Origin of the sequence: Streptomyces sp. TRM68367 (genome assembly GCF_014495685.1) — a bacterium.
Lineage (GTDB): Bacteria > Actinomycetota > Actinomycetes > Streptomycetales > Streptomycetaceae > Streptomyces.
Map to the genome: position 1 here is coordinate 57,672 of NZ_JACTVI010000019.1, position 55,298 is coordinate 112,969.

The following is a 55,298-nucleotide window of genomic DNA, read 5'->3' on the forward strand; positions in this document are numbered from 1 at the left end:
TCGCCGCCGGGATGCCCGCCGAGTCCGTCGGCGACGGCGACGACGAGGGGTGTGCCGAGCGGGAAGGCCAGGGTCTGCGGGTTCTCGGTGACGGTGGCGCACAGGGTCCACGGTCCGGCGACGAGGCTGTCCTCGTTGCGTTCGCGGAGCAGGCCGGGGTGGCTCAGCGCGCTGACGGCGACGTACGGCACGCGCCCCACCGCCTTCCCTCACCGGGACGGGGCTTCCCCTGCCAGTCTAGGTGCGGTCGAAGGAGCGGGCCGGGGCGTGGGAGACCCCGGCGCGGGCCATGCGAGCGCGGTGGCCGGCCGATGCCGGTGCAGCCGCCGGTGACGACCGTACCGGTGAGATTCACGCTCACCCGCCCTCCTCGGCGAGGTCGGCCGTCCGGGACCTGCGTCATCGCCGTCGGGACTCGTCTTAGGCCACCTCGGGCAGGTGAGCGGCGGATCAGCGCGGCGGCCCTGACCCACACCGCGGACACCGCGACCTCCACGGCCACGGCCGCACGGTCGCCGAAACGGCCCGCCGCGTTTCGCTGACGCCACCCGAAGGCATCCGGCACAGGACCGGAGGCCCGGCACGCGCCGGCCAGGACCCGAAGATCCGCCGAGCACCCCGCCCGGGGCACCCGGAGACCCACGGCCGCTCACCCGCACACCAGGCACCCCGCAAGCACCCACCCACGCGCGCCGGAGCCGGCGGTCGCCCGTCCCGGCGGAGGTCGCGTCCCGCGACGTGGCGCCGGCGTGCGGAACTCGCGACTCCCCAGGTCACACCCGCGGAAAGCCCGACACCGCGGCGATGAGCGCACGCCACCGCCGGGAACAGCGCGGGACGCCAAGACGCCACCCCAGCGGAGATACCCGCAGCCGCTGTCGGAGCCTGACCACGCCCCGGTGCCCCCGTGGCTGACCGCCCGGCGACCTGCCGGTCTTCGCCCGCGTTGCTCAGCCGCTGGTCCCGATTCGGCTCACGGACACCGTCCCGTCATGCCGGGAGGGGATGTTTCCGCCGTCCCTCTCCCCCGCTCGCCCTGTGTCCGGCCGCCGCCCCCACCGCGTGGTCGTGACGCGGAAAGTCGACGTGTGCCGTGGCTCTGGTTCCGCTCGCCGACCTCCCCGGCCGGCTGTCCGCTCCCGTCCGCTCCCCCGCCGCCGCCCGGACCGCGCGCCGGGCGCTGGCCCTGCTCCCGCTGCTGCTGATCGGTGCCTGGGCGGTGTACGACTGGCCCACCGTGCGCGCCGGCGCCGCCCGGCTGGCCGCCGCCGATCCCGGGTGGCTGCTCGCGGGGCTGTGCTTCACCGGCCTCGGCTGGGTGGCCGCGGCTTGCGTACGGCAGGGCGCGATTCCGGAGCGGCTGCCGCCGGGGCCGCTGCTCGCCTCCCAGTTCGCCGCGGGCGCCGCCAACCACGTCCTGCCCGCGAGCATCGGAGCCCACGCGGTCACCCTGCGCTTCCTGCAGCGCCACGGGGTCTCCCTCACCCGGGCCACGTCCTCGCTCGCCCTGTACTCCCTGGTCAAACCGCTCGCGAAGACGCTCGTCCTGCTCGTCTTCCTCGTGGCGTTCCCGGACCTGCTGCGGCTCGGCGAACTCGTCCCGGACGGGCGGACGGTGGCCATGGCCGCCGGGTGCGCGGCGGCCGGTATCGCCGCGGCCGGCCTGCTCCTGGCCGCCGTACGCCCGCTGCGCCGCCCGGTCCTGGACTTTCTGCGCACCGCCCTGGCCGACGCGCGGCTGCTGCACACCCGGCCCAGCCGGGTCCTCGCCCTGTGGGGCGGGGCGGCGGCCACCCCGCTGCTGCAGGCGAGCGTGATCGCCTCGGTGGGTTTCTCGCTCGGCCTGCCACTGTCCTGGACGCAGGTCGTCCTCGCGCTCCTGGTCGCCAGCACGGCGGCCGGCGCCGTGCCCGCGCCGGGCGGTATCGGGCCCGTGGACGCGGCGCTGGTGTTCACCATGGCCGCGTTCGGTGCCCCCGTGGACCTGGCCACGACCACCGTCGTCGGCTTCCGCGTCCTGACGGTCTGGGTCCCCCTGCTGCCGGGCGCGCTCATGCTCTCCCTGCTGGTCCAGCGCAATGTTCTGTGAGCCGGCCCAGTGCCACCACCGCTACCGGGGCGGCTGGTGGGTGCCGCGTCACACCACGCGGGGTGTTTGGGTGCTGTGGTCAGGGCTATTCGGACTGTGCCGGGTACAGGAGTGGGGGGTCCGGCGAGGAGGTTCGGATGGCGTCCGTAAATATTTTTGTGCTGGGTCTCGACGACAAGAACCTTGAAATCCTGCGGGGTCTGCCAGGTGCTGCCGATTATCACTATCTTTCGCTGCTGAGCCGGGATGAATTGCAATTCAGCGATACCCCGGTCTCCGGTCTGCTCCACAAGGCGGAGCGGCAATTGGAGGCGTTCCGGGGAAGCATCGATGCGATTGTGGGCTACTGGGATTTCCCGGTGAGTATGATGGTGCCGATTCTGTGCCGTCGTTTCGGGCTGCGAAGTTCAAGTCTCGAAGCGGTGGTGAAATGTGAGCACAAGTATTGGAGCAGGCTTGAGCAGCAGAAGGTGATTGTTGAGTATCCCCGCTTTGCATTGCTTGACCCGGCCGGCCCTGTCCGGCCGCCGGAGGGCTTGCGGTATCCGATGTGGGTGAAGCCGGTCAAGTCTTATGCTTCTCAGCTCGCGTTCCGGGCGGAGGATGATGCGCAGCTTGCTGCGGCACTTGCTGAGATCAGGGAGGGCATCGACCGGATCGGCAAACCGTTCGAGTACATTCTCCGGCAGTTGGATCTCCCGCCTGAGATTGCCGAGGCCGGAGGGCGGACGTGTCTGGTGGAGGAGGAGCTTTCCGGTACTCGGGCGACGGCGGAGGGTTACAGTAGCGATGGCCGGATCGACATTTACGGAGTCGTAGATTCCCTCACCTACCCGGGTACTCCGAGTTTCCTGCGCTATCAGTACCCTTCGGCGCTGCCACCGCACATTCTGCGGCGGATGGAGGACCTGTCGAAACGGGTGATCACTCAGATCGGGCTGGACAACTCGACGTTCTGTATCGAGTTCTTCTGCCGTCCGGAGAGGACGGGGAGTGGGGAGATCACTCTCTTGGAGGTCAATCCGCGGCATTCGCAGTCGCATGCCGAGTTGTTCCGGGAAGTTGACGGGGTTCCGAACCACCATTGCATGATCAGTCTTGCGCTGGGAAAAGACCCCCGCCTGCCTCGTCGTCAGGGTCCTTACGCACTTGCGGCAAAGTGTTTCCTGCGCCGTTTCCATGATGGTCGGGTTCTGCACCGGGCCGGGGCGGAGGAAATCGACCGTATACGGCGGGAAATTCCTGGAGTGGATGTGGTCCCAGTGGTTGACGAAGGGATGCGGCTGTCCCAGGTGCCCCAGGCGCATGACAGTTATAGCTATGAACTTGCCCATGTATATGTGGCGGCTTTTGATGAAAGGGAGCTGCAGCACAAGTACGACCGGTGTGTGGCGGCTCTCGACTTCCGTTTCGAGGAGGAGGGTGCGTTATGCGCGAGGTAGCCGCACTGCCGTACACGGTCAGACAGGACGAGCATCTGTGGATTCCGTTGTCGGACGGCACCCGGCTGGCGGCCCGTATATGGCGCCCGGTGTCGGCAGACAACGATCCCGTGCCGGCCGTTCTGGAGTACATCCCCTACCGCAAGCGGGACCTGACCGCGGTCCGGGATTCGATCAACCACCCCTACATGGCAGGGCACGGATACGCCTGTGCCCGGGTCGATCTGCGCGGTACCGGCGAATCCGAGGGGGTGCTCACCGACGAATACCTGGATCAGGAACTCCGCGACGCCGAAGAAGTGCTCGCCTGGCTCGCCGAACAGCCCTGGTGCGACGGGCGGACCGGCATGATGGGAATCTCCTGGGGCGGCTTCAATGCCCTGCAGGTCGCCGCCCGGCAGCCGCCGAGCCTGCGCGCCATCGTCATCGTCTCGTTCACCGACGACCGCTACGCCGACGACATGCATTTCATGGGCGGCTGCTTGCTTTCGGACAACGTCTCCGAGGCATCGACGATGTTCGCTCACACCTCCTGCCCGCCCGACCCGGCGCTGGTCGGCGAGCGCTGGCGGGACATGTGGCTGCAACGTCTTGAGGGCAGCGGCCTGTGGCTGCACGAGTGGCTGAAGCACCAGCGGCGGGACGACTACTGGCGGCACGGCTCGGTCAGCGAGAACTACCAGGCGGTGCGATGCCCCGTCTTCGGCGTCAGCGGCTGGGCCGACGGGTATTCCAACAGCGTCTTCCGGTTGATGGAGCACCTGGACGTGCCCCGCAAGGGGCTGATCGGCCCGTGGTCGCACAAGTACCCGCACCTGGGCAAGCCGGGGCCTGCGATCGGGTTTCTGCAGGAAGTCGTGCGCTGGTGGGACCGGTGGCTCAAGGACATCGACAACGGTGTGATGGACGAGCCGATGCTGCGCGTATGGATGCAGGACAGCATGCCGCCCTCCACCGCATACGCCGAGCGCCCGGGTCACTGGGTCGGTGAGCCCTCGTGGCCTTCCCCGCACACCCGCCCGTACGAACTTCCGCTGGGAGACCATCGGCTCGCCATGCCGCAGGAGGAGGTCGAGGAGCTGGAGTTGCGTGTGGAGTCACCGCTGTCGGTGGGGCAGTTCGCCGGTAAGTGGTGCTCCTACAGCGCGCCGCCCGATCTGCCGTACGACCAGCGGGAGGAGGACGGCGGTTCACTGGTGTTCAACACCGACGTGCTCGACGAGCACTGGAAGATCCTGGGTGGCCCTGTCGCACACCTGGAGATCGCGGTCAGTGAACCTGTCGCGATGGTCGCCGCCCGACTCTCCGACGTGGCCCCCGACGGCCGATCGACGCGGGTCACGTTCGGGATGCTGAACCTCACCCACCGCGACAGCGATGAAACTCCCGAGCCGCTGGTCCCCGAGCGCCGCTACCAGGTGGACATTCCGCTGAACGGAGTGGCGCAGGATTTTCCCCCGGGTCACCGCATCCGGCTGTCGCTTTCCACGTCCTATTGGCCGCTGGCCTGGCCCCCGCCTCGGCCGGCACGGCTGTGCGTGTTCACCGGCGCCAGTCGGCTGCTGCTTCCGGTACGCCCGGCCGCCGAGCCCGAGGAGGTCACGCTGCGTCCCTTCGACGAGCCGGAGGGCGCGCCGCCGGTCACTGCCACGCAGGTCCGCCCGGGCGAGGAGCGGTGGACGGTCTCGCGGGACCTCGTGGACTATCACTCAGAGCTGCAGGTAGTGAAGGACAGCGGGGTCGTGCGCTTCGAGGACCACGGCCTGGAGGTGGGGCGCCACGTCTATCAGCGCTACGGCTGGGTGGCGGACGACTTCGAGTCGGTGTGGGGCGAGGTGGAGTCGACCATGACTTTCCGCAGAGGCGACTGGCACGTACGTACCGTGACCCGCACGGTCCTGTCCTGCTCCCACCGGGAGTTCCAGTTGCACGCACAACTGGATGGCTACGAGGGCCATCGCAGGACCTACTCCCACAACTGGCATCACACGATCCCCCGTGACCATGTGTGAGGCGCCCCCCGGTCGTGCCTGCGGCGGTTTCCGTTCAGGCCGATCACGACGGACGCGAAGGAGGCCCGTCATGCAATCCGCAGCCTCGGATTACGACCACTGGCTGTACGCGCGTACCCCGTCGCAGGCCGAGGGGGAGCGCGACGAGCCGGGTGAGCGCAGTGCCGTGGAACAGCACCCGGACGTGCCCAGGACCGAACCATCTCAGGCGGAGGGCGAGCGGGAGGGCGACGTCCCGACGAGAGAGTGAGCCAGGTCGTACGGCGCCGAGGCGAGAGCCCCGGATCGCATCGCGCTCCTCCGAAGTGGGCGGGAGGGGGCGGCCGTGCAGGCAGACGGCTGACGTCGCCTGTCTCCTTCACACCGGGATCGGTTACGGCTCCACCGTGATCCGGCCCGTCGCCGCGTGCCTGGTGGACCGGGCGGAACCTGTCGGTCGGCCATGCAGGGTATTCATGCTGGTCGTTGCGTGGCCCACCACATGATCCGCTGTGTGTGGTCCCCCCGCGGGCAGGCGCCGAGGGCGAGGGAGCCGTCGGGGCTGCTCCGCCCAGATGGTCTTCCCTGTCAGCGTGTGACGGGTGCCCCAGCGCTCGGCCAGCTGGCCGACCAGGAACAGGCCCCGGCCGCCCTCATCCAGGCCGCGCGCGCGGCGTGGGTGGGGAGCAGTGCTGCTGGCGTCGGAGACCTCGCAGATCAGGGCGGTGTTGCGAATGAGCCGCAGCTGGATGGGGGCACTGGCGTGCCGGATGGCGTTGGTGACCAGTTCGCTGACGATCAGCTCGGTGGTCGGGACGGCATCCTGCAGACCCCAGGTCGTGAGCTGGTCGGCGGCCCGTCGGCGCGCGTCGGCGACGACGACAGGCGCCGCGGGCAGGTCCCAGGTGGCCACGTGGGAGGGGCCCAGGGCGTGGGTGCGGGCCACGAGCAGGGCGACGTCGTCGTCCGGTCGCTCGGGCAGGAGTGCCGTGATGAGGTTGTCACAGGCGGCTTCCGGCGATGGGGTGGGTTCGGCCAGGATGTGCACGAGTTCCTGCATGCCGATGTCGATGTCGCGGTCGTGAGTTTCGACCAGTCCGTCCGTGTACAGGACGAGCAGGCTTCCCTCGGGCAGGCGCACGTCGGTGGCCTCGAAGGGCAGGCCGCCCACCCCCAGAGGAGGGCCCGGAACCACGGGGATGAACTCCACGGAGCCGTCCGGCATGACGGCGGCAGGGGCGGGGTGGCCGGCGCTGGCCACGGTGCAGTGGCGGGTCACCGGGTCATAGACCGCGTACAGGCACGTCGCGCCGACCTCCCCGGAGGACTCGATGCCCTCTTCGATCTCTTCGAGAATGAGGTCGTCGAGTTGGGTCAGCAGTTCATCGGGAGGAAGATCGACATCGGCCAACGTCCGCATCGCGCTGCGCAGCTGCCCCATCGTGGCGGACGCGTTGATGCCATGTCCGACGACATCACCGACGACCAGAGCCACACGGGCGCCGGAAAGGGGGACGACATCGAACCAGTCGCCGCCCACACCTGCCTGCGGATCCGCGGGCAGGTAGCGCATCGCCGTCTCCACTGCCAGCTGCGCGGGCCGGTGATACTGCAGCAGGCGGCGCTGCAGCGCGAGATCTGCACCGTCGGTCTCCTGCCGGACGGCATGAAGGAACCACTCGACGTGGTCATCGGCACTCACCAGCGGGAAGGCCCGCACATTGGCCTCCACCCGGTGGCCGCCCCGGTCACGCAGCGCGACCCGCCCGGTCCACGCCTCCTGCTGTGACAGGCTCCGCCATGCCGAGTCCGGGAGGCGAGCGGCAAGAAAATCCGACGCCGGACGTCCAATCGCCTCGCCCGGCTCGTACCCGAGAAGCAGTCGAGCCCCCTGGCTCCACGCCGCGACGACGCCCCGCGCGTCTACAGCAGCCGCAGCATCTTCCGGCGCCAGGGTGGTTTCATACATCGCCTCATCCCCTTCTCTCCATTGTGCTACCGAGGCGACTCTTTCCGGCGGACCGTCCTGGTGCCGGAAAGACTGTGGAAGGAGAGACGGATGGGTCTTGAGTGAATGTGCGCAGGGCTGTGACTGGCAGCTGGTCACCGCCGCCTCTGCCTGGCGCAGGGCGCCGGCTCCGCCCGACCGCTTCCCCCCACCTTCTCGGACACCGGCTTTCCGGGACGGACGGGCTGATGCGGCGGCACGAAAGATGCCGTCGGCTGCCGGCCGCGCTCAGGTCCCCCGACGTTCCTCCGGTGTCGCCGGCGGCTCGGTGGGCGTCGGCGCGGGCGGGCGGAAGAGGACGGACCGGACCACGGGCGGCGCGAACAGGGTGGTGACGGGCGCGGAGAGGGTCAGTACGGAGCGGAAGGCACGCCCCACGACGGGGTCGCCGGGATAGCGCTCCTGGACGCGCGTCAGGTACCAGTCGGCGACGCGGTCCGCGGGCCGGCCGTCGACCACGTTGCCGACCGCGCCCGGCATCTTGCGGTCCGCCCCGGCGGAGATGTCCCACGCCTGCCGGGACGCCGCGAGGAGCGCCCGCTGCACGCGCCGCGTCGTGGGGGTCCGGCGCTGATCGGCCAGCGCGTCGCGCAGGGCGACCGCGCTCATCGCGGCGACGGCCATGCCCTGCCCGTAGATCGGGTTGAAGGTGCACAGGGCGTCGCCGGTGGCGAGGAATCCGGCCGGGCAGCGGCCCGGCAGGTCGTAGCGGCGGCGGACGTTCGCGGTCCGCCGGTAGCCGAACGCCGGCGAGATCGGTTCGGCCTCGTCCAGCCACCGGTGCAGGAGCGGATGCGGCAGCCTCTTGGTGTACGTCACGAACTCGTCGTCGTCCGTGGGCGGTTCGTCGCCGCGCAGCCCCGAGACGATGACCAGATGGGTACCGTCCTCCAGCGGCAGCGCACCGCCGGCGTGGACCTGGGCGGGGTTGGGGTAGACGTAGTAGCCGAGGGTGTCGCCGTCGAGGACGCCGCTCCTGCCCCGGTAGACGCGGGAGGCGTACGCGAGTCCCGTGTCGATGGTCTCCTCGTGCGGGACCTCGGCCCCGATCGCCGCCAGCCACTGCGGGGCCTTCGTACCGCTGCCGGAGGCGTCGACGACCAGGTCGGCCTCGACGGCCCGCTGCTCCCCGCGGGCGTCACCGGAGCGGTCGCGCAGCACCACGCCTCGCACGCGCGAGGCGTCGCCGAGGAGCCCGACGGCATCGGTCCCCTCCGCCACGCTGATCACCGGGTTGGCGAGAACGCGCCGCCGCACCAAATCCTCGAGCTGCGCTCGGGAACCGGTGTAGATGTGGCTCGTCGCGGGCAGCCGCCGCAACCAGCGCCCGGTCTGCCACATCACCATGTCCGACGGCATGCCCACCCGCGGCGCCCCCGCCGCCCGCAACTCCGCCAGGAAGCCCGGCAGCAACGACTCCAGAGCCGTCTGCCCGCCCTCCAGCAGCACATGCGGGTGCCGGCCCTGCGCCACACCGGGCCGCGGCTGCGTGCCGTCCGGGAACCGGTCGCGCTCGACGACGGTCACCCGGTCGACGTGCCCGGCGAGGACGTGCGCCGCGAGCAGTCCCGCGAGACTCCCGCCCACGACAACCGCATGCCGCCCGCCCCGGCCGCCGCCCACACCCGAACGTCCCTTCTCTCCCGCAGAGTTCAACGATCCGCTCCCCCCGGTCGCCACGTCGTGAGAAGGCACCAGTATCCCGCTCCGCAGAACGGGTTGACCGCGTTCCGGCCGTTCTGCGCGCCCCGAACACGCCTGCGCGGGATCACCCGCGGCTCCCACCCGAGGCCCCACCACTCCGACGGCACGGTCTCAAGCAGGCTGCGCGGCAAGGGATTTGTGGTGCTTCGGGGACGCTCGAGACCTGGTGACAGTACAAGAACGGCTGTAGATTGGAAGGTTCGCACGCATTCCACCGTGCCGCTGTGCCAACGGGGGTTGGTTCACTATGACGCAACGCACGGCCGCGCCGGGCCTCGGACACGGTGTTCCTGGCGGGCAGGGACTGGGACCTGGGCCAGGGCGCGCCCGCGCAGTTCGCTCCGTTTGCCGACGCCATGGCCGAGCACACAGGCCTCAAGGGGGCCGCCCTGGACGACGGTTACGCGATCACGCACTACGACGCCTTCCAGGTGCTGGCCCAGGCCGTCGCCGAGAGCAAGTCGGAACTCGGCAGGCTCCAGCTGCCGTCCGAGCACGACGTCACCAACACCATCAGGAACATGCGGATGCTGCCCGACGACATCTGCCAGGGCTGCGTCAGGGGCGCGAGCGGGGACTTCGGCTACACCGCGGGGAACGGCAACTGGCCTGTCTGCAAGCCCGTTCCGGTCCTCGAGTTTCCACGGCCGAAGGGATACACCCCGCCGAAGCCCTACCTGACGCATCAGGCCAGGAGCGGAGCCTGTCCGGGGTGAAGCCACTCATCCCTCGTCCGGAACCAACCGCAACGAGATCGAGTTGATGCAGTACCGCTGGTCCGTCGGGGTCGGATACCCCTCCCTCTCGAACACATGCCCAAGATGCGACCCGCACCGCGCACACCGCACCTCGGTCCGCACCATCCCGTGCGAGCCGTCCTCCAGCACCTCCACCGCGTCGGAGTCCTTCGGGTCGTAGAAGGACGGCCAGCCGGGCGTGCTTCTCGAATACTCGAGTGCATCCCCGCCCCCATGCGGGGCAACAGCCAGGGCTCCACTGGCCGTAGAGCCCTTACTCCAGATCTCCCAGCAGTGGCTCCAAGGCACATTCCTCGTGCAGGGCGACTCCGAAGGCTTCCATGATCGGGGCCAGTTCGGCGTCCCAGACGGCCGCCACCTGTGGCCCGGCGAGCGGCAGTGATGGCGTGCCATGCAGCTCCGCGCGTGTCGCGAGGTACTCGTAGTCCGCCGCCGTCATGCGCCACGGCTCCGCCCGGTACCGCTCCATGATCCGGTTGGCCAGCGCGATACCCGTCCAGTCGAAGTCCCCGTGGTACGCGAAGGCGCAGCCGGCTGTCGCCAGTGCGTCCAGCAGCGTGAGAACGACCGTCGTCGCACTGCCTGACGTGCAGACCAGCGGGGCGGTGCATCCGGCATCGGCCGCGGCTTCGACCACGCGTGGATTTTCGCATACGTGGACACGGGTGCCCGGCGGCATGTTCAGGCGCAGGGTGCGCAGTTCGCGCAAGGTCAGATGAGTCTCCAGCGCGCGGTCCGCCCGCTCGCGCAGGGTCTTCTCACCCCACGTCCCGCCCCTTGGCCGCAGGCCATACGTGAGCACGGTGCTGGACACCTCGTCGGGAATGACCGAGGCCCGCCGCCACAGGGCGCGGCGGCCCGGTGCGTCAGTCGGGACATCCGCTCCCCGGGCCGCCGCGATGCCGCGCAGGACCAGGCGGGCCAGCAGAGTGCCGTCGTCCAGGCCGTGGGCCGAGCCCGTCGTGCGGGTGGCCAGTTCGCCGCGGCCCCAGGTGGCAGGGGCGGGGCCGGGAGTTGTGCCGGGGAAGAGGGTCGCGAGGGTGTCGATGGCCTGGGTGACGGTGGTGAGCGCGGTGCCGGACGGCTGTCGCGTGAGCGTGCCGCCCCGCCGTATCTCCTCCAGCCATGGGCGGGCCCATGGCTGTCCTGCCAAGGGCGTTGCAGCGAGGGTCGTTTCAGCCGCGGACCACAGACGGATGCGTTCGGCCTGCGCAGCGTTGCGGGCCGCCCGGCGGTCGGTGAGGGGTGGGCCCAGTTCCGCCAGCGTCGCGGCCAGCCCTCGGCCGACCGCACTGGCCCGAAGGCGGATGTCCAGGTCCGGCAGGCGGATTGTGGCGGTGGGGCCGGTGACCGGCCTGGCCAGGAGAAGGGACAGCGCCTCCCGCTCCTGTGCGTCCAGGTTCTGGAGCCTGATCGTGCCGGTCGGCTGGAGGCCGCCGCGTTCGAGGCGGGTGCGGGCTGCCGCCCAGAGGCGCGTCAGGCCCGGCCGGTTCAGGAAAGCCAGTGATTCGGCGTCCAGCGGCGGCTCGCCCTCCGCTCCGGCGTTCGTCATACCGACACCAGCCGCCTCTGCCGTCCGTTCCACGTGTAGTGGAGAGTGGCCACGCCCCGCACGTGCGGATCGCGCAGGCACTCGTAGATGTGCAAGGACGGTACGCCTGGCCAGTTGCCGATGAGGCGTTCGCTGGTGAGGACGAAGTCGAGGTCCAGGTCGACGAGGATGCGGCCGAGGCGGGCGTGGGTGGGCTCGTCGACCTTGGCAAAGGCGTCGTCCAGCAGGATCAGGCGGGGTGCGTGCGGGGCGGACTCCGCGAGGCTGGTGAAGTGGGCCGCCGCCGCGGCGAAGAGCACCAGATACGACAGCACACGCTGTTCGCCCTGGCTCAGGCCGGTGCGGCCGGAGAGCTTGCGCCGGCTGCCCGGGGCGGCGTCGTTCACCACCCAGGGGGTGAAGGCGAACCAGTCGCGGTAGTCGAGGGCGGTACGCAGGTGGGCCGCGTAGCCCGCGCCCGGGTCGGCGCGGCGGGCGTCTTCGATGCGCCGCTGGAGGACGTCGCGGAGTTGCTCGGACTCTTCGCGGTTGCGCAGACCCGAGGGGCTGCGCAGGAGGTCGACGGCCGCCTTCACGTCGGCTTCCACGCCGTCGGCGAGCTTCCAGTCAAGGGTGACGCCCAGGCCGTGTGAGGTGCGGACCGTGGACAGGGTGGCGTTGAGGGCGGCCACCAGGGCGCCCGCGGCCAGGACCTGGGTGGACAGGTGGTCGCCCAGCTCGCCCGTCAGGAAGCGCTGGAAGACCTCGCGCTCGCGTTCCGTCAGCCGGTCGCGGGCTTCGGCCGCCTGGGCGGCGATGCGCTCGCCCACCACGGCGATGTCGTGCGGGCCGTGGTCGTCGACGAGGCGGCAGCGCTTGATGCCGTCGTGTTCCTCGATCGTCGCGTCGTAGCCTCCGGAGAGCTGGTCGCGCAGCGCGGTGTGGAGGTTGAGGAGGGTGGTGTCCGAGATGTCGCGGCGTTCGGTGTCCAGACGGCGGCGCACGTCGTCGACCAGCGTATGCAGTGCCGTGATGCGGCCCCGTACGTCCTCGTGGACCGGGTCCGGGGACTTCAGGGCCACACCCTCGTCGGTGTCGAGGCCCGCCCCTCTCAGCACACCCGGCAGCGACAACGCCGCGCGCAGACGCCGTCCGCAGACCAGCGCCTCGTCCTCCTGGGCGGCGAGTGCCTCGCCCTGTACTCTCTCGTCCTCCCCGGCCCGTACGCGCTTGTCGTGCACGTCGGCCATGTCCTCCCGCACGCGCGGGAGTTGGCGCTCCACGGCGTCCAGGCGGCGCTTCGCCTCGGCCTCCCGGGAGAGGATCTCCTGCTCCGTGGCGCCGAGCGCCTCCTGAAGGCCTCGGACGATACGGCGAGCGGCCTCCAGTCGGCCGAGCGGCTCGGCGTAGTCGGCCTCGGCTTCCCGGCAGGCCGACTCGGCAACCTCGTAGTCCGTCCGGCCGTCGCGGTGACCGCCGGCTGCGGAAACGACCGCGCGCACCCGTCGCCGCAACCGCTCCGTGCCCTGCCCGAGCCGGTCGAGGGCGAGACGGACCGTGTCGAGTGCGGCCGGCTCCGTCGGGAGGCCGTGGGCGCTCGCCGTCGCCTCGGCCTCCCGACGGGCGGCGGACGCGCGAGCCCGCGCCTGCTCCGCCTCCCGGGCAGCCGCGGCAGCCTGCCCGGCGAGGGAGTCGGCGGTGCGCTCGGCCTCGGCGGTACGGGCCCAGGCATCGGTCAGCCGACGGGCGGAGGGCGGCTGGCGCATGGTGTCGGCGACCTGGTCCCGGTGCTCGGTCAGGCTCCGCAGGCCGTGCTCGCGTTCCGCCAACTCGTCCTGCACCGCGGTCAGTCGACGGTCGAGTTCGGCCAGCGTCCGGCGGCGGGTCTCCGCACGCAACTCCGCACCGACGTACTCGGCGGCCTGCTTGACGTGACGGCCCCGCACGACACCCAGCTTCCAGGAGCCGTCGGTGCCGATGACGGTGTGCGGCTCGGCCACCGCCGTATCCACCGCATCTGTGAGGAGGTTCCCGTCCCCGGCCAGCGCCACCGCCCCCAGCACCCGCTCGACCTGCTCGACCCTCACCCCGCTGTCCGGCGCGGCAACAGGCCGCAGCACCCGGGCGAGTGTCACCCCGGCCACCGGTTCTCCCGGTACCAGGAGGGTGTCCCGCGTGGCCGCGTCCAGGAGCGTGCCGTCGGCACGAACCCAGGCGTCGAGCAGGCCGCTTGCCTCCAGGGCGGCTTCCAGCCCTGCGCGCGCTGCCGGCTCCAGGTCGGCTGCGAAGTCCACCAGCCGGTACAGGGGAGCCCCGGTGCCGGGGGTGCGGGGAGCCGCGCGGTGGGGTGGAGGCGGCGGCTCGGGGTCGGTACGGCGTTCCCATTCCTCGCGCTCGCCACGGACGCGATCTCGTTCACCGATCAGTTCGCGGAGGGCGACGGCGAGGGCGTCGCGATCCTCGCCCAGTTCCGCCAGCCACGGATCGACGGCCGACCGGGCCGCGTCGGCCACCTCGTCGGGGACCCGGTCGGGCAGCGGGCCGTCCGCCGGATCGTGGGCGGCCAACGCGAGTACGTCGTCCAGGGGTACCCCGGTGAGGCCGCGCAGCCGCTCGATCCAGACCCGGACCGCGTCGGCATACACCTCTCCTTCGCGCGCGGTCTCCTGCCGGCGCTGCTCTGCCTGGTCTCGCGCGTGTTCCGTCTGTTCCTCCAGGCGCTCACGGGCGGCGTCGGCCTCGTACGCCTCCTGCCGGGCCTTGGCCGACATCTCCACAAGAACGGCCAGTTCGGTCACGGACCGGGACCGGTGCCTGATCACTGGCTGCGCGGCATCGAGCTGGGCATCCCAGGAGTGCAGCGCGGTCGCGCAGGCCTCGGTGTCGACCGCCAGTACCTCGCTGTGCCGTACGAGGTGGACGTCGCCCTCCGGGGACATCAGTTCAGCCGTCGCGGCGGCCGCTGCCGGCAGGGCGGGGGTCGCGACCGGCTCCCCCAGGTGCACGGGGTCGAGTCCGGAGCGCTCCGCCTCCCGTACCAGCTCGCCGTGCGTGGTGCTCAGCTCGATCAGCTCTTCCCGGAGCCGCCGGGCCTCGGCGGTGAGGCGCCGGCCCGCCTCCTCCTTGTTGCTGTGCCCCTGGCGCAGTGACTTGAAGGCGGCGGCGGCCGCGCTCTGCAGGGCATTGACGGTGGCCCGCTTCTCCCCGAGTTCCTTGAGGCTGCGGTACTCGGCGCTGGCGTGCAGCGCGGCCAGATCGGTCTCGGCGGAGCTCGCCTCGCCCTCAAGGGCTTCGACGTGGCCGCCGAGTTCCTTCTCACGCTCACGGAGCGCTTCGGCCGTTCTCGCCGCGTCCCCCGCAGACTTGCGGCACTCCGCGAGCCGCTCCAGTTCACCGCTCGCCTCGCCCGCGCGGCGGCGCAGTGCCCCGTGCAGATAGCCGCGGTAGCCGGTGAGGAAGGCGGTGAGCGACTGGTCCGTCCGCTCCAGACGCCCGAGGTCGGCCCGTACGGCGTCGAGGTCGTCGAGGCCCCGGGCCACCTTCTCCACGATCTCGTCGTCGAGGGCGGGCAGTGTCTCGGCGAGGACGGAGACCAGGCCCCCGGAGTCGATGCGGTCGCCGATGGTGGGGCGGCGCAGCCGGTGCAGGAGATGCAGGAGGTTGCGATAGCGGGCCGCGTCGGTCAGGCCGAACAGTTCACGGGCGACCCTGGCCCGGTGCTCCACGGCGCGGTCGGTGACGTTCTCCGCGCCGACGAGCGACTTGAGCTGGTCGACGGGGAGAGGCCGGCCGGCGGGGGCGAGGTCCAGGTCTTCGCCGACCCGGAGCCGGGTCACGAAGAAGAACGGCTTCGCCGCCTTGGTCGACTGCGACGCGCGGACGGCCACTCCGAGGGTGAGGTGATGGTCGCTGCCGTCCTCGTCCGTCCGGGCGAACTCCACCCACAGGTAGCCCAGCCGGTTGGTCTGCTCGAACCCGTCCAGCATGAGCCAGAGGAGGGTGGTGCGCCCGGTGCCCGTGGCGTCCAACGCTCGGGCGTCGCCGTCGAGGAGGTACGGCAGCAGCATCTCCAAGGCCTTGGACTTGCCGGCGCCGTTCTTGCCGCGCAGCAGCAGGCGGCCGTCACCGAAGGCGAACTCCTGCATGTCGTACTGCCAGACGTTGTGGATGCCCGCGCGGTGCAGACGGTAACGGTGGAGGGCCGGAGTGCTGTTCACCGGGGTGCTGTTCATCGGGGCGGCTCCTTGGAGACGTCGTCCTCCGGGGGCTGGGCGTCCGCCGGGGACTGGGCGGCGGGGGGCCTGACCGTCACCGTGGTGGCGTAGCGGGCGGCCGCGGCGAGCAGGATCCAGCCGCCGCCCGTACGGTCCTTGCCACGTGCCCCCGAGACGTCCGTGACGGAACGGCCGTCGGCCACCGTCTCCTCGTATCCCTCGGGCAGGCCGTGGCCGTCCGCGCGCAAAGGACCGGCGGGCGCCATCAGACGCATCCGGACGAGGAGGTCGAGGACAGCGGCGAGGAATCCGTCCCGGTCCTGAAGGTGGCCGCGCTGCCAGTTGCTGCGCCTGCCGTACTCCTCGATCAGTTCGTCGAGCAGCTCGGGCAGCAGCCCGTCGGGGACGGGTACGCCGATGACCAGCCTCCCTCCGACAGCGGGGTGGCCCGGGCCTTCGGGGCGCAGCCGGTCGACGAGCCGCTCCACCAGCAGCAGCGCGGCCTGTGCGACCGTGCCGGTACCCGGCAGGTGTACGTCGGTGACTTCGTCATCCGGGTCGACCAGGGCGATGCCTTCGGCGCGGATCTCGGCCTCCAGGCCGAGCAGTTCCGAGAACGCTTGTGCCTCGCGCCGCTGCCGGGTGCGCAGCCACTCGCGCTCGGCGTCCGTGAGGTCGTCGAGATGGACGACTGGTGTTTCGACGAGGCGCCTGCGGACATACGTGCGCGGCCCTCCGAAGCCGGGGTCGGCGGCGCGGCGTACGAGGTCGGCACCGTCGCGGCTCTGGGCAAGCGGACCGGCGACCACGGCCCGCGCGATCTCGCGGTCCACGGTCAGCAGTGCCTCTCCGGCTCGTTCCTCGGCGACGGCCGAGACGTGACCCTCGGTCTCCACCAGGACGCCCCAGTCGACGAGTTGCCGCATTGCGGCCGCGAGCGTGCGCCGCTCGGCCTGTCGCCCGGTGTCGGCGATCTCGATCCCGGCGTCCACGGCCGCGGCCCGCAGATCGGCGACGAGCTGGGAGAGCAGGAGCTGTTCCGGGGCGGTGACGAGGACCGACAGGGCGAGGGCCAGGTAGGCGTACGTCCGTGGCGTGAAGGGCGTCCCGGTCGACGGCCGTTCGAGCCGGTGCCCCGAGCCCGGTCCGAGGCCGGCCTTGAAGAGCCGGGCGTACGACGCCTCCACCAGCAGTCGGTATCCGAACACCTGCTGGAAGCGCTGGGCGAGCCAGTCGGCGTGGCGTCGGATCAGTGGGAAGGTGTCGCTGTGCGGTCCGTTACTGGTGACCAGGGGGTGGGCCAGCAGGAGCCGGGCGGCGGTGCGGCGCTCGGCCGCGAGCGCGACGTCGTGCGCGGAAGGCAGGGGCATCAGGCACTCGCCTCCCCGGCCTCGGTCATCGGCTCGCCCACCACGGGCATGGACGCGCTCTCGACGGCCAGCGTGAGATCATCCGCTGTCAGGTCGCCGTCGAAGGACTGCAGGACGGTGTGCCGACCGGGGGTGCGCCACGCGGTCAGCCGGATGCCGAGGTCCGCATCACCCGCCTGCGCGCCGTCGAGCAGGAAGTCACCGGCGTCCTTGTGCAACTGGGCGTTGCCGAGGGCGGCGGTGAGGAGCTCGAGCAGCAGTCGCATGGCCGGAGCACTCAGTCTCACCTGGTCGAATCTGCCCGAGGCGCTGCGCAGTTCGTCGGCAGCCGCGTGCCGGGCCTCGGCCTGCTCCCGCGCACGCTCCAGGAGGTGCCGCTTCTGTTCGGAGTGGTCCTCGGCCGCGGCGGCACGTCCGCGCGGAGCCCTGCTGCCGCGCTCGCGCAGTGCCACCGGCACGTCCACCACCGGCCCAGTCCACCAGCTCACGTACGCCGGCACGGACGACTCCGGATCCGGTGCCACTCCCAGGTGCCGCGCCCCGTAGAGCCCGAAGGCGGCCACCGCGAGGTCGTGCCCCTCCTCCGGTTCCGCCGCGTCGAACCAGGCCGCGAGCCGCAGCAGGTCCTTGCGGCGGGACATCTCGCCGGAGGCCGAACGCAGCATCCGCTTGGCGTTGGCGAGGAGTGACTGCAGGGCACGCAGGGTGGCGTCCCGGAGCTGGTCCACCTGACTGCCGTGCCCGCCGGTGTCGGCGAACCAGTCCCGCAGCCCCTCCCAATCCGCCAGGTCCCGTCCGCGGCTGCGCTGGACGCGGGTCTGGGGCAAGCCTTCGGCGAGGGCCCCGAGACCTGTCGTGTGGGCGTCGATGCGGGACAGCAGCGTGGGCAGATGGGGCCAGATCGCCGCCAGCCGAGCGGCGATGCGCGGGGCACGGAAGGACACGTCCTCAGTGATCGCTTCCACGTAGTCGAGCAGCAGCTCCTTGAAGCCCTGGTATTCGGCCCCGTCGAGGTCGTAGCGGGCCAGCACCTGGCCCAGGTAGGCGTAGAAGTCCCGTACGGACTCGGCGAATTCGGCGAACTGTACGAAAAGGGTGCTGATGCGTTCGAGCGCCTGCTGCGGCTCCGGGCCACCGGCCTCCGTGACCATGGCGACGAGCTCGCCCAGGCCGCGGTCGACGAGCGCGAGGAGCTCACTGCTCACCTCGCGCGCGGCGTCCGCCCCGGCCAGCACCTCGTCCGCGTCCCGCTGGACGCGCTCGCCGAGTTTGGACAGCTGATAGCGGGACCGGGAACGCTGGTACTCGGCGATGCTTGTCGCCTTGACGGTGTGCGTGCTGCGCAGCAGATTGCCCCAGCGCACCAGCTGCTCGAGGCGCGCGGTGAGCGCCTCCGCATCGAGCGCCGCTCCCGGCCCGCCCGCCCGCCGCAGCTTGACGAGCACGTCGGGCACGGCAAGATCCGCGAGCAGCGTGCCGCAGAACACCCGCATCACCGCGACGTACTCCAGGCGTTCGGGCACGCTGAGGTACGTGTAAGCACTCAGCCGCTGCCATGCTTCGGCGCCGGTCTCCTCCCGATCAGGAGCCTGCGCTTCGTTCCCCTCCATGTCGACGAGCGTACGGACCGCTACTGACACTCCGGAGCAAGTCGGGGAAAACCAACCGCTCGCGATGCCAGCGCGCCGCCGCGGTCCGTCCTCACTCATGCCCACAACGGTCCAAGTTCGGCGACGGGCTCCGCGCTCACGTCGGCCGACGGGTCCGTGATCCTTCGGTGCGAGCCGTCCTCAAACGCCGGTGGTCGCTCCGTGATCCGGATCGTAGAGCCGGAGCATGCCTACAAAGCGGTCCAGCAGGTCGAGCTGTTCGGATCTGAGTGAGGGTGCGTTGAAGTGCTTCTTGTGCACCTTCTGGACGTCGGTCTCGCTGTGGACCCGGCCCAGACAACGCCTCGATCGCCGTTCGATCTCGACCAGGGTGAAGAAGGGCCGGGCGACCGTACCGAACCCGCCGGCCAGATCGGCCGAGGTGACGATGCCGCTCACCGTCCCGTCCGCGGCGTCGTCATCCGGAGAACGGACGCGAAGTCCGGCACCGTGGTCAGGCTGTGACCGCTCCGGTCAGCCCTCGTCCGGAACCAACCGCAACGAGATCGAGTTGATGCAGTACCGCTGGTCCGTCGGGGTCGGATACCCCTCCCCCTCGAACACATGCCCAAGATGCGACCCGCACCGCGCACACCGCACCTCGGTCCGCACCATCCCGTGCGAGCGGTCCTCCAGCACCTCCACCGCGTCGGAGTCCTTCGGGTCGTAGAAGGACGGCCAGCCGCAGTGGGAGTCGAACTTCGTGTCCGAGGTGAACAGCTCGGCGCCGCAGGCGCGGCAGGAGTAGACGCCCTTGGTCTTGGTGTTCGTGTACTCACCGGTGAAGGCCGGCTCGGTACCGGCCTGGCGCAGGACCGCGTACTCGCCCGGGCTCAGCTCCGCGCGCCACTGCTCGTCCGGCTTCTCGACGTCGTACGCCATGGCTCCTCAGCCCCTCACTTCGACAGTCGGTCCAGAATGCGCGGGCCGAGGTCCGTGACGTCGCCCGCGCCCATGGTGATAACGAGATCACCCGGCTTCGCCATTCCGGCGATCACCGCCGGCACCCCGTCCTTGTCGTGCACCGGCGTCACCTCCGCGCCCGCCGCGCGGGCCGCCTCGATGATCAGGTCGCTGGTCACGCCGGGGATCGGGTCCTCACGGGCCGGGTAGATGTCGAGGACGACCGAGGCGTCCGCCAGGGCCAGGGACTCGCCCATCTCCTTGCCCAGCTCCTGGGTGCGGGAGAACAGGTGCGGCTGGAAGACGACCAGGATCCGCGAGTCGCCCGCCGCCGCGCGCATCGCCTCCAGGTCGGCCGTCGTCTCCGTGGGGTGGTGCGCGTAGGAGTCGATGACCTGTACGCCCGCCGCCTCGCCCTTGAGCTGCAGGCGCCGCTTCACCCCGGTGTACGCCGCCAGCGCCGGGGCCAGCTCCGGGGCCGGCACGCCGAGGGCCGCGCCCGCCGCGAGGGCGGCCACCGCGTTGAGCGCGTAGTGGCGGCCGGGGACGGAGACCGTGAAGGTGAGCTCCGCCCCGTCCAGCAGCACGGTCACCTCGCTCCTCAGGCCCTGCGGCACGATCGACGTCACGCGCACGTCGGCGTCCGCCGCCTCGCCGTAGGTCACCGTCCGCACCGCCCCGGCCAGCCGCCGGGTCAGCTCCCGCGCGCCCTCGTGGTCCGCCGAGATCACCAGCGTGCCGCCGCGGACGATCCGGCCCGCGAACGTCTCGAAGGACTCGTAGATCTCCTCCATCGACGCGTAGTTGGCGTGGTGGTCGAGCTCGACGTTGAGGACGATCGCGACCTCGGGCGCGTACTGGTGGAAGCTGCGGTCCGACTCGTCCGCCTCGGCGACGAAGATCTCGCCCTCGCCGTGCAGGGCGTTGGAGCCGGGCGCGTCCAGGTCGCCGCCGATGGCGTACGACGGCTTCAGGCCCAGCTCGCTGAGCGACACCGCCAGCATCGACGTCGTGGTCGTCTTGCCGTGCGTACCGGCGACCGCGATCGGGCGCAGCCCGTCCATCAGGGCGGCCAGCGCGTCCGAACGGTGGATCACGGGGATACCCAGTTCCGCCGCGCGGGCCAGCTCCGGGTTGTCCTGCCGGATCGCCGACGACACGACCACACAGCTGGCGTCGTCGGCCAGGTGCCCGGCCGCGTGCCCGATATGCACGGTCACACCCAGCGCCCGCAACGCCTGCGCGGTCGCCGACTCCTTCGCATCACTCCCGTCCACCTCGGCCCCACGCTGCGCAAGAATCTTCGCAATACCCGACATGCCGGCCCCGCCGATGCCGATGAAGTGCGGTCGGTCCATGGCGGTAGGAAGGCCGGGTGCCATGCGTTTTCTCCCAAGATGCGGTACGTCGGTGACGCTTCAGCCTATTGCGTGCGTGGATCGGCGGTGCGTATGGGGCGCGGGGCGTGCATGCCGACCCAGGGGCGCGGGGAACTGCGCGAGCAACCACAACGCACCCGCACCCGCAAACGCACCGCACCCCCAGGGCGCTACTCCTTGCTGTGGGAGAACAGCTTCAGCACCGGCACCCCCACCTTGTGCCGCGCCCGCGAAGCCCAGTCCCGATGGAAGAACTCCTCCACGTAGTGGGGATCGGTCAGCACGATCACCTCATCCGCGTCCACCTCGTCGACCAGCGACCGCAGCGCATCCAGCGGATGATCCTCGACCAGCCGCCCCTCCGCGTCGCTGCCCGCTGCCCGCAGGGCCTGCAGTGACACCTCAAGGGCCTGCTGCCCCACACTCTTGGCGGCCTCCCCCTCCGGCGTCTCCCCTTCCCGCACCGCCTCGTCCAGCTCACCGAGCGCCACGTCGTCGATCGCCCGCAGCAGCCGGTCCGCCTGCTCGCCGCGCGGCTGGAGCAGCACGTGGAAGGAGACCGGCTCGTCCCCGTGCAAGGTGGTGACGAACTCCACGTCGGCGGACGTCAGGGCCTTCTCGATCATCAAAACGCTTGTGAACACCAGGCGCCTTTCTCCTTCGAGGACCCGTGGGCCCTCTCTCCTCCGTGGGCCGTGCCAGGCCCTGCGGAAACCATCCTGTCCCGTGCTCGCACGGGCACTGCCGGATTCAGTGTGCCCCCCGGAAGGTAAACGGAACGGAAGATTCCGCCGATTACCGGACCGGCGCTGACGCTCGAATCCATTTCCGGACATCCGGCCGTCTCACGTCCGCCGGTACCGGCTGAACAGAAACCCTCCCTCCTCCAGCAGGGACGCCAGCGCGAACCGCTGCGGCACCGCGACCGAGGGCCCGCCGGCGATGCGCTGTGCGTCGCCCGCGGTGAGCATCGGGGAGACGGTCAGGCACAGCTCGTCGAGCACACCGGCCGCCACCAGTTGCCCCAGCAGCCGCGGGCCGCCCTCGGTCAGCAGCCGGGTGTGGCCGAGTCCGGCCAGGGCCTGGACCGCGCGAACCGGGTCCACGCCCACGCCGTCCCCGGCGATCACCACCCGGGCGCCGGACTTCTCGGCGGTCGCGACGCGGTCCGGGGCCGCGGCGGCGCCGGTCAGGACCAGGGTCGGCACCAGGGGCGAGGTGAACAGCGGCAGCGAGAAGTCCAGGTCGAGGCTGGCGCTGACCACCGCGATCGCCGGCGCCGGCCCCTGTCCGGCCGCCTGGCGCCGGCCCGCGAACTCCGCACGCGCGCGTGCGGGCCGGTACCCCTCCTGCCGCACCGTTTCCGCACCGACGATCACGACGTCCGAAAGCGCCCGCAGCGTGCCGAAGATCCGCATGTCGGCCGCACTGGAGATGGACTGCGACCGCCCGCCGTGCTGGGCGGCGCCGTCCAGCGTGGCCACCATGTTGGCCCGCAGCCACGACTCCGGCTCCCCGGGCCCCGGCTCGGGGTAGGCGTACGCGGCGGCCAGCTCGGCCAGACTCCACTCCCGGTCGATCCGGCCACTCGGCTCACCATGGTCCCCCCGGTCAACCCGTGCATCACGGTTCACCCCGGCGGCCCCCTCAGCCACACCAGGCACATCACCCCCCGGGCTCCCGCCCAGGTCCGGAGCTGCTGTTTCGTCGGTCACAGGGAACAGGCGTCGCATGCCGTGCAGTGTTCCACGCCGCTTAGCATGGGGAACCGTGTCCTCTTCCTCCGTGCCGTCCGGGCCCGGCCCCCTAGCCGACGCCGCCCCGCTGTCCCTGTGCGCCCGTGAGCCGCAGGTGCCCGCGGACCGGCTGGTCGCCGAGATGGTGCCGCCGCCGCGCTTCGACTCGGTGCGTTTCGGCACGTACATCCCGGACCCGAACCAGCCCAGCCAGACCGAGGCCGTACGCGTGCTCGAAGGCTTCGCGGCGGGACTCGGCGAGGCGCCGGCGGGTGGCGGGAAGCGGCGCCTGTTCGGCTTCGGCAAGGCGGCGAAGAAGGCGCCCGCGGGGCCGCGCGGGGTCTACCTGGACGGCGGCTACGGCGTCGGCAAGACCCACCTGCTGGCCTCCCTCTGGCACGCCACCCCGGCCGAGAAGTCCCGCAAGGCGTTCGGCACGTTCGTCGAGCTGACCAACCTGGTCGGCGCCCTCGGCTTCCAGCAGACCGTGCAGACGCTGTCCGGCCACCGCCTGCTGTGCATCGACGAGTTCGAGCTGGACGACCCTGGCGACACCGTCCTGGTCTCCACCCTGCTCGGCCGGCTCGTCGAGGCGGGCGTAGCGCTCGCCGCCACCTCCAACACGCTGCCCGGCAAGCTCGGCGAGGGCCGGTTCGCGGCGGCCGACTTCCTGCGCGAGATCCAAGGCCTGTCCGCCCACTTCCGCGCCCTGCGCATCGACGGCGAGGACTACCGCCACCGCGGCCTGCCCGAGGCGCCGCCGCCGCACACCGACGCGCAGGTGACCAAGACGGCGTACGCCACCGAGGGCGCCTCGCTCGACGACTTCGGGCAGCTGCTGGCTCATCTCGCCCGGGTCCATCCCAGCCGGTACGGCGCCCTGACCGACGGAATCAGGGCGGTGTGCCTCACCGACGTCCGGCCGGTGCCGGACCAGTCGACGGCCCTGAGGCTCGTCGTGCTCGCGGACCGGCTCTACGACCGCGAGGTGCCCGTCCTGGCCTCCGGCCTGCCCTTCGACCAGCTGTTCAGCGAGGAGATGCTGAAGGGCGGCTACCGCAAGAAGTACTTCCGGGCGATCTCCCGGCTCACCGCGCTGGCCCGCGACGCGGGCCGACTCGTCGCGGGCCACTGAACCGGGGTTCCGTTACCTCATCACCTCCCTTGCTTCAAGGGCTACTTCAAGCCATCGCCCAGACGGTTTTCAGGCTCTCTTCAGCTCGCAACGTTAAGTTAACCCTGCAAACGACTTTGCCGGGTTAATGTGTTTCTTGACCAGCCATTGACCAACCGTTGGCTGGCACTAGACGCGTGAACCGCCTGAAGGGGGGCGCATGACACGAGGTACGACGGCCCGGACCGTGGTGTCGATCCTCGCCGCCGTCCTGCTCGCCCTTCAGTTCTTCGCGCCGGCGGCAATCTTCACATCCGCGCATACGCCGGGTAACGCCATGGCCAAGAACGTGCCCGGAACAAAGCCGTCCGGGAAGACGCTGCGCGATGAGATCGCCGCCCGCCGCGACGCCGGCCACATCGGGGACCCGACCGGTCCCCTGCCGACCGTCGACCGGCACCGCACCGCCGACGTGGTCCGTGCGAGGACCGAGCGGGTACTGCCGGGGCAGACGCCTCCGGCCGCCCGGGAACCGGTCCCGGCCGACGCCGCGCACCAGCGCACGTCGAGATGCTCGGCAGCCCACTCTCCGGCCGCACTGCAGGTCTTCCGCTGCTGAGTCGCAGAGCTGTTCCCCCACCTCTGTCATGTAAGTCCGACGCGCCATCACGGCGCGCCAGGAGGAGTCACCACACTATGCAGCCCCTCATCGACAACGCCCGTACGTTCGGACAGCGCCCTGAGGAGTTCGCTCGCCTCGCCGAGGGCCAGTCCCCCGACGTCCTGTTCATCACCTGCTCCGACTCCAGGGTCGTCCCGGCCCTGATCACGGGCGCCCGGCCCGGCGAGCTCTTCGAGCTGCGCACCGCGGGCAACATCGTTCCCCCCTACCCCTCCGAGCACCCCACATCGGAGGCGGCCACCATCGAGTACGCCGTGGAAGTCCTCGGCGTGAAGGACATCGTGGTCTGCGGCCACTCCCACTGCGGTGCCGTCGGCGCGCTGGTGCGCGGTGACGACCTGAACGCCGTCCCCGCCGTACGTGACTGGCTGGCGCACGGCGCCGACCAGCCCAAGTGCGACGACCCGGCCGACCCGACGGTCGCCGAGGCCGTGCAGAACCACGTACTGGCGCAGGTGCTGCGCCTGCGGTCCTACCCGTGCGTCGAAAAGCGGCTGACGAACGGTCAACTCGGTGTGCACGCATGGTTCTACGAGGTGCACACCGGAACCGTGCGGGCCCGCCGCGCGGACAACGACACGTTCGAGGCGGTGTGAGCACGATCATGACTGCAATCTCGAAGTTTCCCTACCTGCGGCAGGACTTCGCCGCGTCCGTCGTCGTCTTCCTGGTCGCCGTGCCGCTGTGTGTCGGCGTGGCGGTCGCCTCCGGTGTCCCGGCCGAGCTGGGCCTCGTCACCGGCATCGTGGGCGGCCTCGTCACCGGGTTCATGCCCGGCAGCAGCCTCCAGGTGTCCGGTCCCGCCGCGGGCCTGACCGTGCTGGTCTTCGAGGCCGTCCGCGAGTTCGGCGTGGGCACGCTCGGCGTGATCGTACTGATGGCCGGTCTGCTCCAGCTCGCCATGGGCTTCCTCAAGGTGGGCCGCTGGTTCCGCGCGATCTCCGTCTCCGTCGTCGAGGGCATGCTCTGCGGCATCGGCCTGGTGATCATCGCCGGGCAGATCTACGCGGCGGCGGGCCTGACGGCCCCGGAGAGCGGCATCGGCAAGATCGTGGGCCTGCCGGGGGCGTTCGCGGACGCGCTGGGCAGCACCGAGGCGCTGACCTCGCTCGCGATCGGCGCGGCCACCATCGCCGTCATCGTGCTGTGGAAGAAGCTGCCGAAGCAGGCGCAGGCCCTGCCCGGCGCCCTCGCGGCGGTGATCCTGGCCACCCTGGTCACGTTCGCCTTCAGCCTGCCGGTCGCCAAGGTCGAGGTGGAGGGGCTGCTGGGCGTCATCCAGCTGCCCGGCTCCGAGGCCTTCGGCAACCTCGCCACTCCGGCGATCTGGGGCACGATCGTCGCCTTCGCCCTGATCGCCTCCGCGGAGAGCCTGTTCAGCGCGGCGGCCGTGGACCGGATGCACGACGGTCCGCGCACCCAGTACGACAAGGAGATGGTCGCCCAGGGCGCGGGCAACACGATCTGCGGCCTGCTCGGCGCGTTGCCGATGACCGCGGTGATCGTGCGCAGCTCCGCCAACGTCACCGCGGGAGCGAAAACCAAAGCGTCCCGCGTGCTGCACGGCGTATGGATCCTGCTGTTCGCCGCCGCGATGCCGTGGGCCCTGGCCCTGATCCCGCTGCCCGCCCTGGCCGGCATCCTGGTGCACGCGGGCTGGAAGCTGATCCCGTTCCGCCAGATCGCCGAGCTGTGGCGGGCGCACAAGGGTGAGGCGCTGATCCTCGTCGTGACCGCCGTGGCGATCGTCGTGGTGAACATGTTCGAGGGCGTGCTGATCGGTCTGGCCCTGTCGGTGGTCAAGACCGCCTGGGAGGCCTCGCACCTGAAGACCGAGGTCATAGACAAGGGCGCCGGGCCGATCCAGGTGTACCTGTCGGGCAACGCGACCTTCCTGCGGCTGCCGAAGATCCTCGACAGCCTGGAGGCCCTCCCGCAGGACCGGCCGATCGAGCTGGACCTGTCCGGGCTGCACCACCTGGACCACGCCTGCCGTACGGCGCTGGAGAACTGGGCCGAGCGGCACAGCGCATCCGACACCGACCCGGTGAAGGTCACGGCGACGCAGTAGCAGTCCTGAGCGCGGTTTCCCGCACATAGTGTCCGGCCCGGGGCGTGTCCCCGGGCCGGATGCTGGGCATATCGTTACAAAGCAGACGCACCCCAAGACCTCTGCGTGAGGAGGTCGCCATGCTCCAGGAGCTGCTTGCCGCGGTAGTGGCCGCGGGAAGCGCCGGGATCGTCTACGTCGTCGCGGCGGCGCGGATCGTCAAGCAGTACGAACGCGGGGTGGTCTTCCGGCTCGGCCGGTTGCGCGGCGCCGTGCGGCAGCCGGGGTTCACCCTGATCATTCCCGGTGTGGACCGGCTGCGGAAGGTCAACCTGCAGATCGTGACGATGCCGGTGCCCGCGCAGGAGGGCATCACCCGGGACAACGTCACGGTGCGCGTCGACGCGGTCGTGTACTTCAAGGTGGTCGACGCGGCGGCGGCCATCGTCAATGTCGAGGACTACCGCTTCGCGGTCTCGCAGATGGCCCAGACGTCCCTGCGTTCGATCATCGGCAAGAGCGATCTCGACGATCTGCTGTCCAACCGGGAGAAGCTCAACCAGGGCCTGGAGCTGATGATCGACAGCCCGGCCGTGGGCTGGGGCGTGCAGATCGACCGCGTGGAGATCAAGGACGTCTCGCTGCCGGACACCATGAAGCGGTCCATGGCCCGGCAGGCCGAGGCCGACCGGGAGCGGCGCGCCCGGGTCATCAACGCCGACGCCGAACTCCAGGCCTCCAAGAAGCTGGCCGAGGCGGCCCAGCAGATGGCGGACACGCCCTCCGCGCTGCAGCTGCGGCTGCTCCAGACCGTCGTCGCGGTCGCCGCGGAGAAGAACTCCACGCTCGTCCTGCCCTTCCCGGTGGAGCTGCTGCGGTTCCTGGAGCGGGCCCACCAACTGCCGCCGGAGCAGCAGCAGGCCGCCGTCCGGACGCTGGCGCAGCAGGCACAGAACCTGACGCGGAACCCTCCGGATCCGGCCGAGCAAGCCGCCCCGAAGTGACGCGCGCTACGCGCGTGGTTCCCGAGGCCCGCACCAGGTGATAGACACGGCGGGGTCACAGTTCCTGTCCGCCAGCAGGAAGGCTGCCCCATGCCGGAAATGTCAGAAAATGTTCGCTCCGCAACGCGGCGCGAGGTCCTCGCCCGGTCCGGCGCCCTGGGCCTCGGCATCGCGTTCACCGGAACCCTGTCCGAACTCTTCGCCGGCACCGCCGCCGCGCACGACCTCGGCCGTACCGGATACGGCCCCCTGGTCCCCGACCCGAACGGTCTGCTCGACCTCCCGAAGGGTTTCCGCTACCGCGTGCTCTCCCGCGAGGGCGACCCGCTGCGCTCCGGCGGGGGCCGGGTCCCCTCCAACCACGACGGCATGGCTGCCTTCGCCGGCCGACACGGCCGCGTCCACCTGGTCCGCAACCACGAGAACCGCGCCGACGGCAGGGTCCCCGTCCCGACGGCCGAGGGCCTGACGTACGACCCGACGGGCAGGGGCGGCTGTACGGCGCTGACGCTGGACGCACGCAACCACGTCCTGTCCGAGCGGGTCGCCATCGCCGGTACGGCCGTCAACTGCGCGGGCGGGCCCACCCCGTGGGGCACCTGGCTGACCTGCGAGGAGACCGAGGACAAGGCGGGCGCCAACGGCTACACCAAGGACCACGGCTTCATCTTCGAGGTGGACCCGGTCGACCCGCGCCGCAGCGGGGCCGTACCACTGACCGCGATGGGCCGCTTCCAGCACGAGGCGATCGCCGTCGACCCGAAGCGCGGCGTGGTCTACGAGACCGAGGACGCCTTCGAAAAACCGTTCGGCCTCTTCTACCGCTTCCTGCCCGACAAGCCACTCGGCGGGCTCGGTTCGCTGCGCGCGGGCGGCCGGCTCCAGGCGATGCGGGTGCCCGGTGTGCCCGACCTGTCGACGATCCAGGACACGGGCGCCTGTTTCGACGGCATCGAGTGGGTGGACGTACCGGACCCCCAGGCCGCCGAAACCCCCATCCGCTTCCAGGACTTCGGCCCGCAGGGCATCACGCACGCGCAGAAGCTGGAGGGCTGCTACTGGGGCGGCCGGTCGGTGTACTTCGTGTCGTCCTTCGCCCGTAGCGACGAGGGTTCGGCGGCGGACCACTTCGGGCAGATCTGGCGGTACGACCCGGAGCCGCGCCGCCTCACCCTGGTGATCGTCTTCGGCCCGGACACCGACGTCCAACTGCCCGGCGAGTCACCGGACAACATCTGCCTGGCGCCCAGCGGCGGCCTGATGGTCTGCGAGGACGGCGAGGGCGCCCAGCACGTCTTCGGCGTCACCCGGCACGGCGAGGTGTACGCCATGGCCCGCAACCGCCAGAACACCGGCACCGAGGCCGAGCCGGAGTGGGGCGAGTTCGCCGGGGTCGCCTTCTCACCCGACGGCGGCACGATGTACGTCAACTGCTACAACCCGGGGACGACGTTCGCGGTGACCGGACCCTGGCGCCGGTAGCCGTACGGCCGTGACGGAACCGGGCGGCCGGGGAGCGCCGCCCGGTTCGGGACAGCGCACGGCCGCACGAGCCCTGCCTGCCCTCGGGCCGGTTCCGGCCGAACCACCCGTGACCGGGACGGGCGGCGGTTCGGGGGGACCGCCACCGGGTCCCCGCAGGGCGCGGCGACTACCTCCTGGTACGCGCTCCGCCGCTGTGCGGGTGACTCCGCGGCCGAGGGCGCCGCGCCTTCGTGCGAAAAGCTGCGAATCACCCCATACCTTCGTCCAGTGATCACTCTGGTACGTCGTGTCACCGCCGTCTGTGCCCTCGGGGCCGCCCTCGCCGCCTGCGGCACCGCCGAGGCTCCTCGCACCGCCCGCCCCGCGCCCGCCGCGCCGACCTCCGCCGGGCCGTCCCGGCCGCCGACCCTCGCGCCCGGGCCGGCCGGGCTGACCCCCGTGTTCTCGCACGGTCCGCGCAGCGCGGGCAAGGTCGTCGCGCTGACCTTCGACGCCGACATGACCGCCGGGCAGGGGCCGCGGGCGGCGGCCGGTGAGCGGTTCGACAATCCGCGGCTGATCGCGGCGCTGCGTGCGCTGCGGGTGCCGGCCACCGTGTTCATGACGGGGCGGTGGGCCGAGGAGTATCCGGAGCAGGCCCGTGCGATCGGTCGCGACCCGCTGTTCGAGGTCGCCAACCACTCCTACAGCCACTACGCGTTCACCGGGGACTGCTACGGGCTGCCCACCGTGTCCGGCGAGCGGATGCGGGCGGACGTGGAGCGCGCGTACGGGGCTTTCCGGAAGGCGGGGGTGGCCGATCCGGTGCCGTACTTCCGTTTCCCGGGTGGGTGCTACGACCGGCGGGCGCTGAAGGCGATCGCGGCGGCCGGGGTGACCGCGGTGCAGTGGGACGTGGTGAGTGGGGATGCGTTCGCTACGGATGCCGATGCGGTGGCGCGGCAGGTGGGGGAAGGGGTGCGGCCGGGGTCTGTGGTCGTGCTGCACTGTACGCGGAGTGCTGCGCCGGTGACTGAGCGGGCGGTGCGGATGGTTGTGCCGGAGCTGCGGCGCAGGGGGTTTCGGTTCGTGAAGGTGTCCGAGTTGATTGGTCGGGTTGCGCCGTAGAGGGTTCGGTGCGTTGCGGGGTGCGGGTTGTTCGTGGCCAGTCGCGCCCCCGCGGCGGAGCCGCATATCGATACAGCCCCGCGCCCGTTGGGTTGGCACACTGGAGGGCGTGCAAAGTGACCCGTCTTCTGTGAACGACACTCCCTTCCTGGCCGAGTCCGGTGCTCGTGACCTGGCGCCGCAGTATGTGCTTCCGCTGGTCGTACGTATCGAGCGGGCCGCTCCACCGTCCCGTACGGACGCGTTGGAGACGGCTGCTCGTGCGGTGCTCGTGATGTTGAGCGATGAGCGGTCGATGGGGGATGGTGAGTGGGCGCAGGCTGTGCGGGACTGGGAGGATGCGCGGATCCGGAAGGTCGTGCGGCGGGCGCGTGGGGCGCAGTGGCGGCAGGCGGAGGCGTTGCCCGGGATCACGGTGACCGGGGAGTCGGCGGAGGTGCGGGTCTTTCCGCCCGTGCCCCTGGACGGCTGGCCCAGGGATCTCGCCCGGCTCCAGGTGTCGGGGACGGAGCTCGACGATCCGGAGCCGTCGGCGGAGCCGGACCTCACAGCGCCGGTGCTGTGGCTCAACCCCGGCGTCGAGATGTCGGCCGGCAAGGCCATGGCCCAGGCGGGCCACGGCGCCCAACTGGGCTGGTGGGAGCTGTCCCCCGAGGCCCGCAGGGCCTGGCGCGACGCGGGCCATCCCCTCTCGGTCCGCACCGCCGAGCCCGGTCAGTGGCGTGAACTCAGCACGAGCGGCGTGCCGTTGGTGCGGGACGCGGGGTTCACGGAGATCGCCCCCGGGCCGACCGTGGCGGTCGAGGGGTACGACCGGGTCGGCGCCCTCGTGGACCGCGTTCGGCGACCGGCCGGCTGAGCAGCAGAGGAAACGATCATGGATCCGGCCGCGGAGTCCCCGCCGAGCGCGAGCATCAGCCTGCGCCAGTTGCTGATGGCCCTGGGCGACTCGCTGGTGGAGGTGCAGGCCGCGCCCGCCGGGCTGGACGTCGCGATCCGCGGCGTCGCCCTGCTCGACCCCGAGGACCCGCCGAGCGCCCGTCCCGGCGAGCTGGTCCTCGTCATCGGTGCCCGGGGCCGCGCCGCCGGTCCGGCGCTGCGGGCCGCCGGGCGGGACGGAGCTGCGGCGGCCGTGGTCAAACTGGAGGGTCCCGGCCAGGCCGCCGTGCTCGGCGAGATGGCCGGCGAGGCCGGGATCGCCCTGCTCTCCCTGCGCACCGAGGCACGCTGGGAGCAGGTGAACGCGCTGGCCCGCGCCGCCCTCGACGACGCGCCGCCGGGCCACCCCGGCGAGGGGGGCGAGGAGACCGACCTGTTCTCGCTCGCCCAGACCACGGCCATCCTCACGGGCGGCATCGTCAGCATCGAGGACGCCGCCAACCGGGTGCTGGCCTACTCCCGCTCCACCGACTCCGACGAGATCGACGACCTGCGGCGGCGTTCCATCCTCGGCTGGCAGGGGCCGGAGGCGTATCTGGCGAAGCTGCGCGAGTGGGGCGTGTTCCAGCACCTGCACTCCAGCGACCGGGTGATCGCCATCGCCAGCCACCCGGAGCTGGGGATCCGCCGCCGGCTGGCGGTCGCCATCCGGTCCGGGGAGCGGCAGCTGGGGACCGTCTGGGTGCAGGAGGGCTCGACGCCGCTGTCGGCCCACTCGGAGCAGGCTCTCGTGGGTGCCGCCAGGGTCGCCGCGCGCCACCTGGTGCGCCGCCGCCGGGAGCTCTCCGACGACGTGACCCTCACCCGGACCCTGATGGCCGGACTTCTGGAGGGCAGCACCGGTCCGCAGCCGCTGGCCACCCACCTGGGCCTCGACGCCGGCCGCCCGGCCGCCGTCCTCGGCTTCTCGTACGGGACCGCGGGGGCCGACGTCGCCGCGCCGGAGCTGACCCACGCCGAGGTCACCAACCTCATCTCCGTGCACATCGCCGCCCGGCACCGCAGCGCACTGGTCACCCAGCTCGATCCCCGCATCTACGTGCTCCTGCCCCAGCTGCCGCGCAGCATCGACACGGCCACGCTGCGCGGCTGGGGCCAGGAGGTCGTCGACGCCGCACGCCGCCACCTGGGCCTGCCGCTGCGCGGCTCGGTCGGCTGTCTGGTGCCCGGGCTCGGCGACGTCCCCGAGTCGCGCCGGGAGGCGGACCGCATCCTCGACGCCATGATGGGCGCGGGCCTTTCCACCACGGTCGCCGCGCTGCCGGACATCCAGGCGGAGGTGCTGGTCAGCGAGATGCTGACGCTGCTGGCCAAGCACCCCGAGATACGGGATCCGCGCCTGACCGCTCTGGTCGAGCACGACAGCAGCCACCAGGGCCGGCTGGCCGAGTCCCTGCTGACCTACTTGAACTGCCTGGGTGACGTACGGGCGGCGGCCGCCCAGTTGCATGTGCACCCGAACACGCTGCGGTATCGCATGCGCCGGGCCGAGGAATTGACCGGTCTCGATCTGAGCCGGCCCGATCAGCGTCTGCTGGCCATGCTCCAGCTGCGGCTGCCGCCCACCAGCTGACTTCGTGCGCATTGGCCGGTCGGACAGTCATCGACGACGGGTTTGTTAAGACTTCACAAACATGTTGCCCCATGGCCCCCCATACGCTTGCGCAAATCCATTTCTGCCCGGCTGTCTGCTCGCCGCCCGCCACCCACGCCGTCCGGCGATCCAGGCAGCCACACCCCCCGCGTGGCCCTCCCAACCACTCAATGGATGTCGACATGACAACACGTCCCCCTGATTCTCTGGCTCTCGCGACCACGGAGCCCCCCGATGGTCGGTCTCCGGAGCAGCCAGGTCTGCGGGCCGGTCTCAAGAACCGCCATCTGTCCATGATCGCCATCGGCGGGGTGATCGGCGCCGGTCTGTTCGTGGGCTCCGCCTCCGGCATCGCAGCCGCCGGGCCCGCCATCCTGGTGTCGTACGTGCTGGTCGGCGCCCTGGTCGTGTTCGTGATGCGGATGCTGGGCGAGATGGCCGCGGCCAACCCGACCTCCGGCTCCTTCTCCGCCTACGCGGACCGGGCGCTCGGCCGGTGGGCCGGGTTCTCGATCGGCTGGCTGTATTGGTTCTTCTGGGTCGTCGTGCTCGCGGTCGAGGCGACCGCGGGTGCGGTGATCCTGGAGAGCTGGGTGCCGGCCGTACCGCAGTGGGCCTGGGCGCTGATCGTGATGGTGGTGCTCACGGCCACGAACCTGGCCTCGGTCGGCTCCTTCGGCGAGTTCGAGTTCTGGTTCGCGGGCATCAAGGTGGTCGCCATCTCGGGCTTCATCCTCCTCGGCGTCCTGGCGATCTTCGGGGTGCTGCCCGGCTCCGACCATGCCGCGACGGGCTTCGGCAACCTCACCGAGCACGGCGGCTTCCTGCCCCACGGGCCCGGCGCGATCCTCACCGGCATCCTGCTGGTCGTCTTCTCCTTCATGGGCAGCGAGATCGTCACCCTCGCCGCCGGTGAGTCCGCCGACGCGCGGCGGGCGGTCGCCAAGGCCACCCGGAGCGTGATCTGGCGGGTCGGCATCTTCTACGTCGGCTCGATCCTCGTCGTGGTCTCGCTGCTGCCGTGGAACGACCCGGCGATCGAGAAGAAGGGCTCGTACGTCGCCGCTCTCGACACGATCGGCATCCCGCACGCCGGCGAGATCATGAACTTCATCGTGCTGACCGCCGTCCTGTCCTGTCTCAACTCCGGCCTCTACACCGCCTCCCGGATGGCCTTCTCCCTCGGCCAGCGCGGCGACGCCCCGCAGTCCTTCGTACGGACCAACACGCGAGGTGTTCCGCAGGCCGCGATCCTGGCCTCGGTGGCCTTCGGCTTCGTGGCGGTCGCCTTCAACTACCTGTGGCCCGACACGGTCTTCCAGTTCCTGCTGAACTCCTCTGGCGCGGTCGCGCTGTTCGTGTGGCTGGTCATCTGCTTCTCGCAGCTGCGGATGCGGGGGATCATCCTGCGCGAGAGCCCGGAGAAGCTCGTCGTCAAGATGTGGCTGTTCCCGTATCTGACGTGGGCGACGATCGGGATGATCCTGTTCGTCCTCCTCTACATGCTCACCGATGGCAGCGAGGGCGGCGGCCGGAGCCAGGTGCTGCTCTCCGTCCTCGTCGCCGTGCTGGTGATCGCGGTCTCGCTGGTCCGCGAGCGGATCCGCGCGAAGGATGCCGAGACGGCGGGCGCGCCCCGGTAGCCACCGCGGACCGCCGTACGGCCCTTTTCCGGCTCCCCGCCCTCCGGCGGGGAGCCGGTCCCGTTGGGGAGCCGGTCCCGTTGGGGAGCCGGTCCCGTTGGGGCCAGGAAATTCCCAGCGTCCGGCCGCAGCCGCCGACTTATAGTCGGCGTTTGGTCGTCAGCGTCCGGAGGGATACCTGTATGCACGCAGCAGCCGAATTCATCACGGAGACCTACGCGCTGGGCGCCGGGCCGTGGACCATGACGCCCGTCACCCGCGGCGCCCTGGGCCAGATCTGGAAGCTGTCCGGCAACGGCTCGTCCTGGGCGGTGAAGGAACTCCTCTTCGGCTGCGACGAGGAACAGGTCGGCCGGGAGGCCGCGCTGCGGGCGGCCACGGAGGACCTTGGCATCGCGTCACCGCGGCTCATGCCCAACCGCGACGGCGCGTACGTCTCCCAACTCGCCACCGGGTCGGGCGAGTCGTACGTCAAACTGTACGACTGGATCGACGGCACCAGGGCGGACGCGTCCGACCCGGCCGTCCTGGACTGGTTCGGCCGGACCATGGCTCTCCTCCACCGGGCGGGAGAGGGCGCGAGCAGGACGCCGGGCGCCTGGTACGAGGAGTGCCCGCGGGACGCCGACTGGAAGGACCTGCACCAGAAGGTCCGCGAGGCCGGTCTGCCGTGGGCGGACGCGCTGGGCCGGTTCATCGACACCTCAGCGGCGGAGCTGGCGCAGTGGGTGACGCCGTCCGAGCCCGACGACCTGGTGACGTCACACCTGGACCTGCAGCCACAGAACGTGCTGGTCGGCCCGGCCGGTCCGGTCCTCCTCGACTGGGACAACGCCGGGCCGGCCTCGGCGGAGCGGGAGCTGGCGCGTGCCGTGTACGTGTGGTCCGGCGGCAACCGGCCGGACACGGATGCCGCGCGGCGCCTGATGCGGGCGTACCGGAGCGCGGGGGGCCGGTCCGCCGTCAAGGGCCCGGAGTCCTTCTCCATGCTCTTCGCGACGGACCTGAACTTCATCTACGTGCAGGCCGAGTGCGCCGTCGATCCGGATGTGACCGACGCGCAGCGCGCGTTCGCGAGCGACAAGGCCGCCGCCTGCCTGCGCAGTGTGCCGGACCTGGCGGCCGTCTCGCGGTTGACGGCGGCGCTGGAGACCGTGGGGTGAGTGTCCGGTGGCCGTGCGGGGTGTCCGGCTGGAGGGTCCGGACCGGGCGGGGTTGGTGACGGCGACGACGTCGGCGGGCACGTCCCTGGTGACCACCGCGCCGACGCCGATGACGGTGTTGCTGCTTCGAGCTTGTCGCGCCGGTTCCGGCTCCACCGGGTGTGTGGGCGTGAGAAGTTGCACGCCCCGGCCGAGCTGACAGTCCTCGGCGATGGTGATGTTGCTGCCGTAGTCGACGTGGAACGGCGGCCGCACGTCGGCCTCCTCACCGACCGAGCCGAGCAACTCCGCCAGGATCGGACCCTTCTCGCTGATGCCGGGGAACGGCGCGCCCGGCGTACGGCGAGGCGAGGTACCACCGGGCGACCGGGTAACGGGCAGGGCCCGGCCTCGGCGGTGCGACGCCCCCGCTCACCTGCCCAGGACCACCCGCCGAGTGGCCCGCGCCCACCGCACCACCGGCCGCCGGGACCGCGGGGCCGGGCCCGATCGGTCCAGCCACCACTCACGCAACTCGCGCCGTACACGGGGCTGTTCGGGGCGGCCGGTGAGCAGCAGATGTTCGGCGAAGGCGAGGGCGTCGCGCCGGTAACCACCGGTCATGGGGTGGCCGTTGGCATAGGCGAGAAAGGCCGGCCGGAAACCCTCACCGAGAATCTGCGGCAGCTCGGGAGCAACCTTGGCCACGACATCGGCCCGCTTCCCGGCAAGCGCACGCGCCTGCACCGCCAGCCGCACCCGGTCGAACCCCTCGGGCACGGGCGTTCCGGCGACCAGGGCGGACAACAGAGCGGCTTGAGAGAGAGCGACCCGCTGCCGCGCGGCTTCCAGGGAGCTGCCGCGCTCGGAATCCACAGGGCTGCTCCGCGCGGGCCCGTTCGGCACGGCGCCCGCGTCCCGCGACGAGCGGCACACGCAGCCGTCGTAGCTGCGGGCAGTCGTGCCGCTGGGGCGGCACGGGTGGGCGATGGGGGTGCCCTCGCGCGAGCCCGTTCGAGCGTGGGGGAGGCACCCCGCCGGCGCCGGGCTGCGCACCCACCCCCGGCCAGCCGCAACGCCGGGCACAGGCAAGCGCGGCCCGGCCGACGCAGTCAACCCGCGGCGCTCCTCAGCGCAGGGCTCCGCACCAACCGACATCCGCCGTACCGCCCCCTCCTCCAGCGCTCCCCGAATCGCCCCCAACTCCCCCTCCAGCTCAGCCGGTTCAGGGAAGTTCTCATCGCGCTCCAGCAGAACACCAGGCGGCGCCACCCGGAAGGCGAGGTCGGTCAGGATGCCGAGCACCGGCTCGGGCACAGGGTGGGCGTGACTGTCGTGCCAGACGCCGTCCCGTTCGAAGCCGCCCGCGACATGAACGTACGCGACGGCCTCCAGCGGCAGCTCCGCCAGCGCCTTGGCCGGGTCCTCACCACGGTTGACATGGTTCGTGTGCAGGTTGGCTACGTCGATGAGCAGCCGTACGCCGGTCCGGTCGGCCAGCTCGTACAGGAACTGCCCCTCCGTCATCTCCTCGCCCGGCCAGGAGATCAGCGCGGCGATGTTCTCCACGGCGAGCGGCACCGGCAGCGCCGCCTGCGCGACGCGCACGTTCTCGCACAGCACGTCGAGGGCGTCGCGGGTGCGCGGCACGGGCAGCAGGTGACCGGCCTCAAGACGCGGCGAGGCGGTCATCGGCCCGCCCGCCCGGACGAAGGCGATGTGCTCGGTGACCAGCGGCGAACCCAGCGCCTGCGCCCGCTCGGCCAGCGCGGTCAGCCGCCCCTCGTCGAGCCGCTCCGCTCCTCCGAGACCGAGCGAGACACCGTGCGGTACGACCGTCACGCCGCGCTCCCGCAGCCGGCGCAGTGACTCGGGGAGATGCCCGGGACACACGTTCTCGGCGACGGCCTCGACCCAGTCGATCCCCGGCATGCCCTCCACGGCGTCCGCGATCTCCGGCCGCCACCCGATCCCCGTCCCCAGCCGCTCCATCGTCCCCTCCTCCGCATGACCCATTCGGACTCACATGACCCGCATGACCCGCATGACCCATGGGGCTCTACGGTCCGCCCAGCTCCCCCGGCTCCACCGGGCCGCCCCTCGGCGTGACGGGGGTATCGCCCCGCCCCCGGCCCGCGAACCCTCGTCCCCGCACGTTCAGAGCAACATTTGAGGTTCACCGATGAGTTGTCCGCGCGGACGGAGTCGGTACCGGCGTACGGCCGTAGTCGCAGTGAAAGGTGGCCCCACCATGTCCTTCACGCATGTGCTCGCCGTTGCCCCGGTGCGCGACATCGAGCAGGCGGTGGCCTGGTACGAGCGGCTCCTGGGCAGGCCGGCCGACACCCGGCCGATGCCGGGGCTCGCCGACTGGCACGTCTCCCCGTCCGGCTGGGTCCAGGTGTTCCAGTCCCCCGACCACGCCGGATCGACGTTGCTCAATCTCGCGGTGGACGACCTGGACAAAGCGCCGTCGGACCTCGCCGGCCGCGGCATCGAGGCCGGGCCGGTGCAACCGGGCTCGCAGAGGGTGCGGTTCGCCGCCGTCCACGACCCCGACGGCAACCGGGTCACGCTGATCGAGAATCCCGTGTCATAACGCGCCAGCCGGGCGGGCGCCCGGCCCGCCGTCGTCCTTGACGAGACCCTCGCCGGGCTCGGCCTCGACCGCGTCCACCTCGTCGGCATCTCCTACGGCGGCTGGCTCGCCCTGAACCAGGCACACCGTCGGCCGGGCCTCCTCGCCTCGGTCACCCTGCTCGACCCGGGCGGCCTGGAGAAGGTGGGCCTGCGCTCCTCCTGCTGCTGGCCTGGGCCGTCGCCGGCACGGCGTGCACCCGGCTGTGCCTGGCCGCCGTACGCGCGGCGACCGTGGACACGCACGGCGCGACCGCGGGCCGGGAACACCGTCTGACGCTGTACGAGGCCGCGTTCCTGTCCGGCGGACCGCGCCGCGTCGCCGACCTGACGCTGGTGTCGATGGCGCGGCAACGGCGGCTGCTGCTCGCCCACACCGGCTGGGCCACCGTCGTCGATCCGCGCGGGCGGGACGAGGTGGAGCGGTCGGTCATCGCGGCCATCGGGCCCGAGGGACAGTCCCGCATCGCGCCGGTGCGGGCCGCCGCGGCCACCGCCGACCCGGTGCGGGCGACGCAGGCGGGCGCGCATCCAGAGGCGACGGCCGCGGCGGAGAACACCAGGGCGGTGTACGTCGCGGTGGAGCGCAACGACGCGGCCTGGCCGACGGACCGGGCTGCCGTCTGCGGGTTGTCTGTGGCTGGTCGCGCAGTGCCCCGCGCCCCTTACGGGGCGCTAGGCGAGCCCGGCGACCAATTCGGTGACCGACTTGCGGCGGCCCGTGAAGAACGGGATCTCCTCGCGGACGTGCCTGCGGGCCTCCGAGCCGCGGAGGTGGCGCATGAGGTCGACGATGCGGTGGAGGTCGTCGGCCTCGAAGGCGAGGATCCACTCGTAGTCGCCGAGGGAGAAGGAGGCGACCGTGTTGGCGCGCACGTCCGGGTAGCCGCGGGCCATCTTGCCGTGGTCGGCGAGCATGCGGCGGCGGTCCTCGTCCGGCAGCAGGTACCAGTCGTACGAGCGCACGAACGGGTAGACGCTGACGTAGTCGCGGGGCGTCTCGTCGGCGAGGAACGCCGGGATGTGCGCGCGGTTGAACTCGGCGGGGCGGTGCAGCGCCATGTTCGACCAGACCGGCGTGAGCGCGCGGCCCAGCTTCGTGCGGCGGAAGAGGTTGTACGCCTCCTGGAGCTGGTCGCTGGTCTCGGCGTGCCACCAGATCATCAGGTCGGCGTCGGCGCGCAGACCGGACACGTCGTACGTGCCGCGGATCGTGACGTCCTTGGCGGCGAGCTGGTCGAACAGCTCCTGGACCTCGTCGGCGTACCCGGCGCGGTCCTCGGGGAGCACGTCCTTCAGCTTGAAGACGGACCAGAGGGTGTAGCGGATGACCTCGTTGAGGTCCTTGGCCAGCTTGCCCTTGTTCGGGATCCGGTCGGGCGCGGTGGTGGGGGCGTCGTCACTCATGGTCCTTATTCTCCCGCTTCCGCCTGCGGGCTCCGCACCGGGTCCTGCGCTCCGGCCCGGTCGTCCTGGATCTTGTCCACGGCGGCGTACGCGCTCGCGATGCAGGCCGGGATGCCGACGCCGTCGTACGGCGCGCCGCACACGGCCAGGCCCGGCAGTTCGGCGAGGCGGTCGCGGATGCGGGCCACGCGCGCGTGATGACCGACGGGGTACTGGGGCAGTCCGTCGTCCCAGCGGGTGACGCGGGTCTCGACGGGGGCGGCGGTCAGGCCGGTCGCCTCCTTGAGGTCGTGCCGGGAGACCTCCACCAGCTCGGCGTCGTGACGCCGGAGGATCTCGCTCTCGCCGAACCGGCCGACGGAGGTGCGCAGGACGAGGAGGTCGGGGCGCTCCTCGGTGACCCAGCCCCACTTCTGGGAGGAGAACGTGGACGCCTTGATGGTGCGCCCGTCGACGGGCGGCACGAGGAAACCGCTGCCCTCGGGGAGGGCGGTCTCGGTGCGGCGGTAGGCGAGGGTCACCAGGGCCATCGAGGCGTACTCGACGGCGGCCAGCTCGGCGGCGGCGGCCGGGGTCTCGGCGCGCAGCAGGCGGGCGGCGGCCGGGGCGGGTACGGCCACGACGACGCCGTCGGCGCGCAGGACGCGGTCCCCGGCGGTGACGCGCCAGCCGCCCTGCGGCTCGCGGCACAGCTCGGTCACCGGTGTCCGGGTGAGGATCTCGCCGCCCCGGGACCGTACCGACTCGGCGACGGCGAGCGGCAGCCGGCCCACGCCGCCCTCGATGCCCATGAACACCGGGCCGGTCTGCTGGTTGGCGGCGGCCTTCGCCTGGATCTCGCGGACCCCCTCCGTCAGGGACGTGTGGGTCCTGGCCACCTGGTAGAGCTGCGGGACCGCCGAGCGCATCGAGATGCGGTACGCGTCGCCCGCGTACACCCCGCCGAGCAGCGGCTCCACGAGACGGTCGACGACCTCGCGGCCCAGCCTCGCCGCCACGAACTCGCCGACCGCGACGTCGTCCCCGACCTCGGTGCGGGGCAGGTCGGCGTCCTGCCCGATCCGGGCGAGCCCCTCGTCGGTCAGGACGCCGGCCAGCGCGGAGGCGGTGCCGGGCACGCCCATGACGTGGCCCTTGGGCATGGGGCGCAGCGCGCCGCGGGTCCAGATCGAGGCGGTCGCCGTGGCCGGCGGCTGGAGCCGCTCGCCGAGGCCCACGTCGCGCGCGAGGGCGACGGCCTCCGGTCTGCGCGCCAGCATCGACTCGGCGCCGAGGTCGACGCCGGCGCCCGCGATCTCGCCGGGCAGCAGCTTGCCGCCGACGCGGTCCGACGCCTCCAGCACCGTCACCCGCGCTCCGCGCTCCAGCAGCCGGTGCGCCGCGGCCAGTCCGGCGATGCCGGCCCCGATGACGACGACATGCCCCGTGCCCGCACGGGATTCCTCTTCGCGCATGTCATCAGCCTCTCAGACCCCACTGACAGTCCGGTCTCGGGCCGCCGTTCTTCACGAGTCCCGACCGTGACCGCTTCGGGACCCTTCCGTGCCAACGTTCCGCACCACCCCGGCGTCGAAGGAGCGTCAGTTGTCACGACCTCGGGAGGATGCCCACATGCGCGCACGACGATCCGTACGGCCCGTCCAGGCCATGGCCGCTGTTCTGCTGGCCGCGGCCCTCGCGCTCACCGGTTGCAGCGGCAGCGACGACTCGGGCGGAAGCGGCACCACCGCGGACCGGGGAGTCGCCGCGCGCTCGGATGCGAAGGGCGGCGCGCAGGAGGCCGCCCCGGGCGGCGGCGCGAGCGGTTCCCGGACGACCGCACCGGCCAAGCTGCCGGCGAGCCACATCGTCCGCACCGCCTCCCTGACCGTGCAGGTCAAGGACGTCCCGAAGGCCCTCGACGAGGCCCGCACCACCGCCGAGAACGCGGGCGGCTACGTCAGCGACGAGACCACCCGCCGGGATGAGGAGGGCAGCGAGCACACCCGGGTCGTGCTGCGGGTGCCCACCCGGGCGTACGACGAGGTCCTCAACGACCTTCAGGGCGCCGGCAAGCTGATCGAGCGCACGGCGAAGGCGCAGGACGTCACCGACCAGGTCGTCGACGTGGACAGCCGGATCAAGTCGCAGCGCGCCAGCCTGGCCCGCATCCGCGCGCTGATGGACCGGGCCACCCGGCTCAGCGACGTGGTGACCCTGGAGGGCGAACTGAGCGCCGCCAGGCCGACCTGGAGGCCCTGCTCGCGCAGCAGGCGTCCCTGAAGGACCGCACCAGCCTGGCCACCATCACCCTCTCCCTGTCCGAGACACCGGTGAAGAAGGCCGCCAAGGGCGACGACGACCCCGGGTTCGTGGACGCGCTGTCGGGCGGCTGGAACGCGTTCGTGACGATGCTGCGCTGGCTCGCGGTGGCCCTCGGCGCGCTGCTGCCGTTCGCCGCGGCCACGGCGCTGCTCGTGCTGCTGTGGCTGCGGGTCGTACGGCCCCGGCTGCCGCGCCGCCCGGCCACCGCGAGCGCGATGACGGCGCTGGGTCCGCTGCCGACGGCCCGCCGGGCACCCGAGCCGACGAGCCCCGAGGAAGGCGGCGGACAGGACTGAAATGCCGGACCCCCGTAGCGTGTTCGCATGAGCATGAGCCGTGCAGGGGGGACGAGACAGCGCCTGGTCGTGATCGGCGGCGACGCCGCGGGCATGTCCGCGGCGTCACAGGCACGCCGCCTGAAGGACCCGGACGCGCTGGAGATCGTGGCGTTCGAACGCGGCCACTTCACCTCCTACTCGGCGTGCGGCATCCCGTACTGGGTGGGCGGCGACGTCACCGACCGGGACCAGCTGATCGCCCGCACGCCCGAGGAGCACCGCGCCCGCGGCATCGGCCTGCGCCTGCGCACCGAGGTCACGGAGATCGACGCGGACCGGGGGCGGGTACGCGCGCGTGACGTGGATTCCGGCGCCGACTCCTGGACGTCGTACGACCACCTCGTGATCGCGACCGGCGCCCGGCCGGTCCGGCCGCCGCTGCCGGGCGTCGACGCGCCCGGCGTGCACGGCGTGCAGACCCTGGACGACGGTCAGGCCCTGCTGGACACCCTCACGCGTACGCGTGCCCGCCGCGCCGTGGTGGTCGGCGCCGGGTACATCGGCGTGGAGATGGCCGAGGCGCTCATCAACCGCGGCTACGAGGTGACGGTCGTCAACCGCGGCAGCGAACCGATGGCCACCCTCGACCCCGACATGGGCCGCCTGGTGCACACGGCCATGGAGGGTCTGGGCATCACCATGGTCAACGACGCCGAGGTCACCAAGATCCTCACCGGCGACGACGGGCGGGCGCGGGCGGTGGCCACGGAGGACGCCGCATTCCCGGCGGACGTCGTCGTCCTCGGCATCGGCGTACGCCCTCAGACGGCGATCGCGCGCGCGGCAGGGCTGCCCCTGGGCGACCACGACGGTCTGCTCACCGACCTGGCGATGCGGGTGCGCGGGCACGAGAACATCTGGGCCGGCGGCGACTGCGTCGAGGTCCTCGACCTGGTCTCCGGCCGCGAACGGCACATCGCGCTGGGCACCCACGCCAACAAGCACGGCCAGATCATCGGCACCAACATCGGCGGCGGCTACGCCACGTTCCCGGGCGTGGTCGGCACGGCCGTCAGCAAGGTCTGCGACCTGGAGATCGCCCGCACCGGCCTGCGCGAGAAGGACGCCCACCGCGCGGGCCTGAAATTCGAAACGGTCACCATCGAATCGACGAGCCGCGCCGGCTACTACCCCGGCGCGGCCCTCATGACCGTCAAAATGCTCGCCGAACACCGCACCGGACGCCTGCTCGGCGTCCAGATCGTCGGCAGGGAGGGCGCGGGCAAGCGCGTGGACATCGCGGCCGTGGCTCTGACGGCCGGCATGACAGTGGAGCAGATGACGACCCTGGACCTGGGGTATGCGCCACCGTTCTCGCCGGTGTGGGACCCGGTACTGGTAGCGGCCCGTAAGGCAGTACGGGCGGTAGGACAGCGTCCCTAGGGGCGCGGGGCTGTATCGATATGCGGCTCCGCCGCGTGGGCGCGACCAGCCACGAACAACCCGCACCCGGCATCGCCGCACCCCTACGGCGCTCCCCGCGGAAACGGACTACGCACTGCCGTTGATCCGGTCGATAACCTGCCGCGCCTGTTCCGCCGGCGGCCGGGACGGCAACGAGGACACCGATGCCGCCGCAACCGCCGGAGGCTGCGGCGCCGCCGCCGGCTTCGCATGGCTGCCCCCCGAAACCGACCGCAACCGATGACTCACCGCCTCTTCCAACGTCACCGGCCGCTGCATCTGGGACGCCAGCCGCCCGGCCTCCTGGCCGAGCCGCGCCACGTCCTCCCACGGCAGCGGCACCACCAGCGTCAGTTCCGCCTCGCCGTCGGGCAGCGCCTGCATCGGAGGAGCGTTTCGGTCGTTCATCGCCTGGTTCCTCACGTCGTGCCCCGCGACCGCCTTCCCCGTGCCGCGGGAGGTTGAGGACACATACGGACACACGGACGGCGGCGTTCACCGATTCGCCGAACCCGGCGCGGGCACTCATCCCTTGTGGTCATCCCCGTCCATGACGTGAACCCCGCACGGCGCACCCCGTGGCTGACGTACGCTCTGCTCGTCGCGAACTTCGTCGTCTTCCTCGCCACGCCCGGTGTCGTCAGCTCCCTCGCGGGCGAGAGCAGCCTGGCCCAGCTGTGCGACCTCCAGGCGTTCCTGGACCGGTACGCGGTGGTGCCGCGCGAGTTGATCCACCATCAGATGCCGCGGCTGGTACCCACGGGCGAGGTCGCCGTGGGCCCGCGGGGTCCGGGCTGTGTCGTCGGCCCGCCGGGGTACGACAAGTCACCGGAGCTGAGCGCCCTGACAGCGATGTTCCTGCACGGCAGCTGGCTGCACCTGCTGGGCAACATGCTGTTCCTGTGGATCTTCGGCAACAACATCGAGGACCGGATGGGCCACATCCGCTTCCTGCTCTTCTACGGCGTCTGCGGATACGCGGCGTCGTACGGGTTCGCGCTCCTCAACGCCGACTCGGGCGCCCCGCTGATCGGCGCCTCCGGAGCGATCGCCGGGGTGCTCGGTGCCTATCTGGTGCTGTATCCGAGGGCCCGGGTGTGGGTCCTCGTCCCGTTCCTGATCTTCCTGCCGCTGCGGCTGCCGGCCTGGATCGTGCTGGGCCTGTGGTTCGTGCTGCAGGCGGTCTACTCGTCCGGCGGGGGCGTCTCCGACGCCGGCACCGTGGCGTACGCGGCGCACATCGTCGGGTTCGTCGCCGGCATGCTGATCGCCTGGCCGCTGCGGCCCGGCACTCCGCCGCCCCCGGAGTCGCGAGGCGTGCTGTTCGGCAGGCGCGCACGGCCGGGCTGGTGAGAGCGCGGCCGACTGCGGCGTCACAAGGACACGATCAGACGAACACCGGCGGAATCACCTCGGCAGGGCGTCTGCGATGTCCTCCATCACCTCAGACCTCCCCTGATAGGGGAAGTCCGGGCGCGGCCAGTGAACGACGAAGTCGGTGACACCCACTTCCTCGAACAGACCGGCTGCGTCCCGGAAGGACTCGGCCGATTCCAGGACACCGCCGATCGAGGGCCCGGTGACGAGGAGCCTGCGCACAGTGGAGGGGTTGCGGCCCGCTTCGTCGCATGCCCGTTCCAGGGCGGCCGTCTGTTCCTTGATCAACCGGACGGAATCAGCGTAGGGAGTCGCGTCGAACACGCCCGGCGCCCCTGTCGTGACCCACATGTCCGCGTAACGGGCCGCGAGGCGCATCCCTCGCGGCCCGGTCGCCGCCACACAGAGGGGCACCCGGGGCCGCTGAACGGATGCCGGCTGCAGCACGGTGTCATGGCACTCGTAGTACGCACCGTCGAAATCGACCGGGTCCTGGCGCAGCAGTGCGTCGAGCAGTGCGACGAACTCCGCGTACCGGACCGACTGCTGAAGCCTCGTCTGCCGGCCGGTGCGCAGTACGTCCCGATCCGGCCCGCCCGCACCCACCCCGCACAGCGCGCGGCCCCCCGAGATGTCGTCGAGGGTCATCATCTCCTTGGCGAAGACGACGGGGTCACGGAGCCGGGCGCTGGCCACCAGGGTGCCGAGTCCCATCCGTGAGGTGACCAGGGCGGCAGCCGTCAGGGTCGGCAGTGCGCCGAACCACGGCCGCTCCCTGAGCCAGCGCCACGCCACATGGTCGTACGTCCAGGCGTGGTCGAAGCCCAGGTCCTCGGCCCGCCGCCACACCTCCCTCGCCTGAGGCCAGCGGTGTTCCGGCAGGATGACGACGCCGTAGCGCATGGTGTTCCGCTCCCCTCGTGTCCCCGTGTCCCCGTGTCCCCGTGTCCCCGCGTGTCACTCGCTGCCGCCGCCGGGCTGGGCGCGCGGCCGGTCAGGCGTTGAGGTAGGCGAGCACGGCCAGCACCCGTCGGTGGTCGTCCGGCGCGGGTGGCAGGTCCAGCTTGGTGAAGATGGCGGCGATGCGTTTGGAGACGGTTGCCTCCGTGATGACGAGGCGGCGGGCGATGGCCGCGTTGGAGCGTCCCTCGGCGATGAGGCCGAGGACCTCCCGCTCCTTGGGGCTGAGCCTCTGCAGCGGAGTGTGCTGGCGGCTCAGCAACTGCCGTACCACCTCCGGGTCGACCACGGTGCCGCCCCGGGCCACCGAGTCGAGCGCGGACAGGAACTCCTTGACCTCGCCGATCCGGTCCTTGAGCAGGTATCCCATGCCCGCGCCCCTCTGGTCGGAGCTGATGAGCTCGGACGCATAGCCCTGCGAGACGTACTGGCTGAGCACCAGGACGGCGAGCTTGGGGTTCCCGGCGCGCAGTTGCCGGGCCGCACGCAGTCCGTCGTCGGTGTTGTCCGGTGGCATGCGGACGTCGACGATGACGGCGTCCGGATTGTGCTCCGCCGCCGCCGAGATCAGCGAGGGAGCGTCACCCACTGAGGCGAGCACGGTGTGCCCGAAGCGCTCGAGCAGACCCACCAGACCCTCCCGCAGGAGAACCGAGTCCTCCGCGATGACCAGCCTCAGTGATTGCACGGAATCTCCACTCTCATGACCGTCGGCCCGCCAGCCGGTGAACTGAGGAACATTCTGCCGTTCAGGACCGACAAGCGGTCCGTGATGCCGACCAGTCCGGTCCCCTTCGCGGCGTCGGCCCCACCGACGCCGTCGTCGCGTATCTCCAGCACGAGCACGTCGCCGCCCAGCCGCCCGCGCACCCAGGCCTGCTGTGCCCGGCTGTGCTTGGCCATGTTGGCCAGCGCCTCGCACACCACGAAGTAGGCGGTGGACTCCACCTGGGAGGCAAGCCGGTGGGGCAGGGCGATGTCGACCTCCACCGGCACCACCGAGCGGCCGGCGATGTCTCGCACCGCGGGCTCGAGACCGCGGTCGGTGAGCACCTGGGGATGGATGTTGTGGATCAGCTCGCGCAGTTCCTGAAGCGCCATCCGAGCCTGCTCCCCGGCCTCGCGCACCTGCCTGGCGGCGAGCGAGTCGGGGGGCAGGTCGAGACCGGCCAGCCCGAGTTTCATGGACAGCGTCACCAGCCGCTGCTGCGCGCCGTCGTGCAGGTCCCGCTCGATGCGGCGACGTTCCACCTCGAAGGCGTCCACCAACCGGGCGCGGGATTCCATGACCTGCGTCAGCTCGTTGTCCTCGGGGTCCAGGACGGCCCGGGCCATCGCGGCCCGCACACCTGCCCAGGCGGCCACCGGGTAGGCCGCGATGGGCAGCAGCACCACACCGATGGCGGGCCCGGCCAGGGCGACGGCGAAGCTCGCGGTCGGTTGCAACGGAGCGGTCATGAGGAACACCGGCAGTCCGATGGCCACGACGGCGACCCCGATGTCGGTCCACCACAGCACCAGCACCGCGGCCATCCCGTAGCCGAGTTCCCGCAGACCACAACCGGCCCGCAGCCGCTGCCAGTATCTGGCCCACAGCGGTCCGGTCGGCTCCTCGTCGCCCGTGACCGCCGAAGAGGCGGTCATCACGAGCCGCAGCCGTCGGCGCTCGAACGCCGCCACCACCCAGGCCACGCCGCCGAGCACGACCAGCACCACCACCACGGCTACCGGTCCGAGGCCGCCCCACAGCAGGTACAGCAGCCCGGCCAGCCCCGCGAAGCAGCAGCCGATCACGGTGCCGGACAGCAGAAAGGCGAGCGATCGCCAGGGCCAGGACGAGGTGAGGAAGCTCAGCGGGCGCTGCGCGAGGGCCTCCAGCGTATTGCGCGCGATCACACCGTGACCGTAGCGGCTGTCCGTGGTCATGAGCAGTAGTGCCAGGTCTACTTCGGGGTTATGGACAGCTCTCCCGGGCCGGACGGAGCGTCGGCGGCCGGCACCACCTCCGGCTGCGGTCCGGGCCGGTGGCCGCGCCGGGCCACGACGACGCTCTCGCCCCGCGCCAGGGGCACGGTGACCGCCCCCGGGCGGACCGCACGCCAGGCCTTTGGCCGTCCTTCCTCGTCGTACACGTCGACGGGCCCCTCGATTCCGTGCTCGAGTACCAGCGGCTCGCCTGCCTCGCTGTGCACACGCACCCATTGGGTGCTCCCGCCGCCGCGCCGGGCGTCTACGAGGAAGGCCCCCGGAGTCCGCAGCCGGGCCACAGCGGCCTCCGGCCACTCGGGTGGGGCCGCCGGGAACACCCGCAGCGTTCCGTTGCCGCAGTCCACCAGGAGATCGGCGACCACCTGGCCTGCCGCCAGGGACACGGCCACGTCGTCTTCCGGGGCGCCGTCGGCCGCGCCGTGGGGCATTCCGGCACCGGGGCCCGCCAGGACGTGCCGCAGGTGCGACAACGTGCCGCCCGGGTCCCCCAGGGCCGCCGCGAGACCCGCCGCGGCGACGTACGAGGCGCTGTTCCAGGTGGAGCGCATCGAGGCCCAGTGCCGGTAGCTGCGCAGCGCGAGGTCCGCGGGTGTGTCCGGGAGACGTTCCCGCAGCGGATGCAGCCACAGCAGGTGGGAGGCGTGGGTGTGAGAGCGGCTGAGCGCCACCCCGCGACCGATCATCACCCCGTCCGGCCCCGTGGGGTACGTGGCGAGGCGTGCCCCGATGTCCCGCCAGCGTTCGAGTCCAGGCTCGCGCAGGCCGAGGCGGCGCGTGGAGTCGAGCAGCGTGGTCACCGCCCAGCGCAGCAGCGCGAGGCCGTGGGCGGCGTCGCAGGCGTCGGCGTAGTGCGGGGAGTGGGTGGCCGGCAGGTGCAGCCGCCCGTCGGGCTCCTCGACGAGGAAGTGCCCGTAGAAGTCGACCGCCCGCCGCAGCGCGGGGTGCAGCCAGTCACGCAGGACGCTGTCGTCCATGGTCCTGCGGTACACCGCCTCTACGGCGGGCAGCCCCCAGGAGATGACGGGGCTGGGGGCCCGCCCGCCTTTGGACCCGACGCCGGGCAGACCGCCGTACACATGACCGTGGCTCGCCGTGCGAGCGCGGTGCCTCACGGTCCGGACGACGGGGTCCAGGTCGAGGTGGTCGCTGGTGGCGAGCAACGGGTGACCGAAGCCGGTGACCTGGGCGTCCGGGTCCAGCGCGGCCGCCGCCAGGTAGATCTGACGCCAGTAGAACCGCTGGACCGGCCGGTCCGGCACCGACAGGAAGCCGCGCCGGTAGTGATCGTGCCACCAGCCGCGGTGCCCGGCGTCGAGCCGTTCTCCGGCGGCTCGTGCCCGGCGGAGCGCGGCGGCGTCGCTCCCCGCGACCAGGACACGCATCCCGGCACGCGTCTCCTCCTGGTGCGGGTAGGACCGGCCGCCGCGCCGACCGCCCCGGTACTCCCAGGCCGCCGCCCGTTCGCCCTGATCACTCGTCAGGCGGACCACCAGGACACCGCGGCCGTGCGGGACCAGCGCCGTGAAACGGACCCGGCCGCGGGTCGTTGCGAGGGTCCCGGTCAGCTCCGCCTGCCACAGGTCCAGTCGCACGTCGACGGCGGTGGGGGTTCCCGCGAGGCGCAGGGCCAGCGCCGCCGACGGCTCCCGTGTGTCGTCGCCCGTGTCGTACAGCGAGAAGACGACGTCCTCGGGGCGGCTTCCGCGGTGCACGCGCACCCGCAGGGAGCCGTCGCCCAGGTACGGGGCGCCGCTCCGCTCGTCGGGCAGCCGGTCCCACGTCATCCCGGCGTCCCGCACGGACTCCTCGTAGGGATCTGCCGGCCTGGTCCCGTCCGTCGCACGGGCCGGTACGGCGGCGAGGGCCGGGCCCGCGGCGGCGCCCAGACCCACGGCCGCGGAGCCCTGCAGGACGGATCGTCTGCGCGGCCCGGTCACCGGTCGCCGCCCATCGCGGGACGCGCCTCGAGGGCCAGCTTCTCCAGCACCTCGGCGGCGGCCGTGGGACCGTCGACCTGGCGCATGCGGGCCGAGAGTTCGTCCAGTCTCCGGCGTACGTTCTCGTCGGTCGTCACCTCGTCGACCGCGGCGACGAAGCGCGCGCCCTCGCTCTCGGCGGGGACGACCACGCCCGCGCCGGTCTCGGCCAGCCGACGGGCCGTCTCGCGCTGGTCGGCGGCCCTGGGGACGAGCACCATCGGCTTGCCGAGCGCCAGCCCCTCCAGAGCCGAGTTCATGCCGCCGTGGGAGAGGAACGCGTCACAGCGTGCCAGCACCGCGGACTGCGGCACGTAACTGCGGGCGATCACGTTGTCGGGCAGCGGGCCGAGGTCCGCCGGGTCGGTGTGCGAGGTGGCGAGGACGACCAGCCAGCGGCTGGAGGCGAAGGCATCGGCGATCTTGCGGAAGAACTCCGGCCCCCGGGTGAACATCGTTCCGGTGGAGACGTAGAGGGAGGGCTCGCGCTCGATGCGGTCCCAGGGCAGGTCGTCCGCGTACCCGGCGGCGGAGCCGCCCGTTCCCGCGGGCTCGCGCCGCAGCGGCCCGACGAAGTGGAAGCGCTCGTCGAACGACTCGCGGGCGGGCTGGAGTTCGGGCACGGTGTTGACCAGGGCGCGCGCGGCTCCGGCCGTCACGCGGCGGCGCAGCCCCGGCTGGATGCGGGCGAGGCCGAGCAGCCTCACGAGCCTGGCCGCGCGCGGGCCGAGGTTGCGGCGCACCTCGTCCAGCAGGACCTCCTCGCTGATCGCGTAGGTCACGTAGAAGGAGACGAAGGGCACTTCGGCCGCCTCGGCGGCGCGGATTCCCCAGATGGCCATGATGTCGGCGACGACGACTGCGGGCTCCCACTGCTCCCAACGGCCGATGAGTTCTTCGGTCAGCCGGCGCTGTTCTCGGAAGACGTCCCACATCCGCCGCACTCTGCGCATCCGGTGACCGAACGTCGGCTGTTCCGGAACACCACCGCGCGGCCGGATGTCGATCTCGGTGACCGTGCAGCCCACTTCCCTGAACACCTCGGCGAAGGGGGCGCTGATCACCACGTCGACCCGGTGGCCACGCGCCGTCAGTTCCGCCGCGAGCGCGACCATGGGCGTCACGTGGCCGTGCAACGGAAAGGGGGCCAGGAGGTATCGGGTCATGGACTCCACCTTTCCACAGGAGAATTCACACAGAATTCCCGACCGGCGATCACGACCTTAACAACAACGGGAAAGACAGTCACCGTCATTAAGTCTGAGGCAAAAGACGCACGGTGTCGCTGTTACGCGATTCGCCCTGGCCAAGGGCAGTTGACGGTTTCCGAGACGCGGGGCAGGCTGGTGCACCATGACCGCTCCCAGTACGACGAGCCTGCTCGACCTGTTCGGTTCTGAATGGGCGGCGAATCCCTACCCATTCTATGCCGAACTGCGTGCGAAATCCCCCGTCCAGTGGGACGAGTGGATGCAGTCCTGGGCGATACTCGGCCACCCGGAAATCGTCGCCCTTTCGAAGGACGAGCGTCTTTCCGGCGCCCGGATACCGGAGTTCTACGAGAGCCTTCCGGAACAGTCGCGCGGGAATGTCGCCCTGCTGGCCAGGACGCTGTCCGACATGATGCTCTTCAATGAGCCACCGCACCACACCAGGCTGCGCCGGCTCATCAAACCGGGCCTCACACCGCGCTTCGTGCGAGAAATGCGTCCGCTCATCGAGGAGTTGGCGAACGAGCTGCTCGACAAAGTGGTGCCGAGCGGCCGTATGGATGTCATCCACGACTTCTCCGAGCCGCTCAGCCGGGGCATCATCGCCAAACTCGCCGGGGTCCCCGACGACGCCGCGTATCTGCTGGAGGGCTGGCAGGGACTGCTGCACGAGTTCTTCACCCAGTCCAGCGCCCAGAACGCACGCATCGAGGCACTCAGGGAGTCCTTCGACCGGGGAGCGGCGGCCCGCCGAAGCGGCACGGCCGACGATTTCTTCAGCCGGATGATCAGTGCCCAACTGCGCGACGCCGACTACACCGAGGACGAGATCTTCGCCAATTTCCTGCTGCTCATCGACGCGGGGCAGGCGACGACCACCCATCTCATCGGCAACGCGGTCCTCGCCCTGCTGCACAACGACGAGCAGACCCGGCTGCTGCGCGACAGCCCGGAGATGACCACGAACGCCGCCCACGAGCTGATGCGGTACGACAGTTCCGTCCAGTTCACCACCCGGATCGCCCTAGCGGACATCGACATCGGCGGGCAGCTGATCCGCGCGGGCCAGTCCGTGACCCTGGTCCTCGGTTCGGGAAACCGCGATCCCCGGCGCTACACCGACCCGGACGCGCTGGACATCACCCGCCGGGCCGCCGACCACCTGTCCTTCGGGCACGGCATCCACTACTGCCTGGGCGCCGCGCTCGCCCTGTCCGAGATCGATGTCGCGATGCGAACGCTGCTGCGCCGCGTCGCCGGATGGGCGCCCGCCGTGGCCGAGCCCGAGTGGCTCGACAGCATCAACTTCCGTTTCCTGAAACGGCTCCCGATCACCTTCGAGCCACGCGACTGAGAGGCGCCAGTGTCTTATCTCGGCTTTCCACGGCTCAACTTCGCCGGCACCTTCCAGGCCGATGTGGCCACGGTGAACAACCTGTCGCCGTACTTCGACAACAACCTCTTCGAGCCCCGATTCCAGTGGCGAATGAACCTGCCGGATGCCAATGGACTGTGGAATCCCCGCGGTTCCGGTGCGCTGCGGCTCACCGACGTGCGGGTGACGAGCGTGTGCCGACCCGACGGCCGTGTCGTGACCGACACCTCGCACGACCCCGTGGTGGGCGGCCGGCTCGCGGACGACGACCGGCGCCCCAACGGCAAGTTCGTGGATCTGGACCCGCAGAACCAGATGGTGCCCGAGATCTACGGCCTGCGGCTGCGCGTGCTGGACGCGAAGGGGCGTGAGCAGCTGCGCGGCGACTTCGCGCCCGCCGTGATGGAGGACGTGTGGATCCGCGCCACGCTGCCGTCGGGCCGGGGCGACCCCTCCGCCACCTACCAGTCCGTGCTGACGGACGTGCAGTGGGCAGCCGAGGTCTCCTCACCGCTGCTGCGCACCCTGCGCAAGGCGACTCACGGCGGCATGCTCTCGGTGAAGTTCACCATGGACGGGGTGGAGGACGGCGTCGAGCGCTGGATCGACAGCCTCACCTTCGGCCGGATCGTCGGGTCCATCGGACCGTACGCCGAAGGAGAGCCCCGTCATCTGGTGGCAGGCCGGCGGCTGCGCAGGACCGACGACGCGGGCCCCCTCAACCACGCCCCGTGCCGGGTCGACGAGGCCGCCCGGACCGTCTTCGTGGACCTCGGGAACAGCATTCGGGCCACGTCGCGCGGCGGGCCGCTGGAGAGCGTGGGGCCGCTGCGCCTGGCGTTCCTGGACGGCGACGGCGCCCCACAGGATCTGGCCCCGCTGGAGGGCATGGACACGGACTTCTACGAGCGGCTGGCGGGCATCGTCACGGCCCGCCTCAGTCCCGAGCAGACCGCGTCGCTGCGCGAACGGCGGCTGGCCGTCGTGGACACGTCCGGGGAGCGGCCCGCCGTCGTACTGGCGGAGAACGAGGATGCGACGTTCCTGCGGGCGGACGGCGGGGTCTTTCGTCTCTACCCGGAGGAGCCGCACGACACGGCGCGGACCGTGATCCACGCGACCCGGTACGGCAGGCCCGCCGCGGGGGTCCGGATCGCCCTCGACACCGACTCCCTGCCCGCGACGCTGAGCGTGTCGACGACGGCGACGACCGACAGGAACGGGCGGGCGGAGATCACCCTCGCCGGGAAGGACCCCGGTCGTCCACGGCGCGTCATCGACGGCATCGTGACCGACATCGGCTATCGCCTCGCCGACGGCGCCAAGGAGCCCGAGGGCCGGCTGAGTGTCCGGATCTTCAGTCATCACCCGGTGCCGGAGCGTCCCACCTGGGTGCGTGACGTCCAGCCCGTTCTGCAGCAGTACGCCAACCTCTACCCGGCCATGCGCGACGTGTTCGACCTGGGGAACTACGGCCAGGTCGTCTCGCACGCCGCCTACATGAGGAAGTCGCTGCTCGCCCCCCGGGAGTCACCCCACCACATGCCCGTGACCCGGGATCTGTCACCAGGAAAGCGAGACACCATCGTGAAATGGCTGGCCGACGAGGCACCGCTCATTCTCGACATCGACTCCATCGACGACCTGCGGTCGGCGCTCCAGCAGGCGCTGCTCGTCGAACACGCGACGATCCCGCCCTACCTCGCGGCGCTGATGTCCGTGAAGTCCGGCCACAACACGGAGATCGCCGAGATCATCCGCGGGGTCGTCATGGAGGAGATGCAGCACATGGCTCAGGTGTGCAACATCCTCAACGCGGTCGGCGGCGAGCCGGTGATCGGCCGCCCCGGCCTCGTCCCGACCTACCCGGGGCGCCTGCCCGGTCCGGTGCTGCCCGACCTCACGGTGCGGCTGCGCAAGCTCTCGCTGGAGCACGTCGAGAACGTCTTCATGGCGATCGAGCGGCCGGAGTACCCGCTGGTCGACGGGAAACGGTTCACGGGTGCGGTGCTCGGCTCCGACGATGTGAAGGTCAGCCGCAGGGGCGAGGTCCGGGCGGCCGACGACAAGGCCATGCGTGCCCTGGAGGACTGGTTCGGGAAGGCCGAGTACACGCCGCAGACCATCGGCTGGTTCTACAACCAGATCGCCCGCGCCATCATCCGCCTGAACCGCCGGGGCAAGCTGTTCACGGGCGACCCGGCGCGGCAGGTGAGCTGGCCGGGGGCACCGGGCGTGCTGTTCCGCGTGGAGGACAGGCGCTCCGCCCTGCTGGCTGTCCACCAGATCATCGAACAAGGCGAGGGCAGCCCGCACGACCTCAACGGCAACGGCGTCGCCGATCCGGGTGAGTTCGGGCATTACTACCGGTTCCAGGAGATCGTCAAGGGTCGGCGGCTGGTCAGGAGCAGGCAGGGCAAGTGGGTGTACGAGGGCGCGCGCGTGCCCTTCGACCCCGACGGGGTGCACCCCATGGCCGACGACCCGGACACCTACAAGCTGCCGGCCGGGTCGGTCGCCCGCCGCGACTGCGAGCAGTGCGACGAGTCGTACACCCGGGTGCTGACCTCGCTGAACCGGGTGTTCAACGGCCATCCCGACGAGATGGACGACGCCGTCGGGCTCATGTACCAGATGCAGGTGCAGGCCAAGAAGCTGTTCGGGATCAAGTCGCCCGACGGTGACGGCGTCGTCGGTCCCTCGTTCCAGTCCCCCGGCGTGCGTATCTGACCGCCCCGGAGGGAATGGCGGACGCCGGCGAGGGGGCTGCCCGGGTGCGGATCCCG

41 protein-coding genes and 7 pseudogenes (1 of these 48 only partly in view) are annotated in these 55,298 nt (G+C 71.4%); 24 read left to right on the top strand and 24 right to left on the bottom strand.

Annotated features, from left to right (window positions below; all coding sequences use genetic code 11):
• Positions 1–191, bottom strand: partial view of a PP2C family serine/threonine-protein phosphatase gene (locus H8R17_RS15515; protein WP_187823769.1) — the beginning only. The gene continues 559 nt to the left of window position 1, outside the view; only the first 191 of its 750 coding nucleotides appear in the window; its start codon is at positions 189–191; its stop codon lies beyond the left edge, outside the window.
• A 902-nt stretch (positions 192–1,093) separates the two neighbouring features.
• Here H8R17_RS15515 and H8R17_RS15520 point away from each other — a divergent pair.
• The 4 genes from H8R17_RS15520 to H8R17_RS15535 all read left to right on the top strand — a co-directional run bounded on the left by H8R17_RS15520 (position 1,094) and on the right by H8R17_RS15535 (position 5,793).
• Positions 1,094–2,089 (top strand): YbhN family protein, encoded by a 996-nt coding sequence (locus H8R17_RS15520; protein WP_187823770.1) that lies wholly within the window; start codon positions 1,094–1,096, stop codon positions 2,087–2,089.
• A 137-nt stretch (positions 2,090–2,226) separates the two neighbouring features.
• Entirely contained in the window at positions 2,227–3,531 is a 1,305-nt protein-coding gene (locus tag H8R17_RS15525; protein WP_187823771.1) for an acetyl-CoA carboxylase biotin carboxylase subunit family protein, read from the top strand.
• The gene (locus tag H8R17_RS15530) at positions 3,519–5,543 is read left to right on the top strand and encodes a CocE/NonD family hydrolase (RefSeq protein ID WP_187823772.1); all 2,025 of its coding nucleotides are present in this window, start codon (positions 3,519–3,521) and stop codon (positions 5,541–5,543) included. Before H8R17_RS15525 ends, H8R17_RS15530 begins: the two co-directional genes overlap by 13 nt.
• A gap of 70 nt (positions 5,544–5,613) precedes the next feature.
• Positions 5,614–5,793 (top strand): hypothetical protein, encoded by a 180-nt coding sequence (locus H8R17_RS15535; RefSeq protein ID WP_187823773.1) that lies wholly within the window; start codon positions 5,614–5,616, stop codon positions 5,791–5,793.
• A gap of 291 nt (positions 5,794–6,084) precedes the next feature.
• Here H8R17_RS15535 and H8R17_RS15540 read toward each other — a convergent pair.
• From H8R17_RS15540 to H8R17_RS15545, 3 genes and pseudogenes are all read right to left on the bottom strand, one after another.
• A pseudogene (locus tag H8R17_RS15540) lies at positions 6,085–7,158 on the bottom strand (SpoIIE family protein phosphatase); the annotation flags it as partial.
• A gap of 48 nt (positions 7,159–7,206) precedes the next feature.
• Positions 7,207–7,491 (bottom strand): annotated as a pseudogene (locus H8R17_RS49220) (PAS domain-containing protein); the annotation flags it as partial.
• Positions 7,492–7,758: 267 nt separating this feature from the next.
• Entirely contained in the window at positions 7,759–9,117 is a 1,359-nt protein-coding gene (locus H8R17_RS15545; protein ID WP_187823817.1) for an FAD-dependent monooxygenase, read from the bottom strand.
• A 473-nt stretch (positions 9,118–9,590) separates the two neighbouring features.
• Between H8R17_RS15545 and H8R17_RS15550 the strand changes: the two genes are divergently transcribed.
• On the top strand, positions 9,591–9,950 hold the full coding sequence (locus tag H8R17_RS15550) for a hypothetical protein (protein ID WP_187823775.1): 360 nt from the start codon (positions 9,591–9,593) through the stop codon (positions 9,948–9,950).
• A 6-nt stretch (positions 9,951–9,956) separates the two neighbouring features.
• On the opposite strand, the pseudogene H8R17_RS15555 reads toward H8R17_RS15550, so the two are convergent.
• The 10 genes and pseudogenes from H8R17_RS15555 to H8R17_RS15600 all read right to left on the bottom strand — a co-directional run.
• Positions 9,957–10,166, bottom strand: a pseudogene (locus H8R17_RS15555) (peptide-methionine (R)-S-oxide reductase); the annotation flags it as partial.
• A 79-nt stretch (positions 10,167–10,245) separates the two neighbouring features.
• A complete protein-coding gene (locus H8R17_RS15560; protein WP_187823776.1) occupies positions 10,246–11,544 on the bottom strand; it encodes a TIGR02679 family protein in 1,299 nt (432 codons plus the stop codon).
• The gene (locus tag H8R17_RS15565) at positions 11,541–15,755 is read right to left on the bottom strand and encodes a TIGR02680 family protein (protein WP_223125072.1); all 4,215 of its coding nucleotides are present in this window, start codon (positions 15,753–15,755) and stop codon (positions 11,541–11,543) included. The genes H8R17_RS15560 and H8R17_RS15565 overlap by 4 nt, the downstream gene beginning before the upstream one ends.
• Positions 15,752–17,107: a TIGR02678 family protein gene (locus tag H8R17_RS15570; protein WP_187823777.1), complete on the bottom strand. Its 1,356-nt coding sequence runs from the start codon at positions 17,105–17,107 to the stop codon at positions 15,752–15,754. The genes H8R17_RS15565 and H8R17_RS15570 overlap by 4 nt, the downstream gene beginning before the upstream one ends.
• Complete coding sequence (locus tag H8R17_RS15575) at positions 17,107–18,717, bottom strand: TIGR02677 family protein (RefSeq protein WP_187823778.1); 1,611 nt, start codon at positions 18,715–18,717, stop codon at positions 17,107–17,109. The genes H8R17_RS15570 and H8R17_RS15575 overlap by 1 nt, the downstream gene beginning before the upstream one ends.
• 180 nt (positions 18,718–18,897) lie before the next feature.
• Positions 18,898–19,155, bottom strand: coding sequence for a hypothetical protein (locus tag H8R17_RS15580; protein ID WP_187823779.1), 258 nt, complete (start codon positions 19,153–19,155; stop codon positions 18,898–18,900).
• 75 nt (positions 19,156–19,230) lie between these two features.
• Positions 19,231–19,638, bottom strand: a complete 408-nt coding sequence (gene msrB, locus H8R17_RS15585) for a peptide-methionine (R)-S-oxide reductase MsrB (protein WP_187823780.1) — start codon at positions 19,636–19,638, stop codon at positions 19,231–19,233.
• A 14-nt stretch (positions 19,639–19,652) separates the two neighbouring features.
• Positions 19,653–21,041, bottom strand: coding sequence for a UDP-N-acetylmuramate--L-alanine ligase (gene murC / locus H8R17_RS15590; protein ID WP_187823781.1), 1,389 nt, complete (start codon positions 21,039–21,041; stop codon positions 19,653–19,655).
• A gap of 167 nt (positions 21,042–21,208) precedes the next feature.
• A complete protein-coding gene (locus H8R17_RS15595) occupies positions 21,209–21,682 on the bottom strand; it encodes an indole-3-glycerol phosphate synthase (RefSeq protein WP_187823782.1) in 474 nt (157 codons plus the stop codon).
• A 201-nt stretch (positions 21,683–21,883) separates the two neighbouring features.
• Complete coding sequence (locus H8R17_RS15600; RefSeq protein ID WP_187823783.1) at positions 21,884–22,771, bottom strand: pyrimidine reductase family protein; 888 nt, start codon at positions 22,769–22,771, stop codon at positions 21,884–21,886.
• A 37-nt stretch (positions 22,772–22,808) separates the two neighbouring features.
• Here H8R17_RS15600 and zapE point away from each other — a divergent pair, with 37 nt between their 5' ends.
• The 11 genes from zapE to H8R17_RS15655 all read left to right on the top strand — a co-directional run bounded on the left by zapE (position 22,809) and on the right by H8R17_RS15655 (position 35,555).
• Positions 22,809–23,909, top strand: a complete 1,101-nt coding sequence (gene zapE / locus H8R17_RS15605) for a cell division protein ZapE (RefSeq protein WP_187823784.1) — start codon at positions 22,809–22,811, stop codon at positions 23,907–23,909.
• Positions 23,910–24,108: 199 nt separating this feature from the next.
• Positions 24,109–24,507: a hypothetical protein gene (locus H8R17_RS15610; protein ID WP_187823785.1), complete on the top strand. Its 399-nt coding sequence runs from the start codon at positions 24,109–24,111 to the stop codon at positions 24,505–24,507.
• 77 nt (positions 24,508–24,584) lie between these two features.
• Entirely contained in the window at positions 24,585–25,166 is a 582-nt protein-coding gene (locus tag H8R17_RS15615; RefSeq protein WP_187823786.1) for a carbonic anhydrase, read from the top strand.
• An 8-nt stretch (positions 25,167–25,174) separates the two neighbouring features.
• On the top strand, positions 25,175–26,641 hold the full coding sequence (locus H8R17_RS15620) for a SulP family inorganic anion transporter (protein WP_187823787.1): 1,467 nt from the start codon (positions 25,175–25,177) through the stop codon (positions 26,639–26,641).
• A 119-nt stretch (positions 26,642–26,760) separates the two neighbouring features.
• Entirely contained in the window at positions 26,761–27,624 is an 864-nt protein-coding gene (locus H8R17_RS15625) for a slipin family protein (RefSeq protein ID WP_187823788.1), read from the top strand.
• A gap of 99 nt (positions 27,625–27,723) precedes the next feature.
• Entirely contained in the window at positions 27,724–29,106 is a 1,383-nt protein-coding gene (locus H8R17_RS15630; RefSeq protein WP_187823789.1) for a PhoX family protein, read from the top strand.
• 270 nt (positions 29,107–29,376) lie between these two features.
• A complete protein-coding gene (locus tag H8R17_RS15635; RefSeq protein ID WP_187823790.1) occupies positions 29,377–30,216 on the top strand; it encodes a polysaccharide deacetylase family protein in 840 nt (279 codons plus the stop codon).
• Between the two features lie 130 nt (positions 30,217–30,346).
• Positions 30,347–31,075: a peptidyl-tRNA hydrolase gene (locus tag H8R17_RS15640; protein WP_316959412.1), complete on the top strand. Its 729-nt coding sequence runs from the start codon at positions 30,347–30,349 to the stop codon at positions 31,073–31,075.
• A gap of 18 nt (positions 31,076–31,093) precedes the next feature.
• Entirely contained in the window at positions 31,094–32,728 is a 1,635-nt protein-coding gene (locus H8R17_RS15645; protein ID WP_262505267.1) for a CdaR family transcriptional regulator, read from the top strand.
• 203 nt (positions 32,729–32,931) lie between these two features.
• A complete protein-coding gene (locus tag H8R17_RS15650; protein ID WP_187823792.1) occupies positions 32,932–34,392 on the top strand; it encodes an amino acid permease in 1,461 nt (486 codons plus the stop codon).
• A 182-nt stretch (positions 34,393–34,574) separates the two neighbouring features.
• Positions 34,575–35,555: a phosphotransferase enzyme family protein gene (locus tag H8R17_RS15655; RefSeq protein WP_187823793.1), complete on the top strand. Its 981-nt coding sequence runs from the start codon at positions 34,575–34,577 to the stop codon at positions 35,553–35,555.
• A 42-nt stretch (positions 35,556–35,597) separates the two neighbouring features.
• Here the strand turns inward: H8R17_RS15655 and H8R17_RS46725 are convergent.
• Both H8R17_RS46725 and H8R17_RS15660 read right to left on the bottom strand, forming a co-directional pair.
• A pseudogene (locus H8R17_RS46725) lies at positions 35,598–35,855 on the bottom strand (sugar O-acetyltransferase); the annotation flags it as partial.
• Positions 35,856–35,966: 111 nt separating this feature from the next.
• Positions 35,967–37,526 (bottom strand): DUF692 domain-containing protein, encoded by a 1,560-nt coding sequence (locus tag H8R17_RS15660; RefSeq protein ID WP_187823794.1) that lies wholly within the window; start codon positions 37,524–37,526, stop codon positions 35,967–35,969.
• A 259-nt stretch (positions 37,527–37,785) separates the two neighbouring features.
• Between H8R17_RS15660 and H8R17_RS15665 the strand changes: the two genes are divergently transcribed.
• From H8R17_RS15665 to H8R17_RS15675, 3 genes and pseudogenes are all read left to right on the top strand, one after another.
• Positions 37,786–38,133 carry a VOC family protein gene (locus tag H8R17_RS15665; protein ID WP_187823795.1) on the top strand — a complete coding sequence of 116 codons (348 nt, stop codon included), beginning with the start codon at positions 37,786–37,788 and terminating at the stop codon, positions 38,131–38,133.
• Between the two features lie 36 nt (positions 38,134–38,169).
• Positions 38,170–38,367 (top strand): annotated as a pseudogene (locus H8R17_RS46730) (alpha/beta hydrolase); the annotation flags it as partial.
• Positions 38,334–38,682, top strand: a pseudogene (locus H8R17_RS15675) (TIGR04222 domain-containing membrane protein); the annotation flags it as partial. The pseudogenes H8R17_RS46730 and H8R17_RS15675, both read left to right, overlap by 34 nt.
• Before the next feature lie 164 nt (positions 38,683–38,846).
• On the opposite strand, the gene hemQ reads toward H8R17_RS15675, so the two are convergent.
• Together hemQ and hemG are read right to left on the bottom strand one after the other, a co-directional pair.
• A complete protein-coding gene (hemQ, locus tag H8R17_RS15680; protein ID WP_187823796.1) occupies positions 38,847–39,578 on the bottom strand; it encodes a hydrogen peroxide-dependent heme synthase in 732 nt (243 codons plus the stop codon).
• Positions 39,579–39,583: 5 nt separating this feature from the next.
• On the bottom strand, positions 39,584–41,032 hold the full coding sequence (gene hemG / locus H8R17_RS15685; protein WP_187823797.1) for a protoporphyrinogen oxidase: 1,449 nt from the start codon (positions 41,030–41,032) through the stop codon (positions 39,584–39,586).
• Between the two features lie 157 nt (positions 41,033–41,189).
• On the opposite strand from hemG, the pseudogene H8R17_RS15690 reads away from it, so the two are divergent.
• Together H8R17_RS15690 and H8R17_RS15695 are read left to right on the top strand one after the other, a co-directional pair.
• A pseudogene (locus H8R17_RS15690) lies at positions 41,190–42,178 on the top strand (DUF4349 domain-containing protein).
• 27 nt (positions 42,179–42,205) lie between these two features.
• Positions 42,206–43,603, top strand: a complete 1,398-nt coding sequence (locus H8R17_RS15695; RefSeq protein WP_187823798.1) for an FAD-dependent oxidoreductase — start codon at positions 42,206–42,208, stop codon at positions 43,601–43,603.
• A gap of 108 nt (positions 43,604–43,711) precedes the next feature.
• Here H8R17_RS15695 and H8R17_RS15700 read toward each other — a convergent pair whose 3' ends face one another.
• Positions 43,712–44,032: a hypothetical protein gene (locus H8R17_RS15700; RefSeq protein WP_187823799.1), complete on the bottom strand. Its 321-nt coding sequence runs from the start codon at positions 44,030–44,032 to the stop codon at positions 43,712–43,714.
• 126 nt (positions 44,033–44,158) lie between these two features.
• Between H8R17_RS15700 and H8R17_RS15705 the strand changes: the two genes are divergently transcribed.
• Complete coding sequence (locus tag H8R17_RS15705) at positions 44,159–44,977, top strand: rhomboid family intramembrane serine protease (protein WP_187823800.1); 819 nt, start codon at positions 44,159–44,161, stop codon at positions 44,975–44,977.
• A gap of 54 nt (positions 44,978–45,031) precedes the next feature.
• Here the strand turns inward: H8R17_RS15705 and H8R17_RS15710 are convergent, their stop codons facing one another.
• The 5 genes from H8R17_RS15710 to H8R17_RS15730 form a co-directional block, all read right to left on the bottom strand.
• Positions 45,032–45,904, bottom strand: coding sequence for an LLM class flavin-dependent oxidoreductase (locus H8R17_RS15710; protein WP_187823801.1), 873 nt, complete (start codon positions 45,902–45,904; stop codon positions 45,032–45,034).
• Between the two features lie 91 nt (positions 45,905–45,995).
• Positions 45,996–46,649, bottom strand: a complete 654-nt coding sequence (locus H8R17_RS15715; RefSeq protein WP_316959413.1) for a response regulator transcription factor — start codon at positions 46,647–46,649, stop codon at positions 45,996–45,998.
• On the bottom strand, positions 46,637–47,857 hold the full coding sequence (locus tag H8R17_RS15720; RefSeq protein ID WP_316959414.1) for a histidine kinase: 1,221 nt from the start codon (positions 47,855–47,857) through the stop codon (positions 46,637–46,639). The genes H8R17_RS15715 and H8R17_RS15720 overlap by 13 nt, the downstream gene beginning before the upstream one ends.
• 47 nt (positions 47,858–47,904) lie before the next feature.
• Entirely contained in the window at positions 47,905–49,887 is a 1,983-nt protein-coding gene (locus H8R17_RS15725) for a glycosyl hydrolase family 95 catalytic domain-containing protein (RefSeq protein WP_187823803.1), read from the bottom strand.
• On the bottom strand, positions 49,884–51,092 hold the full coding sequence (locus H8R17_RS15730; protein ID WP_187823804.1) for a nucleotide disphospho-sugar-binding domain-containing protein: 1,209 nt from the start codon (positions 51,090–51,092) through the stop codon (positions 49,884–49,886). Before H8R17_RS15730 ends, H8R17_RS15725 begins: the two co-directional genes overlap by 4 nt.
• A gap of 187 nt (positions 51,093–51,279) precedes the next feature.
• Between H8R17_RS15730 and H8R17_RS15735 the strand changes: the two genes are divergently transcribed.
• Both H8R17_RS15735 and H8R17_RS48675 read left to right on the top strand, forming a co-directional pair.
• A complete protein-coding gene (locus H8R17_RS15735) occupies positions 51,280–52,491 on the top strand; it encodes a cytochrome P450 (protein WP_187823805.1) in 1,212 nt (403 codons plus the stop codon).
• 9 nt (positions 52,492–52,500) lie between these two features.
• On the top strand, positions 52,501–55,242 hold the full coding sequence (locus H8R17_RS48675; protein ID WP_187823806.1) for a ferritin-like domain-containing protein: 2,742 nt from the start codon (positions 52,501–52,503) through the stop codon (positions 55,240–55,242).
• The last annotated feature ends 56 nt before the right edge of the window (positions 55,243–55,298 follow it).

Coding starts and splice junctions, on each gene's coding strand:
- H8R17_RS15525 (WP_187823771.1), top strand. CDS start 2,227: ATGGCGTCCGTAAATATTTTTGTGCTGGGTCTCGACGACAAGAACCTT.
- H8R17_RS15530 (WP_187823772.1), top strand. CDS start 3,519: ATGCGCGAGGTAGCCGCACTGCCGTACACGGTCAGACAGGACGAGCAT.
- H8R17_RS15535 (WP_187823773.1), top strand. CDS start 5,614: ATGCAATCCGCAGCCTCGGATTACGACCACTGGCTGTACGCGCGTACC.
- H8R17_RS15550 (WP_187823775.1), top strand. CDS start 9,591: ATGGCCGAGCACACAGGCCTCAAGGGGGCCGCCCTGGACGACGGTTAC.
- H8R17_RS15560 (WP_187823776.1), bottom strand. CDS start 11,544: ATGACGAACGCCGGAGCGGAGGGCGAGCCGCCGCTGGACGCCGAATCA.
- H8R17_RS15565 (WP_223125072.1), bottom strand. CDS start 15,755: ATGAACAGCACCCCGGTGAACAGCACTCCGGCCCTCCACCGTTACCGT.
- H8R17_RS15570 (WP_187823777.1), bottom strand. CDS start 17,107: ATGCCCCTGCCTTCCGCGCACGACGTCGCGCTCGCGGCCGAGCGCCGC.
- H8R17_RS15575 (WP_187823778.1), bottom strand. CDS start 18,717: ATGGAGGGGAACGAAGCGCAGGCTCCTGATCGGGAGGAGACCGGCGCC.
- msrB (WP_187823780.1), bottom strand. CDS start 19,638: ATGGCGTACGACGTCGAGAAGCCGGACGAGCAGTGGCGCGCGGAGCTG.
- murC (WP_187823781.1), bottom strand. CDS start 21,041: ATGGCACCCGGCCTTCCTACCGCCATGGACCGACCGCACTTCATCGGC.
- H8R17_RS15600 (WP_187823783.1), bottom strand. CDS start 22,771: ATGCGACGCCTGTTCCCTGTGACCGACGAAACAGCAGCTCCGGACCTG.
- H8R17_RS15610 (WP_187823785.1), top strand. CDS start 24,109: ATGACACGAGGTACGACGGCCCGGACCGTGGTGTCGATCCTCGCCGCC.
- H8R17_RS15615 (WP_187823786.1), top strand. CDS start 24,585: ATGCAGCCCCTCATCGACAACGCCCGTACGTTCGGACAGCGCCCTGAG.
- H8R17_RS15620 (WP_187823787.1), top strand. CDS start 25,175: ATGACTGCAATCTCGAAGTTTCCCTACCTGCGGCAGGACTTCGCCGCG.
- H8R17_RS15625 (WP_187823788.1), top strand. CDS start 26,761: ATGCTCCAGGAGCTGCTTGCCGCGGTAGTGGCCGCGGGAAGCGCCGGG.
- H8R17_RS15630 (WP_187823789.1), top strand. CDS start 27,724: ATGTCAGAAAATGTTCGCTCCGCAACGCGGCGCGAGGTCCTCGCCCGG.
- H8R17_RS15645 (WP_262505267.1), top strand. CDS start 31,094: ATGGATCCGGCCGCGGAGTCCCCGCCGAGCGCGAGCATCAGCCTGCGC.
- H8R17_RS15650 (WP_187823792.1), top strand. CDS start 32,932: ATGACAACACGTCCCCCTGATTCTCTGGCTCTCGCGACCACGGAGCCC.
- H8R17_RS15655 (WP_187823793.1), top strand. CDS start 34,575: ATGCACGCAGCAGCCGAATTCATCACGGAGACCTACGCGCTGGGCGCC.
- H8R17_RS15660 (WP_187823794.1), bottom strand. CDS start 37,526: ATGGAGCGGCTGGGGACGGGGATCGGGTGGCGGCCGGAGATCGCGGAC.
- H8R17_RS15665 (WP_187823795.1), top strand. CDS start 37,786: ATGTCCTTCACGCATGTGCTCGCCGTTGCCCCGGTGCGCGACATCGAG.
- hemQ (WP_187823796.1), bottom strand. CDS start 39,578: ATGAGTGACGACGCCCCCACCACCGCGCCCGACCGGATCCCGAACAAG.
- hemG (WP_187823797.1), bottom strand. CDS start 41,032: ATGCGCGAAGAGGAATCCCGTGCGGGCACGGGGCATGTCGTCGTCATC.
- H8R17_RS15695 (WP_187823798.1), top strand. CDS start 42,206: ATGAGCATGAGCCGTGCAGGGGGGACGAGACAGCGCCTGGTCGTGATC.
- H8R17_RS15700 (WP_187823799.1), bottom strand. CDS start 44,032: ATGAACGACCGAAACGCTCCTCCGATGCAGGCGCTGCCCGACGGCGAG.
- H8R17_RS15710 (WP_187823801.1), bottom strand. CDS start 45,904: ATGCGCTACGGCGTCGTCATCCTGCCGGAACACCGCTGGCCTCAGGCG.
- H8R17_RS15730 (WP_187823804.1), bottom strand. CDS start 51,092: ATGACCCGATACCTCCTGGCCCCCTTTCCGTTGCACGGCCACGTGACG.
- H8R17_RS15735 (WP_187823805.1), top strand. CDS start 51,280: ATGACCGCTCCCAGTACGACGAGCCTGCTCGACCTGTTCGGTTCTGAA.